Genomic DNA, 55,387 nt, shown 5'->3' on the forward strand with positions numbered 1-55,387 from the left:
AACAGCGGCACGAGCACTCCCACGAGGCCGAGGCCCAGGAGAGCGCTCGTGAGCAGCGCGAGCGCTCCGATCGCCATGACCGTGAGACCGAAGGTCATCACGGCGCGCGGCGCGAGGCGCCGCATGAGGCGCGCACCCACCTGGTTGCACACGACGAGGCCGACGGCGTTGATCCCGAACACGAAGGCGAACTGCTGCGAGGTGAGTCCGTAGCCGTCCTGGAGGATAAACGACGAGGACGAGAGATACGAGAACAGCGCCGAGAAGACCATCGACCCGACCAGGAGCACACCGAGGAAGGTGCGATCTGCGATCAGAACGCGGTAGCGCCCGGAGACCACGCGCCACTCGAACGCGCCACGACGGTCGGCGGGCAGCGTCTCGGCGAGCGCGATGCCAGCGATCACCGTGACGACGAGGCCGTAGGCCGCGAGGACCACGAACACGCCACGCCACTGCACGAAGGACAGCACCTGCGCGCCGATGACCGGCGCGAGCACGGGCGCGAGCCCGGTGACCAGCGCCATACGCGCCAGGGTCCGGATGAGCTTCTGGCCCGAGAACAGGTCGCGCACCATGGCCATCGCGACCACCGCGGCACCCGCGGCCCCGATGCCCTGGAACACTCGGCCGATCATGACGGCAGTCACGTCCTGCGCGAAGATCACGGACACCGAGGCGAGCACGTGGATCGCGGTCGCGGCAAGCAGCGGCACCTTGCGGCCGACGGCATCTGACAGCGGGCCCAGGATCAGCTGACCGAGCCCGAAGCCGATCATGGTGGCGGTGAGAGTGAGCTGGATCGCAGCCTCGGTGGTCGCCAGGTCGGCGGCGACGTCCGGGAAGGCCGGCAAGTACATGTCGATGGTGAACGGGCCGAGCGCGACCAGGGCGCCGAGCAGCAGGACCAGTCCCGCGCGCTGGCGGCGGCTCAGCGCGTCACCACCATGCACGACGGGTTCGGCCGTCGCCGTGGAGGCGGACGCCTCAAGGGTCGCGGTCGCCTCGGCCGTGGCGGCCACGGCGTCGTCGAGGGCGGACGGGCGGGTGTTCAGGTCTGCGGTCATGCGTGGGTGGAGGCTCCAATGCGAGGCGTGCGCCGACGGGAGGCAGGCGCACTCCCCCTAGGTCTTCGTCGTCGGGGTCTGCGGATCGCGCGGCTCACGGCCTGCGCATGCGCTGCCGTGGCAACGCCGTCCGCCCGCGATTCTATTCCACGTGTCGAAAACTATCTAGCCCACCGCAGCTCGCGCGCACCCTGGGGTGCCCTCTACGCCTTCTTGGTCGCCTGCGCATTCACCTCGTAGGAAGTGTTCTGCTGCTCGAAGAAGTTGACGAGCTGCAGCGTGTCGTTGGCGGCCGCCATCCACTTGGCGGGATTCGCGACGTTGAACTCAGGCTCGAAGCCGAGCTCCTCGAGGCGCCGGTCGGTGAGGTACTTGACGTAGGTGTTCACGTAGTCGGCATTGAGGCCGAGGATCCCACGCGGGAACATGTCCCGGTTGTAAGCCTCCTCCATCTCGACGGCGTGGAGGATCATGCCGCGGATCTCGTCGGCGAACTCGGGGTCCTGGAGGTCCTCGTTCTCCTCGAGCACCGTGAGGATGAGGTTGATGCCGAACTGCAGGTGGAGCGACTCGTCGCGGATGATCCAGTCCATGAGCGAGCCGAAGTTCCGCAGCAGGTTCCGCTGGCGGAACGACAGCGCGACCATGAAGCCCGAGTAGAACCAGATGCCCTCGAGGATGATGTTGTAGGCGACGAGGTTGCGGATGAAGTCCTTCTTGCCCTCGGTCGTCGTGATGTCGAGCGTGTCCTCGGTCATCCGCTTGATGAACTTCGACTCGAACTCCTCCTTCGCCGCCATCGACGGCACGTCCACGTGCGCGGAGTAGGCCTTGTCGCGGTCGATGGGGAAGGTCTCGAGGATGTACTCGAAGGTCATGCAGTGGTTCGCTTCCTCCCACATCTGCTTGGCGAGGTACAGGTGGCCCTCGGGAGCGTTGATGTAGGGGTAGACGCCGAACGCGAGCGCCTTGTTGACGAGCAGCTCGTTCGGGTTGAAGTACGAGATGAGATGCAGCAGCGCGTGCTTCTCGTCGTCGGTCATCTTCTTGAAGTCCGCGAGGTCCTCGCCGAGCTGGATCTCGTTCGGGAACCACGTGTTTGCGACGGCCTGGTCGTACAGGTCCATCGCCCACGGGTAGGTGACGGGCTTGAGCAGGAGTCCGTCCTGGACGCCGGAGCCGAGGATGGCCATGTCAGTTCCTCCTGGGGTCGTGTGTGCTTGCGGTCACTGGCAGGACTCGCACTGGAGCGCTTCCATCGGATCCACCGGGCAGGCGACGCCCCCCACCACCTCGGTGCCGCCCGTGGGCGAGGCCTGAGTGCTGCCGAGCAGGTTGAGATCAGGCACCGCCGGGGGCGCCTGCGTCGGCGCGGCACTGACGGGCGGCGCGGACAACGGGACGGAGTCCGTCATCGACTCGGCCTCGACCACCGTCGTCGCATCCTCCGAGGGCGCATCGGCCGCGGGAGGCGCCGGGACCGCAGCGGTCGCGGCACCGAAGCCTCGGCGAGGGGCGCCGAAGCCGACCGGTGCGGCCTGAGCATCGGACCCACTCGGAGCCGCCGGAGCAACGGGCGCCTCGGCGGCGTTCACGGCCTCCGGTGCGCGCTCCGCCTCAGACGGGCTGACGTCCGACGCTGCGGTCGCCGCGGCCGTCGGCGCGCTGGCTCCGAATCCGCGCTTCTTGCCGCCGAACCCTCCGAATCCGGTGCGGGCGGGGCCGCCTGCGGCCGGTGCCTTGCTGCGGCCGCTCGCGGAGCCGGTCTTGTTGATGTTCTCGGTCTTGTTGACGCGCACTGTCGACTGCTCGGCCGTGTGGCGCGGCTTCATGTGGAGGTAGTACGTCGTCTTGACGCCCTTCTCCCACGCGAACGCGTACAGCTCCATCATCTTCTCGACATCGCGGTCCTCGAGGTAGATGTTGCGGCTGATGGCCTGGTCGATCCACTTCTGGGCGCGGGCCGCGACCTCGAGGAAGGCGTGCGGGTCGAGCTGAAATGACGTCTTGTAGACCTCGACCAGGTGCTCGGGGACGCCCTCGACGCGGCTGAGGTCGCCCTGGGCGGCGAGCAGCTCGTCCTTGACGTCCTCCCAGATGCCGAGCGCCTGCAGGTCTCGCACCAGGTTCGTGTTGACCTCGAGGAACTTTCCGCTCGACGTGTTGCGGGAGAAGATCTGCGAGAACTGCGGGTCGAAGCCGGGCGTGGTGCCCGCAACCAACCCGATCGAGGCAGTGGGGGCGACGGCCATGAGCGTCGCGTTGCGCATGCCGCCGCGCACCTTCTCGCGCATCGCATCCCAGTCCTGACGGGTGGTCCGATCGACGGTCACGGTGACGCCGCGATCGGCCTCGACCTCGGCGATCGTGTCGAACGGCACCTTGCCCTGCGACCAGCCCGAGCCCTGGAAGTTGGCGTACGAGCCGCGCTCGCGGGCGAGGTCTGCGGAGGCGTCGATCGCGTGGAACGACACGAACTCGACGATCTCATCGATCAGCGCGTAGGCCTCCTCGGACTCGTAGGCCATGCCGAGCCGCTCGGTGATGTCGGTGAAGCCCATGACTCCCAGGCCAACGGCGCGGTTCTGCGAGTTGGCGAACTCGGACTCGGGGACCGAAGAGAGGGTGATGTCCACGAGGTTGTCGAGCTGACGCACGGCCAGGCGTACCGACTTCTCCATGCGCTCCCAGTCGATCCTGCCGTCGATCAGGTGCTGCGGCAGGTTGATCGAGGCGAGGTTGCACACCGCGATGTTGTCGCGGTCCTGCGGCAGGCAGATCTCGGTGCACAGGTTGCTCAGGTGGATGGTGCCGGTGTTCGTGTTCAGAGCACGGTTGTTGATCGTGTCCTTCCACGTGAGCCACGGGTGGGACGTGGTCTGGAGGGTGACGAGGATCTGCTTGTACTGCTCGCGTGCGCGCATCTTCTGGAAGGCGCGCATCTTGCCCGCCTCTGCGAGCGCGATGTACTCGGCGTACCGGGCGGAGAACGCGGAGCCGGTGAGCTCGACCAAGTCGGGGGTCTCGGCGGGGTCGAAGAGGTACCAGTCCTGGTCGGCCGCCACGCGCTTCATGAACTCGTCGGAGATCCAGACCGCCGTGTTCGCGGTGCGGGTGCGGCGGTACGGGTCGCCCGAGTTCTGGCGCAGGTCGAGGAACTGCGGGAAGTCGAGGTGCCAGTTCTCCATGTAGAACGCGAGCGCGCCGAACTTCTTGCCGCCGCGGCTGACCGCGCGCAGGGTCGAGTCGATCGTGTGCATGAAGGGGATGGGACCGGTCGACGTGGTGTTGTTGGAGCGGATCGGGGACCCCTCCGACCGCAGCTTCGTCACGGACAGGCCGATGCCGCCTGTGCCCTTCGTGAGCCACATGACGTCACGCACCGACTTGGCGATGTGCTCGATGTCGTCCTCCATCTGCATGACGAAGCAGTTGGACAGCTGCGGGTACGAGGTGCCCGCGTTGACGAGCGTCGAGCCGGCGGGGAGGTAGTCGAGCGTGGAGATCTTCTCGTAGAACTCGAGCGCCATCGAGGTGGGGTCGGCCTCGTTGAGCGCGAGCCCCATCGCGACGCGCATCCAGAAGTACTGCGGGACCTCGAGCGTCTTCCGATGGCGGTCCGTGATCATGTAGCGGTTGCGCATGGTCACGGTGCCGATGTACTTCATCAGGTCGTCGCGCTTGGGATCGATCGCGGCGGCGAGCGTGTCAAGGTCGAACAGCGACTCGAGACGGGCGTCGAGCAGGCCGTCCTCGACGGCGTCGCGGATGTACCCGGGGAAGCGCGCGCGGTGCAGGAGGCGCAGCTCGAGCTCGGTGTCGTAGCCGCCGAGCACGCGCTTGTAGATAACCTTGCGCAGCAGCCGCGCGGCGACGACGTCGAAGTCGGGGTCGTCCTTCACGTTCTGGACCGCGACGCCGATCGCGGCCTCGTCGAGCTGCTCGGTGGTGATCCCGTCGAAGAGCGTGATCGCGAGCTCTGAGGCGATCTGGGTGGTGATCGAGATCTGGTCCGGCAGCCCCTCTGCGGCGCGCTCGATGGCCTTGTTGATGCGGTCCGCGTTGTACGGCTCGCGCGACCCGTCGCGCTTGGTGACGTGGATGCCTGTGCGCGCCGGGTTGGCCTCGGCGACGGCTGCGGCGACGGCGTCCGCGTCGACCTCGGTGGTGGTGTCGGTGATCGTCACGATTCTCCCCTGAAAGTGATCCGATACGTGGCCCGGGGGCCGATGCAGTTGATGCTGACGTGTCGCGTTGTCGCGTCGATCCAGGGGTCTCGGACACCGTCTCCCGCGGCGTTGCGGACCCTCATCGGCGTAGTTCGAGGCTAGACCAAACTACACCCGTGTGCAACAAGATATGGGGGTTTCCTGGGACCTCTGGCACTAGATGTTGTGGTCATGTGGATGAATCTGTGCAAACGCTGTGGACACGTCGGCGTGGCGTGTGGACTGCGCGGGTCATCGCGCGGAGACTATGCCGCTCGTGGTGCACAAGCCTGTGGACAGCCTCACGCGGACTGATCCTTCGAAGAAGCGGACGGCAAACGCGGAAAGACCCCGCGATCACCTGTTCAGGCTCTCAGCGGGGTCTGACATCCGGCCCAGTCACGCCCGGGCGAGCGCGCTTCTCAGTGGTCGACGATGCCGTACAGACGGTCGCCCGCGTCGCCCAGGCCGGGCACGATATAGCCCACCTCGTTGAGCTTCTCGTCCACGCACGCGACGACCACGGACACATCGGCCCTCTCTCCCACGGCGGCGCGCACGTTCTCGATGCCCTCAGGAGCGGCGAGCAGGCACACGCACGTGACGTCGGTCGCGCCTCGCTGCAGCACATAGTCGATCGCCATGATGAGCGATCCGCCGGTAGCGAGCATCGGGTCGATCAGGAATACCTGGCGCCCGGTGAGGTCGTCGGGCAGGCGGTTCGCGTACGTGATCGCCTCGAGCGTCTCCTCGTCGCGCTTGAGCCCCAGGAAGCCCACCTCGGCACTCGGGATGAGCCGAGTCATGCCGTCGAGCATGCCCAGACCCGCACGCAGGATCGGCACGATGATCGGCGCCGGGTCCGCGATCCGCGTACCGACGGTCGAGGTCAACGGGGTCTCCACGGGCCGCGACTCCACGCGCACGTGCCGTGTGGCCTCATACGCGAGCAGCGTGACGAGCTCATCCACCAACTGCCTGAACGTCGGCGACGGCGTGCTCTTGTCGCGCAGGATCGTGACCTTGTGGTCGATGAGCGGGTGGTCGGCGACGTGGAGCTGCATGCCGTCAGCCTACCCAGCGCGCGGCCCATGCGGGGGTCGCCACGGCCCATGCCCGACGCGTCGGCCGGGTGCTCTCTCCGCCCGCCCGATGCCCCGGTAGCGTGATTGCCGTGACCCACCTGCATGAGGCCGCCTGGGGCGCGGCCATGGACGAGGCGCTCACGCTCGCCCGGGAGGCCGGCGACGCGGGCGAGGTGCCCGTCGGAGCGGTCGTGCTCGACGCGTCGGGCGCGATCGTGGGGCGGGGACGCAACCGACGAGAGGTGGACCGCGACCCCTCCGCGCACGCCGAGGTGGTGGCGATCCGCGAGGCCGCCACGGCGTCGGGCACGTGGCGGCTGGATGGGTGCACGCTCGTGGTCACGCTCGAACCGTGCCTGATGTGTGCCGGCGCGATCCTGCAGGCGCGAGTGCCCCGCGTAGTGCTCGGCGCGTGGGACGAGCGGGCAGGAGCCACCGGCTCGCAGTGGGACGTCCTGCGCGACGCGCGCGGCTCCGCGCCGGTGGAGGTGATCGCGGGAGTGCGGGCGCCCGAGTGCGCACAGGTGCTGAGGGACTTCTTCGAGCCGCGACGGGGGCCCGCGTGACCGAGGAGCCACGCCGTCGCGACATCTGGGCCGGCGGCATGCGCAGGGCCGTGCTCAGCCTCGGCACCATCTCCCCGCCGAAGGAACCGCGCTGGCCCATCGCTCTCCAGGCGACCGTCGTCATCATGGTGCCGCTCCTGATCGGCGCCGCGACCGACCACGTCGAGTACGGACTGCTTGCCTGCGTCGGCGCCTTCACTGTGCCGTACTTCGCCGCGCTGCCGCGCCTCGAGCGCCTCCGCCTGCGCCCGCTCGCAGGACTCGTGCTGGTCGCCTCCTCGGCCCTCGGCGCCACCCTCGGCCCCTACCCCGCCCTCACCGGCATCGGCCTGGTCGCAGTCGCGGTGGCCGTGGGAGCCGCGGTCCACGCGTACCGCCTCGGGCCTCCGGGGCCGCTGTTCCCCGTGATCGTCTACGGCATGTCCGCGCATGCGACCGCAGGCGGAGAGCGGTGGGGCACGATCGTCGGCTGGGTCGCCGTCGGATGCCTCTGGGCCGTGGTCGCCAGCGTCGCCCCGCTCGTGAGGCGCGTGCACTGGACCGTCGAGCCGCGCTCGCTCAAGGAGATCCTCGCGCGTCCCGAGTGGGATCGGGGCGCCAAGGAGCTGTTCGCCCGCACCGCGATCGTGGCCGTGCTCGGTACCGCGATCAGCATGCTGTACACCGACCCCGAGCGTGCGTACTGGACCGTCGCCGCAGGCGTCGTCGTGGTCGGCATCGTCCCGGGCCGAGGCATCGCGGTGAACCGAGGCCTGCACCGCACCGTCGGCACCGTCGCTGGCGTCGGGGTCTACCTGCTGCTCGGCAATCTCGCCATGGGACCGTGGATGCTCGCGCTCACGCTCGGAACCCTGCAGTTCATCACCGAGCTCGCGATCACGCGGCACTACGCGCTCACCACCGCCGCCGTCACACCGCTCGCGCTCATCATCGTCACCTCCGCGACCGGCGACTTCGGCACCGCCGCAGTGGTCGGCGAGCGCGTACTGGACACCGTGGTGGGCGCTGGCCTCGCCGTGCTCACGGCGCTGATCCACGCGCCCGGCCCCTCCGGTCCGCCACGGCTCAACCTCCCGCCCATCGCACGTGACGCCGATTAGGTCGCAGGGTGAACAACGGGTATTCTCTTCGGCGGTGACGTGTCCGAGCGGCCGAAGGTGCAGCACTCGAAATGCTGTGTACGGTAACCCCGTACCGTGGGTTCAAATCCCACCGTCACCGCCATCGGAAGCCCCGGCATCGCGCAAGCGAGCCGGGGCCTTCTGCGTTCTCACGCTCCCGGCCGCGCGGCGGGGCGGCCCGCCGGGCGGTACGTCACACAGCCAGGAAGTCGTCGATCGCGCCCAAGAACTCGGGCCACGCGGACTCCTCGGCCCCGATGAGGTGGCTCGCGCTGTCGACCATCACCAGGGTGCTGTCGGGGATCAACGAGGCCAGCTCGCTGGCCTGTGACGCGGGCACGCGCACGTCGTCCCTCGAGTGCAGGATCAGCGTGGGGCAGCGGACCTCGCTCGCCAGCGCCGCGACGTCGATCCTCGCGAACTCCTCGAGGAAGCGCACGGCGTTGGTGGGCGAGGTCGTCTTGCGCTGATAGTCGGTGAACTCTGCCCACTCCTGGTGCGTGCCGTTCGGCAGGAACTGTGACGCGAACACACGCATGAAGCTCGCCTCTTCGCGAGCCCATCCCACGCGGGCGAGGTCCAGGTCAAGAGCGGCTTCGGCGCGTTCCTCGTCGGTCGCGGCGCGCACCATCCGCCCGCGTGAGTAGGCCCCCGCCAGCACCAGCTTGGTCACGCGCTCGGGATGCTTGACGGCGTAGGCGAGCGCGACGGCCCCGCCCTGGGACACGCCGAGAAGCGGGAATGTGTCCAACCCCGACGCGTCCACGACCGTCTCGAGGTCGCGCACCCAGTCGTCGAAGGTGAAGTCGCCCACCTCCCAGTCCGACATCCCGCAGCCGCGCTCGTCATAGCGCACGAGCGTGCGGTCGCGCGCGAGCCCGTGCAGCCAGTGCGACCAGACGGGGCTCGCCCATTCGAGGTCGAGGTGGGACATCCAGTTCGCCGCCTTGAGCAGGACGGGCCCTTCGCCCACGGTCGCGTAGGCGATGCGCACACCGTCGGCGGCGCGGCAGAAGCGGATCGCCTGACGTGCGGGAGCCGCGACCATCGTCGGAAGCTCCTGCTCACCGGCGCCGTCCCCCGAGGCCTCGTCGCCCGCTGCGCCCGCCGCCGCGTCGGTCGCGTCGCCGTGCCCAGGCGAACCGGCGTCGGCCTCGACCGCGGGGGCGTCGAGGCCCGTCGCCACCGTCGGGGCGATCCACTGGTAGCCGCGCCCGTGCGCCGTGCGAATGATCTCCTGGCGACTGCCCGTGTCACCGACCGCGCGCCGTGCCGCGCGCAGCGCCGTCGTGAGAGCAGCCTCGCTCACGAATCGGGTGCCCCACACGGCGTCGAGCAGCTCTTCCTTCGATACGACGCGGTCACGATGCTCAATGAGGTGCCGCAGCAGGTCGAATACTCGGGGCTCCACGTGCACGGGCGCGCCGTCGCGCCGCACGCGGTAGCCCGCCGTGTCCACCTCGAAGTCACCGAAACGGTACATTCCACCCCCCGAGTGCCGAGGATAGCCCGGCAGCAGCGCTGTGACGAGAGGCTCGCTGACACGTGTGCGTCAGTCGCCGGCCGGCTCCTCTGCGGGCGCGTCGGACGCCTCGGGCTCTTCGCTCGCGAGCGGGTTCTCCGGGAGTACGCGCGGCGCCGGCTCAGCATTGATCTGCGTGTACGGCAGGCACGGCGCGGAGGCCGACAGCGGGATCGAGGGGTCCAGCTCCTCGGACGTGATGCTCCTGAGGCTCGTCTCGAGGTCGTAGTCGGCGCCCGCGACAAGGTCGACGGTGATGCCGTCACGGCTGTCGAGCACCAACTCGGCATCCGTGAACTGGCGCGCGAGCGTGTACGCCTGTGCGATGCCGTCAGAGCCGAACATGATGCGCACCACGCCGCCGTAGCTGCGCGACCAGTTAGCCGCTCCCACGGTGGTGAAGCCGCGCCCGGAGAGATCCTCCTGGATGGACCCCGCGAGGCCAGAGGTGTCCGTGCCGTTGAGCACGCGGACCACGACCTCGCCCGTCGGCAGCGGAGTCGCGTTCGCGGGCGGGCACACCAGCGTGATGTCGGACTCGAATGCGGCGATGGGGGTGGTGAAGCCAGCGGCCCAGGGCCATTCCTCTTCGCCGCGATAGATCTTCGTGGCGCTGAGGGCGACGAACGCGAGCGCGATCAGGAGGACGCCGAACAGCAGGAACTGGCGCTCACGGCGACGCCGACGCACCACGTCGCGTCGCGTGCGCACACGCCTGCTCGGTTCGGTCACGGGCACCACTCTCGACATCGGACTGGTCGCCACCGAGGTGGCTGAACTGGCGGAGGATAGGGGATTCGAACCCCTGAGGGCTTGCACCCAACACGCTTTCCAAGCGTGCGCCATAGGCCACTAGGCGAATCCTCCAGGCCCGGCAATGGTACCCGAGGTCCGGCGATGCGCGAAAACGGCATCGCGCGTGCCCGGGACGCCCCCGCGTCGGGCTTGGGCCGGGAGGCCGACCACGTTAGGATTGATGACCAGACCCCCCACGTGGTGCTATCCCGCCCAACTCCCCCAGGTCAGGAATGAAGCAAGGGTAAGCGGGCCCTGGCAGGTGCGTGGGGGGTCCTCTCATGCCCGGCGCGGGCGGCGCCCGGTCGTCCCCAGGCCCGACGCCAGGGCCGGGCTTCCACGCCCGACGCTCGGGCGGGGCTCGCGTCAGGGGCGGCGGCTAGGCTCGTACCCGTGAGCACCGCCCTGTACCGCCGCTACCGCCCCGATGCCTTCGCCGACGTCGTGGGGCAGGAGCACGTGACCGTGCCGCTGATGCAGGCGCTGCGTGCGGACAAGGTCAATCACGCCTACCTCTTCTCTGGGCCTCGCGGATGCGGCAAGACCACGTCGGCGCGCATCCTCGCGCGGTGCCTGAACTGCGCCGAGGGCCCCACCGACACGCCCTGCGGCGCGTGCGACTCGTGCCGCGAGCTCGCGCGCGGCGGGGCGGGATCGGTGGACGTCGTCGAGATCGACGCGGCCAGCCACAACGGCGTCGACGACGCGCGCGAGCTGCGCGAGCGCGCGGCATTCGCCCCCGCCCGCGACCGCTACAAGATCTTCATCCTGGACGAGGCGCACATGGTGACGCCCCAGGGCTTCAACGCGCTGCTCAAGCTCGTCGAGGAGCCGCCACCCCACGTGCGCTTCATCTTCGCCACCACCGAGCCCGACAAGGTGATCGGCACCATCCGTTCGCGCACGCACCACTACCCGTTCAGGCTCGTCCCGCCGCCGGTGCTCGTGGACTACCTCGGCTCTCTGTGCGAGGCGGAGGGCGTCTCCATCGACGGCGGCGTGCTGCCGCTCGTCGTCCGCGCAGGCGGCGGGTCCGTACGTGACTCCCTCTCGGTCCTGGACCAGCTGATGGCGGGCTCCGGCGAGGGCGGCGTCACCTACGAGCGCGCGATCTCGCTCCTCGGCTTCACGGACGCCACACTGCTCGACGACACCATCGGCGCGCTCGCCGCCGCGGACGGTGCGAGCCTGTTCGACGTGGTGTCGCGCGTCATCTCCACAGGGCACGAGCCCCGCCGCTTCGTCGAGGACCTGCTCGAGAGGCTGCGCGACCTCGTAGTCCTCGCCGCCTCGGGCGAGGCGGGGACCAAGGCCCTCGGCGAGATCCCCACGGACCAGCTTGAGACGATGCAGGACCAGGCGCGCAAGCTGGGACTCGTCCGCGCTTCCCGCGCGGGCGACCTGGTCAACGACGCCCTCACCGCGATGGTCGGAGCGACATCGCCCCGACTGCATCTCGAGCTCCTGTGCGCGCGCCTCCTCGCCGCCGACGCCGCACCCACGGCCACCGCGCCGTCGCATGCGGGAGGCTCGCAGCCCTCGGGCGCGCACGCCCCGGCCGCCCGGCCCACGCCCTCGGAGCCCGGCCCGTCCCAGCCTGCATCCTCCGGCGCCTCGGGCGTCGAGGCGGCGATGGCGGCTGCTCGTGCGGGTCGACCGGGCGCCGACACCACGTCGACGAGCCAGAAGCCGGCGAGCAGTGAGCCGGCGAGCAAGCCACAGTCCGCTCCCGCACGCCCACCACAGCCCGCGCCGTGGGACGACCCCGACGACGACGTGCCACCCGGGCCCGAGCCTGCACAGTCCGAGCCGGAGCCGCCCACCGCATCGATCCCGCAGGTGCGCACCGCGGCACCGTCCGCGCCCACAGAGCCTCCATCGCCGGCTCCTGAACCGACTCCGGCATCGACCGAACGTGAGGAGCCTGCCGCGGCGCAGTCGGCTCCCGAGCCCTCCTCATCCGGCCCTGACGCACCGGCATCGAATGCCCCTGCGGAGGCGGGCGGCGCGGAGGACTCCGAGCTGGTCAGGCGCAGATGGCCCGAGGTGCTGGGCACCCTTGAGCGCAAGCGCGTGACGTGGGCCATGGTGAGCCAGAGCGCGCAGGTGGCCCGCCTCGAGGGCGGCGTGCTCACGCTCGCCTTCGACGCGCCCGCGCTCGCGTCTCGGTTCAGCACCGGGCCGCATGCCGAGAACGTCGCTCTCGCGGTGCGCGAGGCGCTGGGACTCAAGGTGAGGGTAGAGGCAGCCGCCGGCCCGGTCGCCGCGTCGGCCCCCCGTCCGGCCGCGACCGCGAGCGCTCCCTCCACTGCGCCGTCGGCTGGCGTGTCCTCGGGTCCAGCGCCCGCGGACGACTACGAGGACATCTCGGACGACGATGCCGCCGACGACACGTCCACCGCCGGGGTCGACGTCGTCACGCGCCTGCTCGGCGGCAGGGTCGTCGAGGACTGACGGGGCTCACGCGCACACCTGCCCGCGCGTCGGCGCCGTGAGCGCGAGAGCTGTCGGCCGCTCCGCCTACGCTTAGCCCCATGTACGACGGCGCAGTTCAGGATCTGATCGACGAGCTCGGGCACCTCCCCGGAGTGGGGCCCAAGAGCGCGCAACGCATCGCGTTCCACCTGCTGGCCGCAGACGCCGCCGACGTGCAGCGGCTCGCCGACGCGATCACCACGGTCAAGGAGCGTGTGCGCTTCTGCAAGACCTGCGGCAACGTCGCCGAGTCCGAGCAGTGCCGCATCTGCGCCGACCCGCGCCGTGCCGAAGACCTCCTGTGCGTGGTCGAGGAGCCCAAGGACGTGGTCGTCATCGAGCGCACCCGTGAGTATCGCGGCCGCTACCACGTGCTCGGCGGGGCGATCGACCCGATGAACGGCGTCGGCCCCGACGACCTGCGCATCCGCGAGCTGCTCGGCCGGCTCGGCGACGGGAAGATCGAGGAGGTCATCATCGCGACCGACCCGAACATCGAGGGCGAGGCGACCGCGACCTACCTCCAGCGCATGCTCGCCCCGATGGGCGTGACCGTCTCGCGGCTCGCGTCGGGCCTGCCCGTGGGAGGAGACCTCGAGTACGCCGACGAGGTCACCCTCGGCCGCGCCTTCGAGGGCCGCCGCCGCGTCAGCTGATCCGCCCCTGACGCGGCGACTCCTGCGTCAGGCGACCCTGGTGCCCGCCGGCAACGTCCCGTACGGCACGGCGACGCGGCGCGCCGCCAGGTAGACGGCACCGCCCGCGAGGAGCGCGTGCGCGCCGAGCGCCCACGGCCACGTCGGGGGCAGAGCGTCGCGCTGCTCGCGCCTGTAGAGCTCCTCGTCCGAGAGCTCGGGACGGCAGTAGTCCTCGTAGACGGCGGGCGGCAGGCGCAGCTCGCGCACGCCCATCTTGATGCCGTCGAGGATGCCGTCGGCGTAGTAGTAGCTGTCGTCGTCCGGAGGCTCAGGCGTGGGTGCCGAGTCCGCGACGATGACATAGGGGTTCACCGCAAGCAGCCACCACAGGCGGTCCGTACGGTACGTCGTCGAGGTCCAGGTGTCCTCCTGGCACCGGAAGCGCTCGCCGCTCTCGTCGATGTACGGGTACCGCTCCTCATCGATGTTGCTGATCCCGTACGGGTAGTCCCGGTAGACGTGCGTGACCTGGTGGTCGGACGGCATGGTCAGCATGAGCAGCACGAAGAGGATCGGCAGGATCACCACGAGCGCAGCCACCGTCACGTACGTGAGCACTGCGGACGCAGACGTGCGGGCGGCGAGCGCCGACCATCCGAGCCCGAGCGCGCATACCAGCAGCAGTTCGAACGCGAGCACGAGGACGACCGTGAGCATCGCTCCCGGATGCGCCTCGGAGTCGAGGAACGCGAACCCCATGAACGGCACCGCGACCACGAGGATCGCGAGCGACGCGAGCCACGACGCGAGAAGCTTGCCGAGCACGATGTCCCACGCGGACAGCGTGGTCGCCTGCAGCGGCGCGAGCGTGCCCTCCTTGACGTCGCCGTTGATCGCCGTCGCCGACAGCGTCGGCGAGATGACGAGCCCCACGAAGAGCACGAAGTACACCACGAGGCCGAACACGAGGTCGCCTGGCGAGTACGCGTCGTCGGGCGTCGCGATCACGATCAGGCCGGTGACCACGGCGATCAGCGCCGCCACGGACACGAGAGCCCAACGCCAGCGCGTCGAGCGCACGCGCTGGCGCAGCTCAAGTCCGGCGATGAGTCCGATGCCGCGGACGGTCGGGCGGCCGAGCGCGCCCCGGGTGCGCCGTCGGGCGCCTCCCTGTGCGGGTGCGGCCTGAGGGGACTCGGGAGCGGTCTGGACTGCGTCGCTCATGCCGCTCACCTCCTGTCCTGGTCGAGGGAGAGATAGGCCTGCTCGAGTGCGGAGCCGACCGGCCCGAAGGCGCTGATGCGCACTCCCTTGCGCACGAGCTTGCCCAGGAGCGCAGCCGCGTCCTCGGCATCCGCGACCTGCACCACAGCGGTCGAGGAGTCGGCCCCCTCGACGGGCGACCAGTCGCGCGTCGCCGAGGACAGCGCCTCATGGACGTCCTGACCCGGCAGTGCGACCACCCGCCACCGTGCCTTCGCGCGGGCCACCTCGGCCTGCGCGCTCTCGCCCAGCGTCACGCCGCGAGCCATGAAGACCGCCTCGTCGACCATCTCGTCGAGCTCGCTGAGCACGTGCGAGGAGATGAGCACGGCCTTGCCCTCGGAGGCGAGCGAGCGCACGAGGTCGCGCAGCTCGATGCGCGAGCGCGGGTCCAGGCCCGACGCGGGCTCGTCCAGAATCAGCACGTCGGGGTCGTGGACGAGCGCGCGAGCGAGCGAAAGGCGCTGCTTCTGGCCACGGCTGAGGACGCGCGCGGGCTGCGCCGCGTACTCCGCGAGGTGCACGCGCTGCAGCAGCGAGTACGCGGTCTGGGAGGCCTCGGCAGCCGAGGCCCCATAGGCGCGCCCGAAGGTAACTAGGGTCTCGGTGCACGTAAGCGAGTCCCAGGTGCCCAGCACGTCGGGCATCCATCCGATGCGGGCGCGCGCGCTGGCGCCGTCCTGCATCGGGTCGAGGCCTCCTATGGTCACCTCGCCGCCGTCGGGCCGCAGCAGGCCCGCGAGCATGAGCATCAGGGTGGTCTTGCCGCAGCCGTTGGGCCCGATCAAGGCCGTCACCGTGCCGCGCTCGAGCGTGAGCGAGGCGTCCACCACGGCCTGCACCGCGCCGAACGCGCGCCTCAGCCTGGTCGCCTCGAGCGCCGTGGGCGCCTCCACCTCAGCGGTCGTCGTCATCGTCGTTCCCCCTTCCGATGCTCACTGTACGGTCGGCGAGACCGATGCGGCGCCCGACACCCGCATCGGGCTTGCGCGAGGGCGGATGCCAGGCACGTGCGGTCGACGAGCGCACGCACCAGGGTGGGGACGAACGGCCGTGGCAGAGGGGCGGATGCCTCCGTCTAGAATGAGGTGCCGCGCCGTGTACCGAGGCGCGAGCACAACCATCCAAGGAGTGAGACGTGGCGCTCGTCGTGCAGAAGTACGGGGGATCCTCCGTCGCGGACGCCGATGCCATCAAGCGCGTCGCCCGCCGGATCGTCGACACCCGCAACGCAGGCAACGACGTCGTCGTCACGGTCTCCGCCATGGGCGACACCACCGACGAGCTCATCGACCTCTCGAATGCCGTCTCCGGCGCCGAGCACCCCCGCGAGATGGACATCCTGCTCACCGCTGGCGAACGCATCTCCATGTCACTGCTCGCGATGGCCGTGCGCGACCTCGGGGTGGGCGCACAGAGCTTCACCGGCCCCCAGGCGGGCGTGCTCACCAGCGGCGCGTACGGGCGCGCACGCATCATCGACGTCACTCCGGGACGCCTGCGCTCCGCGCTCGACGCCGGCGACGTCGCGATCGTCGCAGGCTTCCAGGGGCTGAACCAGGACACGCAGGACATCCAGACGCTGGGACGCGGAGGCTCCGACACCACCGCCGTCGCGCTCGCCGCCGCCCTCGAGGCGGATGTGTGCGAGATCTACACCGACGTGGACGGCGTGTTCTCCGCGGACCCGCGCATCGTGCCCAGCGCTCGCAAGCTCGAGAGCATCACGTACGAGGAGATGCTCGACATGGCCGCGTCCGGCGCGAAGGTGCTCATGCCCCGCTGCGTCGAGTACGCGCGCCGATTCTCGGTCCCGATCCACGTGCGCTCGTCCTTCTCGGGACTCACGGGCACCATGGTGGTAGAGGAAACGCAAGGAGACGACATGGAAGACCCGATCATCGCAGGCGTCGCGAGCGACCGCTCGGAGGCGAAGATCACGGTCATCGGCGTGCCCGACGTGCCGGGTTCCGCCGCGAGGCTCTTCGAGGCCGTCGCGACCGCCGACGTCAACATCGACATGATCGTCCAGAACGTGTCCGCGACCCACACCGGTGTCACGGACATCTCGTTCACTCTGCCCACCGCGCAGGTCGCGGCCGCCAAGAGCGCCCTCGAGGCCGACGCGGAGCAGATCGGCTTCACCGAGCTCGTGGTCGACGACACCATCGGCAAGATCTCTCTCATCGGCGCCGGCATGCGCGCCTCATCGGGCGTCTCGGCGAAGTTCTTCGCCGCGCTGCGCGACGCGGGCATCAACATCGAGATGATCTCGACCTCGGACATCCGCATCTCGGTCGTGACCCGCTCCGAGCTTCTCGACGGCGCCGTCCGCGCCGTGCACACCGCATTCGGCCTCGACTCCACCCAGGGCGAGGCCGTCGTCTACGGAGGTACCGGACGATGAGCCTCACCCTTGCAGTCGTAGGCGCCACCGGCCAGGTGGGCGCCGTCATGCGCGAGCTCGTCGCGCAGCGCTTCCCCGACGCCACCGTGCGCTTCTTCGCGTCGGCCCGCTCGGCCGGGCGCACGCTGCCGCACCTCGACGGCGAGATCGTCGTCGAGGACGTCGCCTCGGGCGACTACGACGGCATCGACATCGCGCTGTTCTCCGCTGGCGGCGCCGCATCCAAGGAGTACGCGCCGCGCTTCGCGGCCGCGGGCGCGATCGTGATCGACAACTCCTCGGCCTGGCGCAAGGACCCCGAGGTTCCCCTCGTCGTCTCCGAGGTGAACCCCGACGCCCTCGACGAGATCCCCAAGGGCATCGTCGCCAATCCCAACTGCACCACCATGGCCGCGATGCCTGTGCTCAAGCCGCTGCACGAGGCCGCCGGCCTCGAGCGCCTCGTGGTGTCGAGCTACCAGGCGGTCTCGGGCTCGGGCCTCGCCGGCGTCGAGGAGCTGCACAGCCAGGCCGCCGCAGTGGTCGACGGCGCCAAGGCTCTCGCACACGACGGCTCCGCCGTCGAGTTCCCCGAGCCCGTGAAGTACGTGGCCCCGATCGCGTTCAACGTGCTGCCGATGGCAGGGTCGGTCGTCGAGGACGGCTCGAACGAGACCGACGAGGAGCAGAAGCTGCGGAACGAGTCCAGGAAGATCCTGGACCTTCCCGAGCTGCGCGTGAGCGGCACCTGCGTGCGCGTCCCCGTCTTCACGGGGCACTCGCTGTCGATCAACGCCGAGTTCTCGCGCGACATCACTCCCGACGAGGCGTACGCAGTGCTGCTCGGCGCTCCAGGCGTCAAGGTCGAGGAGGTGCCGACGCCGCTCGCCGCCGCCGGCTCCGACGTCTCGCTCGTGGGCCGCATCCGTCAGGACGGCGCCGCCGAGGGCAAGCGTGGTCTCGCGCTGTTCGTCGCAGGCGACAACCTCCGCAAGGGTGCCGCGCTCAACGCGGTGCAGCTCGCGGAGCTCGTCGCCGCGCGCCTGTCCCGCTGATCAGGCGCTGAGCCCCGGGGCGAGGGCCGCGGGGTCGTCGAGCAGAGGACCGAAGGCGAGTTCAGCTGCGCCGAGCGGCATCATGTGCTCGCGCAGGCGATTGCGCTCGAACGTGACCCGCTCGGCGAGCTGGGGCATCGCGGCCTCCGCCACCGCGTGCGTCAGCGCCTCGGCGCGCGCGGTCAGGATCGCCCCCAGCAGGCCTCCCAGCACGATCCGTTCAGGGGCGAGGGTGGTCACCAGCATCGCCAGCGCTGGCGCGAGCCGCTCCACCTGACGATCCAGCTCAGCATGAACCGCGCCGCCAGCGGGAGCGGCTGCGAAGAGGGCGTCAAGGCCGTTCAGATCGACGCTGCGGTCGCCCGCCGCCTCGCGCAGGCGGGCAAGCGACACCACCGTCTCGAGGCACCCGACGAGGCCGCAGCGGCAGCGAGGTCCCATCGGAGCGACCTGGACGTGGCCGAACTCCCCAGCGAAGCTGCGGGAGCCCCTCACGACGCGCCCGTCGAGCACCAGGCCCGCTCCGATCCCGGAGGCCGAGCCGTTCACGTACACGAGGTTCGCGACGCCCTGCCCGGCTCCGAAGAGCGACTCCGCGAGCGCGCCCACGTTCGCGTCGTTCGCGGTCGTGACAGGAAGCGAGAGCGCATCGGACAGCATCGCGGCGAGCGGGACGTCCTCCCATCCCAAGTTGCGCGCCACCACCACGCGCTCCAACTCTTCGTCCACGAGTCCCGGCATCGCGACCGCAGCGCCCACCACGCGCCGGCCCACGAGCTCGGGCGCGCCCGCGACGAGCTCACGGACGACCTCGACCGTCCCCACGGGACCCAGCGGGGAATCCACCGGGCGCTTGACCAGGCCGTGGACCACGCCGCCGAGTCCGACGACGCCGACGCGCACCGCGTCCGACTCGGGATTGATCGCCAGGGCGACCACGCTCTCGTCCGCGCGCAGCACCGGGCTCGGCCGCCCCACCCGAGAGCGATCCGGCGGCGCCGCCTCTTCGTGGATCAGCCTCAGCTCCAGCAGTTCGGAGACGAGCGCGCCCATGGTCGATCGGTTCAGTCCCATGACGCGAGTGAGGTCGGAGCGCGGCGTGGCGCCGTGCCGGTGCAGGTACCGCATCACGGTCGCGAGATTGCGCCGACGCGACTGCTCCGGCCTCGTGCCCGCGTGGCCGTGCCACACGTCCACCGCACCGGTCATCGCGCCTCCCCCAGGGTTCGCAGCCCCGCCCAGCATAGGGTCACCGACGGCCCCGGGAGACGACGAAGGCCCCTCCGAACAGAGGGGCCTTCGTGCTCGCGCCTTGCGGCTCACGCGAAAAGTCGGGGTGACAGGATTTGAACCTGCGACCTCCTCGTCCCGAACGAGGCGCGCTACCAAGCTGCGCCACACCCCGCGATTTGAGCCTGCTCAGAATAGCCGACGCAGGGCCCAGTCGCGAAATCCGTTCACACGGCGGCGGTCAGCGTGAGCAGCGTCGCTTCGGGTCGGCACGCGAAGCGGAACGGCGCGTACGGCGAGGTGCCCAGGCCAGCTGACACGTGGAGCCACATCGAGTCGCCTCCCTCGTCCGGCCGGCGCCCCGGCCAACCGGAGAGTCCTTTGACGCGGCGCGTGTCCAGGTCGCAGTTGGTGACGAGCGCGCCGTAGCCCGGCACGCACACCTGCCCACCGTGCGTGTGGCCTGCGAGCACCACGGAGGCGCCGTCGGCACGCATCCTCTCGAGGACGCTCAGGTACGGGGCATGCGTCACACCCAGGCGCACCACGGCATCTGCGGCGATCGGCGCGCCCGCAGGGAACTCGTCCCGGCCCAGATGCGCATCGTCGGTACCGACGAGGTCGAACGTGAGCCCGCCGGCCGTCATGGTGCCGCGCGAGTTGTTGAGATCCACCCAGCCGGAGCCGGTGAGGATCGAACGGAGCAGCTCGTGCGGCAGTTCGCGTCGCGAGGAGCGATGCCGCGAGGGCCCCCCGAAGTACTGGAGCGGACTGGCGGGGCGCGGCTCGAAGTAGTCGTTCGAGCCGAACACGAACGCGCCGGGGCGATCCAGCAGCGGCGCGAGCGCCTCGACCGCGACGGGGACGGCCTCGACGTGCGCGAGGTTGTCGCCCGTGTTCACCACCGCGTCGGGCGCGAGCGCGGCGAGGTCCTTGACCCACGCGACGCGGTCCCGACGCGAGGGCGTCAGGTGCAGATCGGACAGGTGGAGGACAGTGACATCCGGCGAGCCGGCGGGCAGCGCGGGGACGTCAGCACGGCGAAGGACGTACCTTCCCGCCTCGACGACGCCCCAGGCCAGTCCGGCCGCCCCCAGCACGACCGCGGAGCCTGCGATGGCCCCGACGGTCCTCAGGGCGCTCAGCCCCCGCCTCCGGGGCCACCGCCGCCACCGACACCACCGCCGCCTCCTCCGTCACCGGGGTCGGTGGACGGATCAGGATCCGGCTCCTCCTCGGCAGGCGGCCAGTTGTTCGGCGGATTCGTCTCGAACTCGGCCGGGGGCCAGGTGGCTCCCCACCAGTCCTCGGGCGCGACGTTCGGGTCCCAGCCAGCGGGCCAGTTCGTGTACCAATGCGGCAGCTGGTTGGTCGCGAGGTAGTACGTCACCGCGCTGCCCGGGGTCGCCTTGTCGCCTGCGGACGGGTACTGCGCGGCGACAGTGCCGGGCGCGTAGGCGTCCGAGTAGATCACGGACGCGGTCGAGCGGAATCCGGCATCGGTCAGCTCGCGCTTCGCCTCGGCCTCGGTGAGGCCGACGATCGACGGCACCTCGCGAGGCACGCCGTTGAGGATGTTCGACGACGCGGTGGTGGCCATCGGCAGGTTCGGCTGGCCCTCCAGAGCGCGGTTCATGAAGCGCTGCCAGGTGGGACCCGAGATGGTGCCGCCATAGACGTAGCGGTAGTACTGACCGTTGAGCGTGATGCGCTGACCGGGAGTGTCCTTGTTCGGGTTGCCGAGCCACACCGCAGTCGTGAGCTGCGGCGTGTAGCCGGTGAACCACAGGTGCGCGTTGTTCTGCGACGTACCGGTCTTGCCTGCGGCCATGCGTCCACCGGCGAGCTTCAGATCCTCGCCCGTGCCGTATTCGATCACCTTCGTCATGGCGTACTGGACGCCCGTCGCGAGCTCCTCGCTGATGACCTGGTTGCAGTTCTGGCCAGGGAGGATGATCTCGTCACCGTTCGAGTCGACGGGGACATTGCCGTCGGCGTCGGTGATCGACAGGATCGCGTAGGGCTCGCAGCGCGCGCCGTTGTTGGCGAACGTCTGCATGACCGAGGCCATCGTCAGGGGCGAGGCATTCTGCGTACCCAGCGAGATCGACGGCACGATCTCGATCTCCTTGCCGTCCGCGCGGTGGAAGCCGAGAGTCTCCGCCATCGTCTTGATGTCGCACAGGTCGAGCTGGTTCGCCATCGCCACGTACGCGGTGTTGATCGAGTTCGCGGTGGCGTTGAGCACCGTCATCGCGCTTCCGCCCGAGCCGAGCACGTTCGTCGGCTTCCACGGCTTGCCCGAGTAGGGGTTGCTGCCGAGGCAGCTCGCCGTCCAGTCGCTCGGGTCGTACTCGCGGATGCCACCGCTCACGATCTGGTTGAGCGATCTGCCTGAGTTGAGCCACGTGCTGAGGATCACCGGCTTGAACGTCGAACCCGGGGAGAATCCGCGGGATCCTCCGTAGTCGCGGTCCGTCGAGTAGTTGATGGACGTGGAGTTCGGGGCCTCGTTCGCGGGGTCGAACTCGCGCGTCTGGCTCATCGCGAGGATCTGCCCTGTGGAACTCTCGAGCGACACGAGCGCCATCGCCCAGCCTGACGGGTCGTCCATCGGCAGAGACCTCACGAGCTCCTCGTTGGCGATCTGCTGCTTGGTGACGTCGAGCGTCGTGATGATGTCGAGGCCACCGGAGTACAGCAGGTCGAAGCCCTCGCCCTTGAACGCCTCGTCCTGGCGGATCACCTTGGTGACGTAGTCGCAGAAGAATGGCGCGAGGTCAGAGGCGCGGCACGAGAACTTCGGGTAAGAGACGTTGAGGGTCTCCTCGACGGTGAGCGCCTTGTACTCGTTGAGCTCGGCCTGCGTGATCATGCCCTGGTCGTGCATCACTCCCAGCACGATGTCGCGACGGATCTTCGCGTTCTCGGGGTAGCGGACCGGATCCCACTTGGAGGGGTTCTGCGTGATGCCCGCGATGGTCGCCGCCTCGAGCGCGTTGATCTCGGAAGCGGGCTTGGAGAAGTAGTACTGCGCGGCCGCCTCGACGCCGTACGTGTTGAGGCCGAACTGCGCGATGTTGAGGTACTGCTCGAGCACCTGCTCCTTGCCGCAGTCCACCTCGGGCGCATCGGTGCACTGCGTGCCGTAGACGGAATTGACCTGCTCCTCGTACGCCAGCGCGAGGCGCCACTCACGAATCTTGCGCTCGACCGTCGCCTCGGTCGCGGCCTCGATCGCGTCGGTGTCTTCGGCCTCAATGGCCTTCTGGAGCAGGGTGTTCTTCACCAGCTGCTGCGTGAGGGTCGAGCCGCCCGCGGTGTCGTCGCCCGCGACGTACGTGATGTAGACGGCGCGCAGGATGCCCTCGCCGTCTACGCCGTTGTGCTCCCAGAAGCGCTTGTCCTCGACCGCGACCACGGCCTTCTGGAGCCACGGCGAGATCTCCTCGAGCGGCACCACCACGCGGTTCTGCGAGTAGAAGGTCGCGATGAGGTTCTCCCCGGTGCGGTCCCAGATGCGTGACTGCTGGGGCAGCGTGACGTCCTCGAGCTCGCCAGGGAGCTCCTCGAACAGGTCCGAGGTTCCCTCGGCGGCGTTGCCCGCGACGGTGACAGCGGGCAGCGCGAGGCCCGCGAGAAGCACGCCGCCGATCACGGACAGCACGACGAAAGCGACGATCGCGCCCAGCAGCTGGACGACCGTCACACGGCCGTCGCGGCGCGCGCGTTCGGAGACGAAGAGACCCATGCACCTACCTTACGTTGCCCACACAACGCTCCAGAATCTCTGTGCGTTGCACAGCGGGGCTAGGCTCGGTTGTCATGACCGCCTGGGAATACGCGACCGTACCGCTGATCGACCACGTAACCAAGCAGATCCTCGACCAGTGGGGCGAGGACGGCTGGGAGCTCGTGCAGGTCGTGACCGGCCCCACGGGGGGCCTCGTGGCCTACATGAAGCGATCCAAGGGCGAGGCGTGAGCGCGTCGCAGCGCCTCGCGTCGCTCGGGCTGAGCCTGCCTGAGGTCGCGATCCCCGTCGGTACCTATGTGCCCGCGCTCCGCCACGGCGACCTCGTCTACACGTCTGGGCAGCTGCCGTTCGTCGACGGCACGCTGCTCGCGACCGGCCACGTGGGCCAGCGCTCGGGTGATGTCACCCCCGAGCGGGCCATGGAGTGCGCGCGCGCCGCGGCGCTGAACGCGCTGGCGGCCGCCGCGCAGGCAGCCGGCGGTCTCGACTCGATCGAGCGCGTGGTGAAGGTGACGGGATTCGTCGCGAGCGCACCCGAGTTCACGCAGCAGCCCGCGGTCCTCAATGGGGCGTCCGCGCTCATGGTGGACGTGTTCGGCGAGTCGGGTCGTCACGCGCGCTCGGCGGTGGGCGTCGCAGCGCTTCCCCTGGGCGCGCCCGTCGAGGTGGAGATCGTCGTCGCGGTGCGCATCTGACGCCTGCTTCCCGGCTCCACCGGCCAGCCCGACGCTATGGCCGGGTCGGTGCGTGACTCGCCCCGACGCGGGGCCTCAGCGGGAGCGGGCGCGCAGGCGCTCGGGCTCGTAGACCTCGACGGCGCCGATGTGCACGTCGATCCAGCCGCGCGAGGCGAAGTCCGCGAGCGCCTTGTTGACGGTCTCACGCGAGGCGCCGACCAGCTGCGCAAGCTCCTCCTGTGTGAGTCCGTGGCGCACGGTGACGTGTCCGCGCTCCATGCGGCCGAAGCGGTGGCCCAGGTCAAGGATCGCCTTGGCCACGCGACCAGGGACGTCGGAGAAGACCAGATCGGCCATGCTGTTCGAGGTGCGCCTGATGCGCTGCGCGAGCGCGCGCAGCAGGTGGCGCGACATGTCCAGGTGCTCGTCGAGCCACGCGTCGAGAGTCGCCTTGGGCAGCTCGTACACGATCGAGTCCTCGACCGCGTGGGCGCGAGAGAGGCGAGGTCCCGGGTCGAAGACGGAGAGCTCGCCCACCATGTCGCCCACGCCAAGCAGCGCGAGCAGGTTCTCGCGGCCGTCGCGCGCGGTGCGGGCGAGCTTGATCTTGCCCTTGACGATGACCCACATGGCCTCGCCATCGTCGCCCTCGTTGAAGATCGTCTCGCCCTTGGACAGCTCGCGGCGCAACATCTGCGAGATGAGGGAGCGAGCATTGGTGGCGTCCATGCCGCCGAACAGCGGCGACGTGCGCAGCAACTGCTCCTCGCGCAGCACCGAGGCGGGCGTCTGGGCCACGTCAGGCATAGCGACGCTCCGCGACGTCCTGTCGGTGGGCCTCGCCCATCACCTTCACCATCTGTGCGGTCACCGTCTCCAGGTTCTCGGCGACGCGAGCCTCGTAGGTGTCGAGACGCGCATCGAGCATGTCCAGCCCCTCGATGCTACCGGGCGTCACGCGAGTCCTCTCGGGCCACACGGCCGCCTCGAGCTCCCGGGACGTCGGAGCGTCGGCCGCGAGCGCCTCCCAGGCGGCCTCGAGACCGAGGCCCTCCCCACCGTCGGGCCGGGCAAGGGCGGCCACTGTGAGTTCCCGCCGCGCGGCGACGAGTCGCCTCCACCAGCGCACGCGCGCGAGCTCGCGACGCATGTCGCGCCGGCGCTGCCTGAGGTCAGCGATCCGGTCAGCAGACGCCTTCGCGCTCACGTCACTCCCTGAGGTCTCAACCGGCGGCCCGCCGACGGGCCCCTTCGAAGGTGTCTATCGGTTCGGTGCCCACGGTTCTTGAGGCCGGAGGGGTGAGGTCTCGCCCGGGCCATCGCCTAGGGTGCTGGCATGGCCTCCCGCACCCCCCTCACGGTCGCCACGGCGACGCAGGAAGCGCCTCCGATCGCACTGGTGCGGCGTGCGCGCACGGTCAACCGCGCGCTGGCTGCGGTGTATCCAGATGCGCACTGCGAGCTCGACTACGGCACGCCATTCCAGCTGCTCGCCGCGACCGTGCTCTCGGCGCAGTGCACTGACGTGCGCGTGAATCAGGTGACGCCGGCGCTGTTCGCTCGGTTCCCCGACGCGGGGGCGATGGCGGGCGCGGATCGGGACGAGCTCGAGGGGCTCATCAAGCCCACGGGCTTCTACCGCGCGAAGGCGGAGTCTTTGCTGGGACTCAGCCGAGACATCGTGGAACGCTACGACGGCGAGGTGCCGGGGCACCTGAAAGACCTGGTCACGCTGCGTGGCGTGGGCCGGAAGACCGCGAACGTGGTGCTGGGCAATGCGTTCGATGTGCCGGGGATCACCGTCGACACGCATATGGGGCGCCTCGCGCGACGGCTCGGACTCACGGTGAACGCGGATCCGGTGCTGGTCGAGCGCGACCTCATGGCGCTGATCGAGCGGCGCGAGTGGACCCTGTGGTCGCACCGCGTGATCTTCCACGGGCGGCGCCGCTGCACGGCGCGCAAGCCCGACTGCGGCTCGTGCGAAATCGCCGCTCTGTGCCCCACTGCGCCCGGCGCGAAGGTGCGCGCCGACTGACGGGTCGCACCCGCTGGGCGCGGCCACGGCGTCGGGCATGCCCGACGCGGTGACGAGCCAGGCGCGACGCGCGCCTCAGCGCTCCTCGTGCCGGTGGTTCTCATCCACCTGGCCGCCGATCTCCTCGGCGAGCGCGTGGGCATCCCCCATGCGGTCATGCCCGACCACCGGGTGGGAGCGCTGCTCGTACAGGCGTCGATAGAAGCGGTCGCGCCAGGCGAGCAGCGCGGCGCCGAGGACTGCCGCGAGGAGGGATGCGAAGAGCACCGCCATCTTGACCTCGGCCACGCGCTCGTCGTCGAAGGCGAGTTCACCGACCAGGAGCGACACCGTGAACCCGATGCCAGCGAGCATCGCCATGCCGAGCACGTCGAGCCAGTTGAGGCCTCGGTCGAGCGAAGCCTTGGTGAACGTCGCCACGAGGAACGTGAACAGCACGATGCCGAGCGGCTTGCCGACCACGAGACCGAGCGTGACGCCCTGCGCGACCGGGTCGGACACTGCGGTGGAGATCGCCTCTCCCGAGATCGCGATGCCCGCCGCGAACAGCGCGAACACCGGCACGGCGAAGCCAGCAGACACGGGACGCCACTGGTGCTCCCAGTGCTCCGCGAGCGCATGCTTCTCGCCCTTGCGCTTGACGGCGGGGACCATGAGGCCCAGCGCGACGCCGGCGATGGTGGCGTGGATGCCAGACGCATGCATGAAGGCCCATGCCGCGAGCGCGAGCGGCACCAGGAGGAACGGACTCGTGATCCGCTTGGCAGCGAGGAAGCCGAATGCCACGATGCAGACGATGGCGGCCGCGAGCCACTGGAAATGGATCTCGTCAGTGAAGAACACGGCGATGATGATGATCGCCAGCAGGTCGTCCACGACGGCCAGCGTGAGCAGGAAGGCCCGGAGCGCGTTCGGCAGCCAGCGCCCCACGACGGACAGCACCGCGATCGCGAACGCGATGTCGGTCGCGGTCGGGACGGCCCAGCCGTCCATCGAGCCGCCGTCCTGCAGGTTCACGAGCACGTACAGCAGTGCGGGCATCACCATGCCGCCCACGGCTGCGACGATCGGCACGATCGCGGTCGCCGGCCTGCGCAGCTCGCCCGCGACGATCTCACGCTTGAGCTCGAGCCCGACCACGAAGAAGAAGATCGCGAGCAGCCCGTCCTTCGCCCAGTCGCCGATCGTGAGGTCGAGGTGCAGCGAGTGCGGGCCGATCGTGAACTCGCGGATGAACTCGTACGACTCCGCCCACGGGGAGTTCGCCCACACCAGCGCCACCACGGTGCCGATCAGCAGCAGGATGCCGCCCGCGCGCTCGGTCCTGAGCACGTCGGCGAGCGTCCGCTCGGTCGACGGGGTCAGACGCGAGAAAAGTCTGCGCGGAGCGCGCTGTGCCATGGGTTCTCCTCGGTGGGGCGGCCGTCAGGAACGACTTCAGACTACCGACGGCGCTGAACAGGTGTCGTCCTGCTCGGGAACGATTGCCCGACGCCGCCGATTCCGCATGCTCGGTACAACGGCTGCTACGCCGATGCGGGTTCGGCCGGCGTCACGGGCTTCGGGGCGGGCGGGTCGAAGCGATAGCCGACGTTGCGCACCGTCCCGATCAGCTGCTCGTGCTCGGCGCCGAGCTTCGCACGCAGTCGGCGCACGTGGACATCGACGGTGCGGGTGCCGCCGTAGTAGTCGAACCCCCACACCTCCTGGAGCAGCTGGTCGCGCGTATACACACGGCCCGGGTGCTGCATGAGGTACTTGAGCAGTTCGAACTCCTTGTATGTGAGGTCCAGCGGGACGCCCTTGAGCCGGGCCGTGTAGCCGCCCACGTCCACCGTGAGCTCACCGGACGAGAACTCGGCTGCCTTCTCGAGCGGGTCCTCGGAGTTCGCGCGGCCCATCAGCAGGCGGATCCGCGCCTCGACCTCGGCGGGAGACGCATCTGCCAGGACCACGTCGTCCGCACCCCACTCGCTGGTGACGATCGACATGCCGCCGTCGCGCAGCACCAGCAGCAAGGGAACGTTCACACCGGTGACCTGCACGAGCCTGCAGTTGTTGCGCGCCTCGGCGAGGTCGTTGCGGGCGTCCACGACGAGCACGTCGGCATCCATCGCATCGAGCATGGCGGAAGGTTCGGGAGCCACGACGCGAGTACGGTGGCTGAGAAGGGAGAGTGCAGGCAGGACCGCGCCGGCCCCGTCCTCAGACGGAGTGAGGACCAGCAGATCTGCCATCGCCACCTCCCTGACTGGCTTTACTGTAGCGGCGCGGCGCATGACAGACTAACCGCCATGGCTCCGAGCACGCGCGCGTCGATCACGGCTGCCGCGGCGACGTTCGTGGCGGGAGCGGCCTTCCTCGGCACCCGGTACCTGGCTCTCGCCGTGTTCGTGCTCACGGTCGCCCTCGCGCTCGGCTGGTCACGCCTCACCCACATGGGCCGGCCCTTCGTCACTGCGGGAGTGATCGTGAGCGGCTCCGCGCTCGCGCTGGTGGCGGTGCTCCTAGGCGGACAGGAGCCGTACCTGCGCTACATGACGATCGCGCTCGGCGCCGTGGTCGTGGCATCGCTCGTGGTCGAGGTCTTCGTGCCCGCGCAACCCGGCCATGTGGTCAACGCCGTCGCCTCGACGTCGGCCGGCGGGGCCATCGCCGTGGCCGCCTCCGCGTGGGTCGCAGCCGACCGCACCCCCGGCTCCGCCTACCTCGTGGTGGTCGGTGCGATCACCCTCGCGATCGCCGCCGTGTTCTCCGCGCTCACGAGCCGCGCGGGCGTCAACTCGTTCCTGACCTTCCTCTTCGGCATCGGCGCGGGCGCCGGACTCGGCTTCGTGTTCCCCCAGATGGGCTGGTACGGCGGCATGCTCGTCGGTGCGATGGCGGCCGCATCTGTGGTGCTGATCCACGAGTTGTACCGGCGCGAGCCGCGCCCGCGCAGCGCGTGGGCGGGAATAGCGTCGGGCATCGTGCCCGTTCTCTTCGCCGGCGTCCTCGTCTACCTCGCTGGCCGCCTCCTCGTCGGCTGACCCAGGAGTCCCCCATGCTCGTCCGCGCGCTCATCGTGCTCGCCGTGCTCGGCCTCGCCGCGCTCGGGTGGTGGTGGTGGTCGCGCCGCGAGGGCCAGGTGCGCCACGTCGAGATCCCGGGCGCCCTCACCCCCGACGTGCTGGGCGCCCCTCGCGGCTACCGCGCGACCTACGTGCAGTTCTCCACGCCCATGTGCGCGAAGTGCCCCGGCACCCGCGCCCTGCTGCAGCGCGTCGCCGCCGAGTACGAAGGCGTCACCCACGTGGACATCGACGCGTCAGAGCGGCTCGACCTCGCCCGAGAGCTCGACATCATGCGCACCCCCACCACTCTCGTGCTCGACACGAACGGGGTCGTGGTCGCGCGCATCAACGGCGCCCCCACCGAGGCGCAGGCGCGCGAGGCCATCGACGCGACGCCGTCCCCCGGCACCGAGTACGCGATCTGACGTTCGCGTCGGACTTGTGTCGCCGCACCTCTACACTCGTCCCCACACCTCTCACCCCCCCCCGGAGAAGACATGGCCACCGACATCCAGATCGACCCGCGCGGCCCGCGCTTCGGCGCCGCCTGGACGCTGCTACTCGCCGTCCTCGCGATGGTGATCGGCACCAACAGCGTCGGGCTCGTCCTCGCGTTCGCGCTCGCGGCGCTGTTCCTGCCCGGGGCGATCGTGGGTCCGCAGGCCACCGTCCAGTCGGCCGTATTCAAGAAGTGGGTGCGCCCGCGTCTCGCCCCGCCCGCCGAGACCGAAAGCTTTCGCCCGCCGCGCTTCGCGCAGCAGGTGGGCCTGTTCTTCGCGACGCTCGCGATCGTGTTCCTCGCGCTGAACCTCGCGGTGGGCTTCTACATCGCGATCGGCTTCATCCTGGTCGCGTCGTTCCTCAACGCGGTGTTCGACTTCTGCCTCGGCTGCGAGGTCTATCTGCTCGTCACCCGGGCCACGCGTCGCGCCTGAACCAGGCATCGTGGCGCACGCACGAGCCGTTGCCTAGGATGGTCGCATGACAGCGCTGGAGCTCACCTTCACCATCCTCGCGGTCCTCGGCTTCGCCGCCACCGCGTGGATCGTCGGCATCGTCGCCTACCGTCTGCTGAAGGGCGACAACCGGTGACGTTCACGCTTCCCGAAGGCCTCGCACCCGAGGTCTACCCGCTCGCGTGGCTCGTGGGCACGTGGGAGGGCAGCGGCGAGCTGTCCTACCCCGGCGTCCCCGCGTCCGCCTTCCGCCAGCGCGTCGAGTTCGATCACGACGGCGGCCCGTACCTCACCTACCGTTCGGACATCACGCTCATGGGGCCCGACGGCGAGGAGGGTCAGGTATGGCAGGTCGAGTCCGGCTTCTGGCGCGTCGCGCCGTCGGTGCCAGAAGGCGTCGAGCTGCAGGACTTCCAGCACCCGCTCGAGGTCGTGCTCACCGAGGCGTCCGGCGTGCTGAGCGCCTACATGGGCGCGGTCGGCAACGGGCGCGTCGACCTCGCGACCCGCTTCGTCGCCTCGACCGAGTCGGGACCCGAGGTGCGCGGCGCGACCCGCATGTACGGCAACGTGAACGGCGAGCTCATGTGGGCGTGGGACCTCGCCGCATTCGGCCAGGAACTGCAGTCGTATGCCGCCGCGCGCATGAGCCGCGTGGAATCGCCCACCGAGGCCTGAGCGTTCTCCCCGTATGACGACCACTACCGCCAGCCCCCTGCTCAGCCGTCACGGCGCCGTCGAGGCCACCGGGCTCGACGCCGGTGTCGCGTGGCACTACGGCGACCCCACGGCGGAGCAGCGCGCGCTCGCCGCCAGCCGCGCGGTCGTGGACCAGTCGCACCTCGGCATCGTGACCGTGACTGGTCCGGACCGTCTCAGCTGGCTCAACTCGCTCACGACGCAGGAGGTCGCGGCTCTCGCGCCAGGCGTCTCCACCGAGCTCATGATCCTCAGCCCGCAGGGGCGGATCGAGCACGTCGCCGCCGCCGTGGACGACGGCTCCACGACGTGGCTCATCACCGAGAGCCCGACCGGTCTGGCCGACTTCCTCGACCGCATGCGATTCATGCTGCGCGTGGACGTCGCCGACGTCACGTCCGAGTGGGCCGCGCTCGGCGAGGCCATCTCCGCCCCGGCGTCCGAGGGCGAGCCTGTCACCTGGGTGGACCCGTGGCCCCACATTGCCGACGGGGGCACCACCTACGCGGCGGACCCCTCGGGTCACCCCGGAGATGCCCGACGCTGGCGCCTGGTGATCGTCCCCCGCACCTCCCTGGACGTCGAGGTCGACGCGCGCCTCGCGTCGGGCTGGTCCCTCGCCGGGACCTGGGCCACCGAGGCGCTGCGCATCGAGGCCTACCGCCCCCGCGCCGCCGCCGAGGTTGACGAGACGACGCTCCCGCACGAGCTGGACTGGCTGCGCACCGCCGTTCACCTGCACAAGGGGTGCTACCGCGGGCAGGAGACGGTCGCGAAGGTCCACAACGTGGGCCGCCCGCCGCGTCGCCTCACGCTTCTGCACCTCGACGGCTCCGCGCACGCCCTGCCCGAGATCGGCGCTGAGGTGCGCATGGGTGTCGAGGACGACGCGAAGATCGCGGGGCGCATCACCTCCGTCGCGCGGCACCACGAGCTCGGCCCGATCGCGCTCGCAGTGCTCAAGCGCTCTACGGACCCCTCCGCCACGCTCGTCGTCCCCTCGGACGGGGGGCCGCTCAGCGCCTCACAGGAGCTCATCGTGAACGCCGACGGCTTCAGCGCCGACCGACCGCCCAAGGTCGGCCCCACGATGAAGGGCCTGCTCATGGGCAAGGGGTGCGCCGCCGACGGCGGCGACATGAGCTGACGCTCGACCGGTTCAAGGGGGAACCATGGATGTCGTCCTGATGATCTTCGCGCTGCTGGCGCTCGTAGCACTGCTCGTCGCCGGCGCGCTCTTCCGCGAGCGCTTTGGATGGCTCATCCAGGCGGGGCTCGCGGGCGTGTTCATCGCGCTCGGACTCTCGGATCAGGGGTGGCAGCGCTGGACGTGGTTCGCGCTCGCCGCGATCGACATCGCGCTCGCCGTTGACGGGTTTCGCAAGCGCCGTAGGGTCCGCGACGAGGCGCCCGCGAGTGCCCCGCGGCCTGAAGGGCCCACTGACTCGATCGGCTAACGTGGTGCCGTTGCGCCGGTGATGGACCGGCGGCCAGCCCACCGACACCCGGGAGTCATCGTGCTGTTCGCGAGCGTCCAGAGCCTCGTCGTCCTCGCCCTGTCCGTCGCCGCGCTCGTCGGCGCCGTGTGGGGCCTGATCGACGCCTCCAAGTACTCGAACGAGGCCTACGTCGCCGCCGGCAAGCAGACCAAGACGGTGTGGCTCGCGATCATGGGCGTCGCGGCAGTCATCGCGTTCCTCTCGGTGCCCCCGCCGATCGGCGTCGGCGGCGGCATCGTCGGCTTCCTCGGCATCCTCGCCATCGTCGCGGTGATCGTGTACTTCGTCGAGGTCAAGCCCAAGGTCGCACCCCACCACCGCCCAGGCTCCGGCCCGTCGCGCGGCACGTGGTGACCGGCACCGCATGAAGGCAGTGCTGCAGCGCGCCTCCCGCGCCTCCGTGACAGTCGACGGCGCCGTCACCGCGTCGTTCGACCGCCAGGGCGTGCTGGCGCTCGTGGGCGTCACGCACGACGACGGTCCCGCGCAAGTCGAGCTGATCGCGCGCAAGATCGCGGATCTGCGCATCCTCGACGGCGAGCGGTCCGTGCTCGACGCGGGCGCACCCGTGATCGTCGTGTCCCAGTTCACCCTCTACGCCGACGCGCGCAAGGGACGCCGGCCCACGTGGAACCAGGCCGCTCCGGGCCCGGTCGCCGAACCCCTGGTCGACGCGGTCGTCGAAGCGCTGCGCGCCCGCGGGCTGACGGTGGGGACCGGGATCTTCGGTGCCGACATGAAGGTCGAACTCGTGAACGACGGCCCGATCACCATCATTCTCGAAGCCTGACGGGCGGAGGCGTCCCCCCCGCCCGTCAGCCCCTCTCAGACGTCTCGCTTTCGCAGCGACACGAGCGCACCCAGCATCGGCACGACAGCCCACGCGACCAGCACTGCGACACCGGCGTTCGGGCCGAGCCCGATGACGCCGTCGGCCGGGCCTTCCGTGAGCGCTGCCGCCGAGGTGGCTCGCACCGGCAGGACCGCCGAGACCCAGCGAGCGATGTCGCTGTTCACCAAGGACAGAACGCCAGGCAGGATCAGCTGCATCGCGACGATCGTGAAGATCGCGCCTACCGACGACCGCAGGAGCACCCCCAGGGCGATGGCCAGCTCCGCGGTGACCACGAGCGCGAGCAGCTGCACTGCCACGAGCCGCAACGTCGCCCCGTCCGTCAGATCGATGCTGACGCCGGCGTCACCGAAGGTGCCAAGACTCGCGACCCACGCTCCCACGAAGCCCACCAGACCGACGCCCAGCGCGAACAGCCCTCCCACCGTCGCCTTCGCACCGAGCACTGCCCCGCGCGTCGGCGTCGCCGTGAAGGTGTTGCGCGCCATCCCGGTGGTGAACTCCACCGTGGCGAGCAGCGCCGCCAGGACCGCCACGAGGGTCAGCGCGAAGTCCACGCCGATCCACAGCAGGCTCACCGCGTCCACGCTCTCGGCGCTGGTCCCACCGGCGAAGTCGATCCAGTCGGGACCCACCAGCATGGGGAAGCCCACGAGGGACCCCACCGCGAGGATGACAAGGATCCATGTGGACCTCAACGACGAGGTCTTGATCCACTCGGCGCGCACCGCACGCGCATAGCCGGAACGCTTCACCGGCACGCTCGGCGTCACCACGGCGGCGCTCATCGTGCCACCGCCGCAACCTGCGGAGCCGGGCCCTGCACCACAGCGGGCTCACCCGCGCGGTACTCCGTCTCCTGAGCCGTCAAGCGCATGTACGCCTCCTCCAAGGTCGAGCCCGCAGAGCGCAGCTCCGCGAGCCACAGCTGATGGTCGCGCGCGAGCCGACCGATCTCACGCGCGTCGATGCCGGTGATCGCGAGACTCTCGCGGTCCTCTCCCGCCGTCACCGTCGCTCCCCGAGCGGCGACCAGCTCAGCCAGGCGCTGCGCATCGGGGCTGGTCACCAGCACCGAGTCCGGTGCATTCGCGTTCACGAAGTCCGCCAACGGGGCGTCCGCAAGGATGCGGCCCCTGCCGATCACGATGACGTGGTCCGCGGTCTGCTGCACCTCGCTCATGAGGTGGCTCGACAGGAACACCGTGCGGCCCTCGTCCGCGAGGCGCCGCGACAGGCGGCGCACCCACATCACCCCGTCAGGGTCCAGACCGTTCACCGGCTCGTCGAACATCACGATCCTGGGATCCGCGAGCAGAGCGCCCGCGATGCCGAGGCGCTGCCCCATGCCGAGCGAGAAGCCGCCCGCCTTCTTGCGCGCCACCTCGGTCAGCCCGGTGAGCTCGATCACCTCGTCCACGCGCGCGTCGGAGATCCCGTGCGTCGCCGCGATCGCGCGCAGGTGCGTACGCGCCGACCGACGGGGATGCACTCCCTTCGCATCGATCAGGGCACCGATCTCCTGCAGCGGGCTGTCCAGGTCCGCATAGCGCCTGCCGTTCACGGTCACCGCGCCCGACGTGGGCCGGTCCAGACCCAGGATCATGCGCATCGTCGTCGACTTGCCCGCCCCATTGGGCCCAAGGAAGCCGGTGACCTTCCCCGGCTGCACGGTGAACGTCACGTGATCCACCGCAGTCTTGCTTCCGAACCTCTTGGTGAGGTCCCTCGCCTCGATCATCGTCGTCCTTTCCTCTGCGCCGCCCCCCTTGTCCAGCGGCTCTCCCTCGACGCTAGACACCCGGGCCGCCCCCGCGCGATCAGGTAACCCCCTGGTCTTTCGCCTCAGGGTGACCCTCGCACCACCGCAGCCTCAGGCGCCCGGCCGGTCCACAGTGTCGGGCCCGTCCGGCAAACCCCACCGGGCACGGCACGCGCCGCGCGTGTGTCGCCGCCGTGAACACTGTCACGCCGGTGGCGAACATGGGCATGAGGGGACCCCCGCGCTGGTTAGCCTGGAAGCGCTTCGGGATCCGTCCCGATGCGATCGACCCCTCGCCAGCTCGGGAGAGGTCGAGGATCCCGGCCCCGGCCGGACGACTCTTGGGAGGTTCACATGTTCGAGCGGTTCACCGATCGAGCCCGTCGCGTCGTGGTGCTTGCGCAGGAAGAGGCGCGCATGCTCAACCACAACTACATCGGGACGGAGCACATCCTGCTCGGCCTGGTGCGCGAGGGCGAGGGCGTCGCCGCCAAGGCCCTCGAGGCCATGGACATCTCCCTCAACGGCGTGCGCGAGCAGGTCCAGGAGATCATCGGCGAGGGCTCGCACGCCCCGTCCGGCCACATCCCCTTCACCCCGCGAGCCAAGAAGGTCCTTGAGCTGTCGCTGCGTGAGGCGCTGCAGCTCGGCCACAACTACATCGGCACCGAGCACATCCTGCTCGGACTCATCCGCGAGGGCGAGGGCGTCGCGGCGCAGGTGCTCGGCAAGCTCGGCGCCGACCTCGGCGGCGTGCGCCAGCAGGTCATCCAGCTCCTGTCCGGCTACGAGGGCAAGGAGCCCGCGGCTGCCGGGGCCGGTGGCGGCCCCTCTGAGGGCACGCCCGCCGGCTCGACCGTGCTCGACCAGTTCGGCCGCAACTACACGCAGGCCGCGCGCGAAGGAAAGCTCGACCCCGTCATCGGGCGCGAGATGATCCAGGAGCGCGTCATGCAGGTCCTGTCGCGCCGCACGAAGAACAACCCCGTGCTGATCGGCGAGCCCGGCGTTGGCAAGACCGCCGTCGTCGAGGGCCTCGCCCAGGCGATCGTCCGCGGCGACGTGCCCGAGACGCTCAAGGACAAGCACCTCTACACGCTCGACCTCGGCTCGCTCGTCGCCGGCTCCCGCTACCGCGGTGACTTCGAGGAGCGCCTCAAGAAGGTGCTCAAGGAGATCCGGACCCGCGGCGACATCATTCTGTTCATCGACGAGATCCACACCCTCGTGGGTGCCGGAGCCGCCGAGGGCGCGATCGACGCCGCGTCGATCCTCAAGCCCATGCTTGCCCGTGGCGAGCTCCAGACCATCGGCGCCACCACGCTCGACGAGTACCGCAAGCACGTCGAGAAGGACCCCGCGCTCGAGCGCCGCTTCCAGCCCATCCAGGTGCCGGAGCCGGAGCTGAGCCACGCGATCGAGATTCTCAAGGGCCTGCGCGACCGCTACGAGGCGTTCCACCGCGTCACCATCACCGACGACGCGATCGTCGCGGCCGCCCAGATGGCCGACCGCTACATCTCCGACCGCTTCCTTCCGGACAAGGCGATCGACCTCATCGACGAGGCGGGAGCGCGCCTGCGCATCCGTCGCATGACGTCGCCGCCCGAGCTGCGCGACCTGGACGACAAGATCGCGAACGTGCGTCGCGACAAGGAGTCCGCGATCGACGAGCAGGACTTCGAGAAGGCCGCGTCGCTGCGCGACGTCGAGCGCCGCCTCACGGAGGAGCGCTCGGAGAAGGAGCAGGCCTGGAAGTCCGGCGACCTCGACGTGGCCGCGGTCGTGGACGAGGACCTGATCGCCGAGGTGCTGTCGATGTCCACCGGCGTGCCGGTGACCCGCGTCAGCTCCGACGAATCCGGCCGCCTCCTGCGCATGGAGGAGGAGCTGCACAAGCGCATCATCGGCCAGGAGCAGGCCGTCAAGGTGCTGTCGCAGTCGATCCGCCGCACGCGCGCAGGCCTCAAGGACCCCAAGCGCCCGGGAGGCTCGTTCATCTTCGCCGGCCCCACCGGAGTCGGAAAGACCGAGCTCGCCAAGGCGCTCGCCGAGTTCCTGTTCGGCGACGAGGACTCGCTGATCTCGCTCGACATGTCCGAGTACGGCGAGAAGCACACGGTGGCCCGCCTGTTCGGTGCGCCTCCCGGCTACGTCGGCTTCGAGGAGGGCGGCCAGCTCACCGAGAAGGTGCGTCGCAAGCCGTTCTCGGTGGTGCTGTTCGACGAGGTCGAGAAGGCCCACCCGGACATCTTCAACTCGCTGCTGCAGATCCTCGAGGACGGCAAGTTGACCGACGCCCAGGGTCGCGAGGTGAACTTCAAGAACACCATCATCATCATGACCACCAACCTGGGCGCCGACGCGATCTCGCGTCGCCAGGCGACGGGCTTCTCGGTCCAGCGCGAGAGCGGCCAGACGTACGAGGAGATGCAGAGCCTGGTCAACACCAAGCTCAAGGAGCACTTCCGCCCCGAGTTCCTCAACCGCGTCGACAACACCGTGGTCTTCCCGCAGCTCACGCAGGACGAGATCATCCAGATCGTGGACCTCATGGTGGCCCGCCTCGACGAGCGCATGAAGGACAAGGACATGGGCATCGAGCTCACGCCCGCGGCCAAGGCGCTGCTCGCCGAGCGCGGCTACGACCCGGTGCTCGGTGCGCGTCCGCTCCGCCGCGCCATCCAGCGCGACATCGAGGACACGCTGTCCGAGAAGATCCTGTTCGGCGAGGTCGTCGCCGGCCAGATCGTGCGCATCGACGCTCAGGGAGAGGGACTCCTCGCGGAGTTCACCTTCGAGGGCGTGGACAAGGACGACGTGACAGACGCCCCCACGACGGCCGACCCGGTCGTGGTGACGGGCAAGGGCACCGACCTCACCGACCACAAGGCCGAGGGGTCCGACGTCGAATCACACCGCGGCGACGCGTCCTGACACCAGCCTGATCACGAAGGCCCGTCTCCCCCTGGGGAGGCGGGCCTTCGTCATACCTGGCATGGGTGCGCGCTGTGAGGCACTCGGTGCTCTGGCCGAGCGAATCTGCGCACTCAGTGCCTCACAGGGTGCGGGGCGTGCGGGTCGCAACTCGTGCGGGGTCAGGCGCGGGACTCTGCCGCCGCTCTGATCTCGTCGAGGTCGTTCTTCATCGCCTTGCGTGTGGCGGAAGCCCCGAGCGAGGCAGTCATCTTGGCCATCACCCGAGAGAAGCCGGAGGCGTCGGCGCTAGGGCTGCCGGTGAAACGCATGGTGAGTCGCGTGCCGGAGGCGATCGGCTCCACCGCGAATCCCGAGACGTAATCCGCGCCGTGGCTGTGCGCGACGATCGTCGTGGAACGCGGGCCGTCCACCGAGGCGACCTCCATGTCCTCGGTCGCCTCCTTGCCGAACATCTTCCGTGTCTCGCGCCAGCGCGTTCCGACCTCGTACCCGTCGGGGCCGCCCAGCCGCTCAACCTGGAGAATCCCGGACATGACCTCCGAGGCTCCGTCCAGGTCGGTGATGATCGCCCAGACCGTCTCGGCTGTCGCCTTGATGTCAACGGAGACGTCGACGCTCCACTCGTCCTTGGCCATGATCCGCTCCCTCGGGCCGCCCGGGACAACGGCCCTCTCTCGGAACGTAGCACGCGAGTCCGGCCCACACGGGGGTGCCCTGGAATGCACTCAGTGCTGGTTGCGACGTGGATCTCAGCACTGAACGACTGCCAGGGCGCGTCACTAGGCTGACGGCATGACCCACGATCCGCATGTGGCCAGCGCTGCCCGCTACGACTCGATGACCTACCGCCGTTGCGGCCGCTCGGGACTGCAACTGCCCGGAATCAGCCTGGGGCTGTGGCAGAACTTCGGCGATACGAAGCCCTACGAGACGATGCGCGACATCGTGCTCGCCGCATTCGACGCGGGTGTCACGCACTTCGATCTTGCCAACAACTACGGCCCGCCGCCTGGCAGCGCGGAGACGAACTTCGGACGCATCGTCGCGGCGGACCTCAAGGCCTACCGCGACGAGATCCTGATCTCCACGAAGGCGGGCTACACGATGTGGCCCGGCCCGTACGGCGACTTCGGTTCGCGCAAGTACCTCCTGGCGAGCCTGGACCAGTCCCTCGCGCGCATGGGCGTCGACTACGTCGACGTCTTCTACCACCATCGCCCGGACCCGGACACGCCGATCGAGGAGTCGATGATGGCGCTCGACCAGGCGGTGCGGTCCGGCAAGGCGCTGTACGCGGGCATCTCGAACTACGACGCCGAGGGCACGCGCGAGGCTGCGCGCATCCTGCGCGAGCTGGGTACGCCTCTGCTGATCCACCAGCCCCGGTACAACATGTTCGACCGGCGCGTGGAGCAAGACGGCCTGCTGGATGCGCTGGGTGAGGTGGGCGCGGGCGCGATCGTGTTCTCGCCGCTCGCGCAGGGCCTGCTCACCGACCGCTACCTCTCCGGCATCCCGGAGGGCTCGCGCGTCACGCACTCCGCGTTCCTGTCCGAGAAGAACCTCACGGACACGTACCTGGAACGCGCCCGCGCGCTCCACGCGATCGCGCAGGAACGCGGCCAGACGCTGGCGCAGCTTGCCCTCACGTGGGTGCTGCGCGACGATCGCGTCACGTCAGCGCTCGTGGGCGCATCGTCCGTCAAGCAGTTGCACGGGAACCTGGCGGCGCTCGACGCGCCCGCCTTGACCGACGACGAGCTCGCGGCGATCGAGCCCCACGCGGTGCACGGCACGGAGTGGCTCTAGCGAGCGCCGCGCGTCAACGGTGCGGTGCTCGCCCCGCAGCATGCCCGACGCTGCGGCGGGTTCAGCCGATCAGCGCCGAATCGACGATGGCGTCGAGGGCGGCGCATTCAGCCCCCTCTGCGTACGCATTGCACGCGAACGTCACGTACTGGCCGCCGGCATCGAGCGTGACGACGTCGACGGTGTGATCGAAGCCCTCGACGCCCGCCTCGACATGCGTGCGAAGCGCCGGGTAGCCCACTGCGGTCGCGGCCTCCGTCGGCGAGTCGTCCACGGGCAGCCCGAGCCCCGACAGGACCGTCGCATGCTGGCCGGCGAGCGTCGCGTCGGCGCTCGTGACGTGGATGACGAAGGTGTCGTCGGGCGACTGACGATCCGCGCCGGACGCGTACACGCCGATCAGCGTCGCAGCGTCTCCATCGGCGGCGAACGCCGCAGGGTCCACGAAGTCGGCGAAGCGCGCCGTCGCATCGTTCCACGCGTCGGGCAAGGCGAACGCGACGGAGGGGTCCTCGAACGACCATGCGGCGAAGCCGTCCGGCACGACGAGCTCGGCGGGAGCGTCGACAGGCGCGTCGTCGCCGCTGTCTGAGTCACCCGTCGTTCCCTCGCCCGCGAGGCCCTCCTGCGCGGTGTCCTCGCCCGCGAGCGCGCCGTCATCGACGGTCGAGTCATCGCCGAGGAAGCCCAGGTACCACAGCAGCGCGGCCGCTCCAGCGAGCAGCGCGATCACGCCGAGCACCATGGGCGTCGCCCCGCGCCGCTTCGACGCGTGGCTCGCCTCCGGGCGATCGGACTCCGCGCTCGCAGACTCCGGCCGGGCGCGCGTCTGCGTCGTCCACCGGACACCGTCCCAGCGGCGCAGGTCCGCCTCGCCCAGGGGGTCCGGGTACCAGCCCTCGCGCGGGTCGCTCATTCCGCCTCCGTCAGTAGTCATGGCTGAGGTCCGCGGCCAGGCTACCCGTGCCTCGCGCACCCGCCGCACACGCCCGACGCCGTGGTCGCCTACAGCGCATAGGTGCCCCGGTCTGCGTCCACCTCGCGCACGAGCCCGTCGTCCACGAGCGACTCCAGGCATGAGTCGAGCTGTCCCGGCTCGACGTCCTCGAGCGCCGCGTGTCCGCTGAGGTTCACCGGTGCCGAGGCCGCGCGCAGGAGCGCCATGATGCGGCCACGCACCTGCCTGTCCGTGCCGTGCCAGGGCTGGGTCCTGCGAGGGGCCGCCTCGAGACCGGTCGCGCCCGCCGCGAGCCATGCGCACTCGGCGGCGAGGGGACACGCGTCGCAGCGGGGCGCTCGCGCCGTGCACACGAGCGCGCCGAGCTCCATCGACCCCGCGGCCCATCGGACCGCATCGCTGGCGTCCTCAGGCACCAGGGCAGACGCGCGCTCGCGCTCGCGGACGGTCAGATGAAGTGCTGGAAGCGGCTCACCTCCCCACGCCCGCCCGACGACCCGGCGCACGTTCGTGTCCAGGACCACCGCGCGTCGGGCGAATGCGAAGGAGGCCACGGCGGCGGCCGTGTAGGCGCCGATGCCGGGCAGTGCAAGGAGCGTGGCCTCATCCGACGGGACCTCGCCGTCGTGCTCGTCCGCGAGCGCGCGGGCGCACTCCCAGAGCCGCTTCGCACGCCGCGGATAGCCCAGGCGACCCCACGCGCGCACCGCATCGGCCTGCTCGGCGGTGGCGAGATCTGCGGGACTCGGCCAGCGCGCCATCCACTCGTTCCACACCGGAAGCACGCGCACCACCGGCGTCTGCTGGAGCATGATCTCGCTGACGAGCACGCCCCATGGGGTGCAGTCCGAATGTCGCCACGGCAGATCGCGCGCCTCACGGTCGTACCAGTCGATGACGTCGCGCACCATCCGTGCGTCGCGAGTCGTGGGGGACGTGCGCGGCATGGCTCCATCGTGCCAGCACGGAACGTGGTTACGGTGGTGGCACAGGCGGAAGGAGTGCGGCCATGGATGGTCTGCGTCACCCCGTGGGCGAGAAGCCGGCCGGGGTCTACTGGGTCCGTCGGCTCATCGTCTTCGGCGTGATCGGGCTGGTGCTCGTGGTCGCGTGGTTCCTGATCTTCTCCCCCGGTGGGGATGGGGATGGCGAAGGCGCCGGCACCACGACCGAGCCCCCCGTCACGACGAGCCCGACGGCGGATGCCACCGGCTCGCCCGGCGCCGCCTTCGCGTGCACGGACGCGGACGTGGTGCTGACCGCCACGCCGAATCCGTTCACGTCCGGCGCGGGCTCACTCCCGCAGTTCGACGTGTCCGTCGAGCACGTGTCGCTGTCTCCGTGCCTGCTGTCGACCAGCGCAGAGGGGACAGAGCTGTACATATGGTCGGGGAGGACGGACAGCCCAGACCGCGTCTTCTCGTCGCTCGACTGCGCAGATGACGGCTCGTTCACCGACACTGAGCTGCTGCTCGCCGATGGAGCGACCGAGATGTTCCAGGTGAACTGGACGCGGCAGCGCTCGTCGGAGGGCTGTGCGACGCCGACCTCGACGCCGGGCGACGGCTTCTACTGGGCCGAGATCACCGTGCAGGGCATTGCGGCCGAGCCGGTGCAGTTCGAGCTCGCGAGCTGAGTCTCTCGCGCACGACGGATCCGCTAGAACGGCGGGCGCGATCCCGACTCCGTCTCGGCGGGGAGTGCGAGGTGCACTGCCTCCGCAAGCGTGCTCACCGGATGCAGGCGCACGCCGCTCGGGGACTTCACGCCCCTCGACGCGGGCACCACGACGTCGGTGAACCCGAGGCGCGCGGCCTCCGCGATCCGCTGGTCGAGCGCCGCGACGGGCCTCACAGCTCCCGACAGCGCGACTTCGCCCACGGCGGCGAAGCCCTCGCGGACGGGACGGTCCAGCCGCGCAGACGCGAGTGCGAGCGCGAGAGCGACATCCGCGGCGGGCTCGGTCACGCGCGCGCCGCCGATGGTGGAGACGTAGACGTCGTCCGCCGCGAGCGCGAGGCCCGCGCGGCGATGCAGCACTGCGAGGATCATCGCCACGCGCGCGCCGTCGATGCCGGACGTCGCGCGTCGCGGATTGCTGAGCGCGCTCGGCGCGACGAGAGCCTGGATCTCCGCGGGCAGGGGGCGCTTGCCGTCGAGCGTGATGGTGGCGCACGTGCCGGGGACGTGGGCTCCCTCGCGCGAGAGGAACAGTCCGGAGGGGTCGGCGACGGACTCGATGCCGCTGTCGACCAGCTGGAAGCAGCCCACCTCGTCCACCGAACCGAAGCGGTTCTTGACGGCGCGCAGGAGCCGCAGAGGGCTGTGCTGCTCGCCCTCGAACTGGCACACGACGTCCACGAGATGCTCGACAAGGCGCGGTCCCGCGACTGAGCCTTCCTTCGTGACGTGGCCCACCAGGATCATCGGAACGCCACGGGTCTTGGCGGCCTGGATCAGCGCCTGAGCCACCTCGCGCACCTGGCTCACGCCGCCCGCGGTCCCGTCGACCTCGGCCGAGGCGATCGTCTGAATCGAGTCGACCATGAGCAGCGCCGGCTGGCTCGACTCGATGTGCGCGAGGACGGCCCCAAGGTCCGTCTCGGCGGCGAGCAGCACCTCCTGCTCGAGAGCTCCGATGCGCTCGGCCCGCAGCCGCACCTGGCCAGCGGACTCCTCACCCGTGACGTACAGCACGCGCTGGTCGGCGCGCGCTGCCCGTGCCGCGACGTCCAGCAGGAGCGTGGACTTGCCGACCCCCGGCTCGCCGGCGAGCAGGACGACCGCGCCCGGCACGAGGCCGCCCCCGAGCACACGGTCGAGCTCGCCTACTCCGGTGGCCCGACGGGTCGCGGCCTGCGCCGACACCTCGGGCAGGGGCGTGGCCGCGGTGGTGGGAGCGGTCGCGGACGTGCGCGGCCCGGCCGTCGCGGCGCCACCCTCGACGACCGTGCCCCACGCCTGGCACTCGCCGCAGCGGCCCACCCACTTGGCGGCCGTCCAGCCGCATTCGGTGCAGCGGTACGCGGGGGTCGAGCGTCGGGTGGTGGTGGCCATGCGAACACGGTAGCCGCGCGGTGTGACAACGCCGCCCCGCCGCGCTTTCGGGGCATTCAGGGCGTGCGGCCCTAGGCTGGCCCCATGGCGGACAACGGGGGCTCCGAGCACGGGTCGAGCACGTCCGAGTGGGAGGCGCTGCTCGGAGGTCGCGGCGAGACCGCGCCCACGAAGCCGGCCATGCCCGCGTTCCGCCCGATGCCGGTGCACCCTGAGCCGATCGACGACGCAGACGAGGCCGACGACGTCGTCGCCCCGGTGCAGCCGCCCGCGGCGGACGAGATACAGCCCGAGCCCGGCTCCCGCACCTTCGCGCCCGTGATGTCGATGCCGCTGTCGCCCTATCTGCGCCCCGCGGGGCTGAGCGCGGAGACGGCGGTGCGTGACGACGCCGAGGACCCGTTCAGGCGCCTCGGCGAGAGCGCGGTCACGAACGCCGCCCTGCACGCGTCTGGCGCGCCGACCCCCATGGCAGGCGTCCCATTGCCGTCGCACGTCGAGCCGTCGGGGGACGGTGATCCGGAGGATGCCGACGATGCCTCGGACCCGTTTGCCGATGACGCTGCCCCATTCGTGCCGCGCTTCGAGCCGCGCGGCGTCGTCTTCGCCCCCGAGGACTCGGGGACCGAAGACGTCGCAGCGACGGACGCGGCGTCCGGGGACGACCCCGACGCTGCGGGCACCGCAGCCGTCATGACCGCCGCGGCCGCAGGAGCCGCCGCGGCGACGCCCAGCGCCGGGGTGACCACGCCGCCCTCTGGCATCCCGCCGACGTGGCGGATCCCCGAGCTCGAGGACACCGTCACCTCCGCCGCGCCCTACCGGCCGACCATGCGACTCGCGGACGCTCCCGGCGCCGACGACGAGGCGACGGCCGACGCTGGGGAGGCCCCCGCGTCGGGCATGGACGCCTCCACGGCGGTGCTCCCGCCGATCGCGTCCACGGAGGAAGGTGCCGGCGACGGCGAGGGCGGCGACGGCACGGACGCCGAGCCTGGCGACCGCGCGCCGATCTCGTGGGGGATCGTCGCCGCGCTGGTCGTGGCGGGCCTCGCCGTGTGGGGAGCAGCGGCCTACGGGATCTACCTCGCGTTCCTCGCACCGGAGGACGTCGCGATACCCGCGGAGACCCACGTGGCCGGGCCTCCTGGACCCACGATCGATCCGGTCGCCCCCGAGGATCCCTCGGACTTCCTTGCGGCCATGCCGCTGACAGTGAGCACGTATGCGCTGACGGAGTCGACGGCGCTGGATCCGTTCCGCTCCGGGCTTCCGCAGCGGGCGGCCGAGGCGTACGACCTGGTGTACTCCGATGGCTCCACCGCGGTGTCGGTGCGCGCGATCCAGCACTACACGGTCGAGGAGGCGACGGCGGCCTATGCGGCCCTGGTGGGCGAGGCGACCGATCGTGAGTCCCTCCTCGGCGAGGGCGGGGCAGAGCTCGGCGAACGCGCGATCCTCGACGACGGCACCGTCGTGTGGCGCAATGGCACGGCGGTCATGATCGCCTCGGGCGAGGACCCGGACGCCAACCTCGAGATCTACCGGCTCTTCGGGTTGTGACCCGGTCGCGCGGTCCGCGCGGCGCGGGCACCGACACCCGTGCCGACATCGTCGCGGCCGCGGCCGCGGTCTTCATGCGGGACGGCTACGCCGGGACCTCGATGCGCGCGATCGCGCGCGAGGCGAGCGTGGATCCCGCGATGGTGAGGCACTGGTTCGACTCGAAGGTCGAGCTGTTCGTGGCGGCACTGCGGCCCGCGCAGCGCGACGACCCGCGTTTGGTCGCGCTTGCCGCGCTGCCCCCCACCCACCTTGGCGAGGCGCTCGTGCGGGTCTTCTCGTCGCTGTGGGACGACCCGGTGCAGGGCCCGCGACTCGCGACGATCCTGCGTGCGGCCGTCGCGGACGAGGATGTGGCGGAGGCGGTGCGCGGCGTCATCATCGCGGACGTCCTGGAGCAGGTGCTCGAAGGGCACCCCGAGATCCCGGCGTCCGAGCGGGCGCTGCGCGCGTCGCTCGCCGCGAGCCAGATGATCGGCCTGGCGGCGGCTCGCCATCTGCTCGGGTTCGCGGCGCTCGAGTCGGCGGATCTCGACACTCTCGTCGCCGCGTACGGTCCCACGTTGCAGCGCTACCTCACGGGGGACCTCGGTCCGGTTGCGTGATCCGCGAGAAGGAGCATAATTCCTCACATGGAGAATAATGCGATCGAGATCACGGGTCTCAGAGTCGTGCGCGGCAGCAAGGAGGTCCTTCACGACCTCTCGCTGACGGTGCCGCGCGGCGCCGTCGTCGGACTGCTCGGCCCCTCGGGAGGAGGAAAGTCCACCCTCATGCGCTCCATCGTGGGAGCGCAGATCATCGCGGGCGGCGACGTCAAGGTGTTCGGCATCGAGGCTGGCACCGCGCCCCTGCGCCACCGCGTCGGCTATGTCACGCAGGCACCCTCTGTCTACGGCGACCTCACGGTGCGCCAGAACCTCGCCTACTTCGGTGCGCTCGTGGGCGCCGACGCTGACAATGTGACCCACACGATCTCCAGCGTCGGGCTCGCCGACCAGGCCGACCAGATCGTCGGCACCCTCTCGGGGGGCCAGCTCTCGCGCGTCTCCCTCGCCGCCGCCATCCTCGGCCGGCCCGACCTGCTCGTCCTCGACGAGCCCACCGTCGGACTCGATCCGGCGCTGCGTGACGACCTGTGGAAGCTCTTCCGCCACTTCGCGGAGGGCGGCACCACGCTGCTGGTCTCCAGCCACGTCATGGACGAGGCGACGCGATGCGACCGTCTGCTGTTCCTGCGCGAGGGCCGCATCCTCGCGGACGGCACCCTCGAGGAGATCACGGCCGAGACCGGCACCACGGACGCGGAGTCTGCCTTCCTCGCCCTCGCCCGAGGGAAGGAAGCGGCATGAACGCCCGCCTGACCGCCGCGACCGCCAAGCGCGTCCTCCTGCAGTTGCGCGCAGACAAGCGCACCATCGCGATGATGCTCGTGCTGCCGCTCCTGCTGCTCACGCTGCTGTGGTGGATGTTCGGCGACACCCCCGATCCCGCCACCGGCATGCCGCTGTTCGACCCGCTCGGCGCGCGCCTCATGGGCCTGTTCCCGATGCTCCTCATGTTCATCATCACGTCCGTCGCCACGCTCAGGGAGCGCACGAGCGGCACCATGGAGCGCCTCATGGCCTCGCCCATGCGCCGCGGCGACGTGGTGCTCGGATACGCGCTCGCGTTCGGCCTGGTCGCGATCGTGCAGGGCACGCTGCTCGTGCTCTACTCCGTGTACGTCCTGAGCCTCGACGTCGCCGGACCCGTGTGGGGGCTGGTGCTGGTGATCGTGCTCGACGCACTGCTCGGCACCGCGCTCGGGCTCGCGGCGTCGTCGCTCGCGCGCACCGAGTTCCAGGCCGTACAGATGATGCCCGTCGTGCTGCTGCCGCAACTGCTCATCGCTGGCCTGTTCATGGCTCGCGAGGACATGCCCGACGTCCTGTATTGGATCTCCACGGTGCTGCCGCTGAGCTACTCGATCGACGCGATCAACGACATCCTCGCGGACAACGTGGCAGGCATCTGGCCCGAGGTGACGATCCTCGTCGGGTTCATCGTCGGCGCGCTCGTGCTCGGCGTCACGACTCTGCGGCGCCGGACCGCCTGAGCCGAGTGGCCGGATAGCCTGGAACGCATGAGCGAGACCACGTATCCCCGCGTCGCCGTCCTGGGCGGTGCAGGCACCATCGGCACCACCGTCATCTCTGCGCTGAGGGGAGCGGGGTGGCCCGCTGACCGCATCGTCGCGGCGGGACGCACCGCCGCGAGGCTCGAGACGGTCGCGGCGGAGTTCGGCGTCGAGGTCACCACGGATGCGGCCGACGCCGTGACCGGGGCCGACGTGGTGGTCACCTCGGTCAAGCCGCAGGACATGAGGGCACTGCTGACGCAGATCGCGAGCGCGGTGAGCGCTGACGCGCTCGTGCTCACCGTCGCTGCGGCCCTCCCGTCGAGCTTCTACGAGGACCTGCTCGCGCCCGGCACTGCGGTCGTGCGCTCGATGCCCAACACGCCTTCGCGGCTGGGCAAGGGCGCCACCTCCATCTCGGCGGGCGCTCACGCCACCGAAGAGCACATGGCGCTCGCGGAGCGCATCCTCGCGGGCACCGGCCTCGTCGCGCGAGTGCCGGAGGATCAGATCGCGGGCGTGTCGGTCGTGTCGGGCTCGGGCCCCGCGTTTTTCTACGCCGTCGCCGAGGCCATGGCCGCGGCAGGCATGGCCAACGGGCTGGATCGCGAGCTCGCGGAGGCGCTCGCGGCGCAGACCCTGATCGGTGCGGGCGCGCTGCTCGAGGAGTCTGGGGAGACCCCCGCCGAGCTGCGCGCGAAGGTCAGCTCGAAGGGCGGCACCACGCTCGCCGCGCTCGCGGCCATGGAGTCCGCGGGCCTGCAGGGTGTCTTCTCCGCTGGTGCGAACGCGGCGATCGCGCGCGCACGCGAACTGGGCGAGGAACTGCAGCGCGGCTGAGTGCCTTCAGCTCCAGGGGGACGGGCGAGCCTCGTCGCGCTGCGCGTCGTCCGGCAGGTGCGGGAGCTCCGCGCCGTCGCCGCGGATGCACAGCCACCGCAGTTCCGTGGGGCTCTCGGGCAGCGCACGCCATGTGCGCCACACGCCCTGGCCCACGCGGATGCACGAGCCGGCGCTGACGTCCACGACGTCGTCGTCGAGGCCCATCTGGCCCTCACCGGCGAGGAACACGTAGAGCTCCTCGTCCGACGAGTGGGTGTGCCAGTAGCCTGCCTCCTCGCCTGGGACCAGCGCGTTGGCGGTCATGCCGACGTACTGCATGGGCAGCTCGTGGTCCACGACCCTGCGCCCCTCGCGCGAGCGGTCGGGGACGAAGCCGCCGTAGTGGGCGCGCCACTGGTCGAGGGGTCCGAGCTGAGTCACCTGGTAATCGGTCATGCCGTCAGTCTCGCATCCGCGCGCGGCTCTCAGCCGTCGACTTCCGACAGGAACTCGCTCACGCGCTCGTACATGTCGTGCGAGGCGACCTCGTCGTACTCGTGCCAGCCCTCGAAGCCGAAGAGGTGCCCCTCGCCCGGGTACACGAACTCCTCGCACGCCTCGCCCGCGAGCTCGAGGAACGCGGCGTTGTCGTCGGCGTCCACCCAGGGATCGCGTGCGGCGTAGTGAAGCTGCGCGACGAGGTCCACGGGCCACTCGTGGATCTCGAACCAGGCAGGCGAGATGGCGCCGTGCATGACGACCAGGCCCGCCGCGTCGGGCTCGGTGAGCGCGAGGATCTCCGCGACCGCGCCTCCGAGCGAGAAGCCTGCATAGATGCGCGGGCCTTGCACGCGTGCGGTGAGCTCGCGAGCACGGGCCACCCAGTGCTCCACGCCCTCGGCGTCCACGTGATCCACGCCGGCATCGAGGTCGGTGAAGGTGTGCCCGTCGAAGAGGTCGGGAGTCAGGACGGTGTGCCCGTCCTGCTCGAGGATGTCGGCCCATTGCCGCAGATGACCGGTGAGGCCGAGAGCAGAGTGGAAGAGCACGACGGTTGCCATAGTTGCCTCCGGGGTGATTGCGTCGGCACCACGCTAGAACGGAGCGGCGACATACGCGCGCCGTGGTACGGCGAGAGTGACAACACCCTAGCGCTCTCATACCCCCTGGGGTACGCTTCCCTGCACTGAGGCCGACGAGCCCCTACGGTGAGAGCACAGCCGCACACCGACGTGCAGGGAGGCAGCGATGACCTGGAAGATCCGCGATGCGCACGCCGAGGACCTCGAGGACGTCGTGCGCCTGTGGGAGGCCTCGCGCGCCTCAGGGGCCGAGCCCGTCTACGCGCTCGCCGAGGTGCTGACCTCCGTCACCGAGGACATCGCCGTGGTCGCATGCGTCGGAGACGACGTGGTCGGAGCAGCGGTAGGGCGCCGCGCCCACAACCAGGCCTGGGTGGTCTTCCACGGCGTCGCCGACGAGTTCCACGGCCGCGGTATCGGAGCCTCCCTGCTCGCGGCGCTCGAGTCTCGGGTCGCCGAGGCGGGGGCAGCCGTCCTCTCCGCCCTGGTGCCCGCCGAGCAGGCCTACCTCGATGCCTACCGCGACGCCGGGTTCTCGGAGAAGAAGGCTGTGCGCTACCTCGAGCGCCGGCTTCCGGTGCAGCGCGAGGAGATGGCGCTGCTGGAGGAGCTCGGCGGCCGGGTGCTGCCGCGCGGACTCTGGGACGGCGTCGCCGGCATGCGCCACGAGAAGGACCTCATCGAGAAGCGGCTCGTGCTGCCGCTGGCCGAGCCCGACCTCGCCGACCGCTACGGCGTCGCGCCCCCGCGCGCGGTCGTCATGTTCGGCCCGCCAGGCACCGGCAAGACCACCTTCGCCAAGGCCATCGCGTCGCGCCTCGAGTGGTCGTTCGTCGAGGTGTTTCCGTCGCGCCTCGCCGCCGACCCGGCCGGCCTGGCGGGCGCGCTGCGCGAGACGTTCAGGCAGATCGACGACCTCGAGCACGCGGTGGTGCTCATCGACGAGGTCGAGGAGATCGCCTCGCACCGCCGCGGCGACCCGCCCTCGCCGCTCCAGGGGGTGACGAACGAGTTGCTGAAGATCATCCCGGCGTTCCGCGAACGCCCCGACCGCCTCCTCGTGTGCGCCACGAACTTCATCCGCTCGCTCGACTCGGCCTTCCTGCGCCACGGACGCTTCGACTACGTCATCCCGATCGGCCTGCCCGACGCGGAGGCGAGGGCAGCGATCTGGTCCCGCTTCGTTCCTCCCGCGGCCGAGCAGGCGCTCGACCTGGCCGCAGTGGTCGAGGCATCGGCCGGGTTCACGCCGGCCGACATCGAGTTCGCCGCCCGACGCGCGTCGCAGGCCGCGCTCGAGGCGGCGGTGGACGGTGGCGGCGCGGCCGGGCCGACCACCGCTGACTACCTCGAGGCCGTCTCGGTGACGCGCGCGACGGTGTCCGATGAGGTGGCGAGCCAGTTCGCGGAGGATATCGAGACGCTCGCGCGGCTGTAGGTGCGCGCGGTCGGCCGGCAGCGCGTTACAGGTCCGCGAGGAACTCCATCACGCGGTCGTGCATCAGAGCGCCCTGATAGGCGTCGTGCTCGCCCGACTCCTCGAAGGCGAACAGATGCGCGGCTCCCTCATAGGAGAACTCCTCAAGCGCACCGTCGGGAGCCATCTGCACGAAGGCCTGGATCTCCTCGGGGTCGCACCAGGGATCGTGGCGCGCGTAGTGAAGCTGGCCGGTGAGGTCGCCACCCCAGCTCCCCTCCGGAACCCAGTGGGGCGCGAGGGCCCCGTGCATGAGCACCACGCCGCGCGCCTCGGGATCCGTCAACGCGAGGATCTGCGCGACCGCAGCACCGAACGAGAAGCCCGCGTAGACGCGCTCCGATCCGAGCTCGCCCATCAGCTCGCGCGCACGCCGCACATGCACGGACATGTCGACCGAGTCGACGCGCTCCACGCCTCGATCCACGTCCTCGTACGTGTCGCCGCCGAACAGATCGGGCGTGACGACCGTGTGGCCCGCCTCGCGCATGTCCTCCGCCCAGGCGAGCACCGTCGGGGTGAGGCCAAGCGCCGAGTGGATTAGGACGATGTGTGCCATGGTCGCCTCCTCGGGCGGCGCGCGGGGTGCGCCGCCGTCACCAGGCTAGGGCCGCGTCGGGCGTCTCGCGCGGCGAGCCACGCACCATCCAGGAACGGCAGTGCGCCCCCCGACCACAGGCAGGATCGAGGGGCGCACCGGGACCAGTCAGGACGCGGTGAGGGACCCGAGCTCGTTCCCGCCTGTCAGCGTGCCACCGACGGTGAGGGGACCGACCTCCTCGCCGCCCGCGACACTCCCGCCTGAGACCACCGTGTATGTCGCCCCCGACTCGATGTCGGGCGTGGAAAGGACAAGTGAGGCGGAGGTCTTCTCTGTGGTGTACGAGGCGATCAGCTCTCCGCCGTCATCCACTACAGAGATCACCGTTCCCGCGGCCAGAGACATGTTGAACGTCAGCCACACGTACGGCTGCTCGCCCCCATCCGGTGCCTCAGCCATGCCCGACGCTCCTGACGCCGCAATGACGCCGCCATCAAGTGCGAACTCGCCGTTGTAGTCGATGGGGCCCTCGCGGTCGGTCTCGGGACCGGCAATGACAACCACCCCGCCCGACATCTGGATGTTGCCGTTCGAGTCCACACCGTCACCGACTGCGTCGATGACATAGGTTCCACCGTCAATGTAGATCCCGACGTTGTCCTCGACGATGTCGACAGGCGCCTGCACCTCCACCGCGTCGGTGAGAGCAGGAGAGTCCGACTCGGACTGAGGGGCGCTGGACGCACCAGCAGCGCTGTCGACGGCGCCCGGCCGTTCCGGCCGCTCACCGCCAGCGGTCCCTCCAGGGGGTCCGCCCATTGTCTGAGTCGCAGTCTCCTGGTTGCTCGATCCGTCCGTCGCGTTGATGCCGTCGTCGCTCGCGACGATCGACACGTCGCCGCCATCGAGATAGATCAGTGCCGCCTCAAGGCCCTCGTACGAGTTCGCGATGTCGATCTCGGCATCTCCGATGCGCAGGTAGACCTCGGAGTGAATGCCATCGTCGCCCGCGTCGATCGCGAGCGTGCCGCCCGCGATCGTCACCTGGTTGGCGGCGTCGATCCCGTCGGTGCCGGAGCGGAGGTCCAGCGAGCCGCCCGCGATCCAGACGATGCCCACGAACCGCTCCGACTCGTCGTTGTCGGCCTCGTTGTCGGACTTGAGTGCGTCCCCGGTCGCATCGACGGCGATGTCGCCGTCCAGGATCACCAGGTGGTCCTTGCCACGGATTCCGTCGTCCGTCGCGGTGATCTCGTACGTGCCGGAGGCGATGACGAGCGAGTCCTTGGACGTGATGCCGTCGTTGCGGCCGCCGTCGACCACCAGGGTGCCCTCGCCCGCGAGGAAGAGGTCCGCACTCGAGTAGATCGCGGCGCCGCCTACGGTGTCATCCGTCTCGTCGTACGTACCCGTGTCGGAGACGCTGTTCGTCGTGCCGGCCGCCGTGTAGACGATGACGTTGCTCGCATCATCCACCTGGATCCCGGGCGCATCCGACATCGTGATGTCCACGCCGTCGAGGATGAGCGCGACGTCGTCGTCCACGACGTTCACGACGACCTGACCGTCCGAGAGGGTGCCGCTGAGGACGTACGTGCCGGCGGCCGAGATCGTCACGGTGTCACCGTCGACGCTCACGCCGCTCCCGCCGGACGAGGCGCCGTCCGCGAGGGTGATCTCGGTGGCCGCCGACGCGTCCGGGGCGAGGTCCACTTCGGACAGGTCGAGGTCCTCGTACGAGGCCTCCCCCTCGACGGTGGCCACGGAGATGGCCTCCGTGGACGAGTCCGCGCTGGAGGCGGCGTCGTCGTCGACAGCCGTACCTTCCTGTTCGGCGGTCTCGGGCGAGCAGGCGGTCAGGAGCAGCGCGCCGGTCGCGGCGAGAGAGGCGAAGGCCAGGGTGGGCCTGCGGAGGGTAATGATCGATATGCCTTTCGGTTCAGGAGGCGGGCGCGAGCGCGCCGTCGAGGTGACGGCGCAGCGTGCGGTTCCAACGGTTCGACGGGAGCTCGGGCTGGAGCGCCGCGAGTGAGGTGCAGTACTTGCTGACGCGTGCGGGGCGCACCCCCACGGCCCAGAGGGCGCGGTCGACGTCGCCGGCGTGCCGCGCGACCTTCGTCTCGACGATCAGTGCGCCATCGAAGCGCACCTCGCGACCGGCGGCGTCCCTGGCCGTCACTTCGCGATCGACCGTCACGCGCCCGTGGTCGCCCTCGAAGGTGACGCGGTCGTATGTGGTCGTCAGCGTCGGGCGTAGGCCGGGGACGAGCGGCGCGAGTCGCGGGAAGCCAGCCACGAACTTGGACGCCTGGGGAGGAAGCGACACGATCGGTGCGGCCGCTGCGTCGGGCACGCGATCCAGCCACTGGCGGGACTTGACCGTCGCGCCGCTCGCACCCCGCTCCTTAACCTCGATCGCGGTGACGCCCGCGTCGATGTAGCGGCGCGTGCGCACCTTCGTGCGGCGAGGGCGCCGACGCGCGGCGTCGCGGTACATCTGCAGGTCGACAGTGTCGAAGTAGGTCGACTCATAGCGGTGGACGCGGCGCCCACCCTCGTCGAGGACGCGCAGCCCGTCGATCTCACCGAGCAGCTCGTTCCACAGCTGCGGCGGCACGACGTACTTGCGGTCCACACGAGTGAGCATCGCCGCCGATGCGTTGAGCTCGTCCAGGCCGACCGACGGCATCGCCTCGATGCGCTGCAGCCAGGCCCGGGCGCCGGGGGCGCTCATCGAGCGCCCCCGGCAAGGGTGGCGGCGGGGACCTCGTCCGTGGCGCCGACGGCGTCCACTCCGTCTGCGCGCTGCGGGAGCGTGTAGCGCACGTCGCACTGCGTCATCTCGGAGACGTAGTCGACCTTGCGGATCGTGATCCGATGCACGTGCGCTCCCAGCATCACGGAGGCGAGGTCCTTCGCCACCGCCTCGTCGGCGACGGCGCGGTCGAGGACCATGCTCGCCTGGCGCGTCCTTGCGAACAGCGCCGGGCTGTCACCGACGAAGATCACAGCGAGCAGCACCGCCATGAGGGTGAGGCTCACGGCCGGCGAGGTGGACGGGAATCCACCCAGCAGGCCGAGCGCGATCGCCGTGAAGTAGTAGGCGATCTCGCCGTGATCCATCTCTGTCGACCTGAGTCGGATGATCGACAGGACAGCGAAGATTCCCAGGCCGAAGCCCAGGGTGAGATCGGCGGTGGCCATGGCGTAGGTCACGCCCATGACGCCGACGTTGATGGCCAGGAAGGCGACGATGAGGTCCTTGCGGCGGTGTCGCGGGAAGTAGAGGCCGAAGACGAGGATCGCGATCGCGATGAGGTCGGCGGCGATGTAGCCGAAGGTGGACATGTCTGCTCCTGGGTGGTCGTGACGGTCAGTGAGGCCCTGGGGGCCGTTGACATCCACTTCATCGAAGGATGCTGGGAACGTCCGCAGAGCCGCGGCAGAGGTACCAGGGAGAAAGGCTCACCGCGTTCGCTCTCAGCGGCCTACCGGTGCGCTCTCAGGAAACGTGGAGCCGAGGCTGGAACACTTGAGGCATGTCACAGCGCCGCATCCTCGTGATCGATGACGAGGACAATCTCCGGTCGATGCTCGTCGCCGCCCTTCGCTACGAAGGCTTCGACGTCTCTCACGCGCCCGACGGCGCGAGCGGCCTCAAGGCCGTGAAGGAGATCCGCCCCGACCTCATCGTGCTCGACGTCATGATGCCCGGCATGGACGGCTTCGCGATGTGCAAGCGCCTGCGCGACGCCGGTGACCGCACGCCCGTGATCTTCCTGACAGCGCGCGACGCGGCTCAGGACAAGGTGCAGGGCTTGTCGCTCGGCGGCGACGACTACCTCTCGAAGCCCTTCGCTCTCGAAGAGCTCGTCGCGCGCGTCGAGGCAGTGCTGCGCCGGACAGGCCAGTCGCCCGACGCCGCACAGACCTGGACCCTCGCTGACCTCGTGCTGGACGACGTCTCGCACCAGGTCACGCGCGCGGGCGAGGAGATCCACCTCTCGCCCACCGAGTACAACCTCGTGAAGTTCCTGCTCCAGAACGCCGGTCGCGTCATGTCGCGGGGCCAGCTCCTTCAGAACGTATGGGGCTACTCGCCGGACGACGACCCCTCGGTGGTCGAGACGTACATCGGCTACGTGCGGCGCAAGATCGATTCCTTCGAGCCGAAGCTCGTCCAGACGGTCCGCGGAGTGGGCTACACGATGCGAGTGAAGTCGTGAGCGAGGCCCGCCCCGGGCTGTCCTTGCGCACCCGCCTGCTCATCGGACTCGGCGTCATCGCTGCGATCGCCACCGGCGTCGCCGCGATC

At 70.1% G+C, this 55,387-nt stretch carries 54 protein-coding genes, 3 tRNA genes, 1 other RNA gene and 1 pseudogene (2 of these 59 cut by a window edge); 30 read left to right on the forward strand and 29 right to left on the reverse strand.

Translation table 11 applies throughout. The features are described from left to right. The 4 genes from B7K21_RS06015 to upp all read right to left on the reverse strand — a co-directional run. Positions 1–1,067, reverse strand: the 5' portion of a protein-coding gene (locus tag B7K21_RS06015; protein ID WP_084074281.1) for a multidrug effflux MFS transporter. The gene continues 262 nt to the left of window position 1, outside the view; only the first 1,067 of its 1,329 coding nucleotides appear in the window; the start codon lies at positions 1,065–1,067; its stop codon lies off the left edge, out of view. A 203-nt stretch (positions 1,068–1,270) separates the two neighbouring features. Beyond that, positions 1,271–2,260, reverse strand: coding sequence for a ribonucleotide-diphosphate reductase subunit beta (locus tag B7K21_RS06020; protein ID WP_084074282.1), 990 nt, complete (start codon positions 2,258–2,260; stop codon positions 1,271–1,273). A 33-nt stretch (positions 2,261–2,293) separates the two neighbouring features. After that, positions 2,294–5,170: a ribonucleoside-diphosphate reductase subunit alpha gene (locus B7K21_RS06025; RefSeq protein WP_084074826.1), complete on the reverse strand. Its 2,877-nt coding sequence runs from the start codon at positions 5,168–5,170 to the stop codon at positions 2,294–2,296. Positions 5,171–5,697: 527 nt separating this feature from the next. Beyond that, positions 5,698–6,339 carry a uracil phosphoribosyltransferase gene (upp, locus tag B7K21_RS06030; RefSeq protein ID WP_084074283.1) on the reverse strand — a complete coding sequence of 214 codons (642 nt, stop codon included), beginning with the start codon at positions 6,337–6,339 and terminating at the stop codon, positions 5,698–5,700. A 146-nt stretch (positions 6,340–6,485) separates the two neighbouring features. Here upp and B7K21_RS06035 point away from each other — a divergent pair, with 146 nt between their 5' ends. The 3 genes from B7K21_RS06035 to B7K21_RS06045 all read left to right on the forward strand — a co-directional run bounded on the left by B7K21_RS06035 (position 6,486) and on the right by B7K21_RS06045 (position 8,150). Continuing rightward, positions 6,486–6,926, forward strand: a complete 441-nt coding sequence (locus tag B7K21_RS06035; RefSeq protein ID WP_084074284.1) for a nucleoside deaminase — start codon at positions 6,486–6,488, stop codon at positions 6,924–6,926. Continuing rightward, complete coding sequence (locus tag B7K21_RS06040; RefSeq protein ID WP_084074285.1) at positions 6,923–8,026, forward strand: FUSC family protein; 1,104 nt, start codon at positions 6,923–6,925, stop codon at positions 8,024–8,026. The genes B7K21_RS06035 and B7K21_RS06040 overlap by 4 nt, the downstream gene beginning before the upstream one ends. 33 nt (positions 8,027–8,059) lie before the next feature. Next, positions 8,060–8,150 (forward strand) — tRNA-Ser (locus tag B7K21_RS06045). 90 nt (positions 8,151–8,240) lie between these two features. Here B7K21_RS06045 and B7K21_RS06050 read toward each other — a convergent pair. From B7K21_RS06050 to B7K21_RS06060, 3 genes are all read right to left on the reverse strand, one after another. Beyond that, the gene (locus tag B7K21_RS06050) at positions 8,241–9,530 is read right to left on the reverse strand and encodes an alpha/beta fold hydrolase (RefSeq protein WP_084074286.1); all 1,290 of its coding nucleotides are present in this window, start codon (positions 9,528–9,530) and stop codon (positions 8,241–8,243) included. A gap of 69 nt (positions 9,531–9,599) precedes the next feature. Then, positions 9,600–10,301, reverse strand: coding sequence for a LytR C-terminal domain-containing protein (locus B7K21_RS06055; protein ID WP_159448427.1), 702 nt, complete (start codon positions 10,299–10,301; stop codon positions 9,600–9,602). Between the two features lie 47 nt (positions 10,302–10,348). After that, positions 10,349–10,436 (reverse strand) — tRNA-Ser (locus B7K21_RS06060). A 113-nt stretch (positions 10,437–10,549) separates the two neighbouring features. Here B7K21_RS06060 and ffs point away from each other — a divergent pair. From ffs to recR, 3 genes are all read left to right on the forward strand, one after another. Then, positions 10,550–10,646, forward strand: an RNA gene (gene ffs, locus B7K21_RS06065) — signal recognition particle sRNA small type. A gap of 111 nt (positions 10,647–10,757) precedes the next feature. Continuing rightward, complete coding sequence (locus B7K21_RS06070) at positions 10,758–12,818, forward strand: DNA polymerase III subunit gamma and tau (RefSeq protein WP_084074288.1); 2,061 nt, start codon at positions 10,758–10,760, stop codon at positions 12,816–12,818. Between the two features lie 80 nt (positions 12,819–12,898). Then, positions 12,899–13,495: a recombination mediator RecR gene (gene recR / locus B7K21_RS06075; protein ID WP_084074289.1), complete on the forward strand. Its 597-nt coding sequence runs from the start codon at positions 12,899–12,901 to the stop codon at positions 13,493–13,495. A gap of 27 nt (positions 13,496–13,522) precedes the next feature. Here the strand turns inward: recR and B7K21_RS06080 are convergent, their stop codons facing one another. Together B7K21_RS06080 and B7K21_RS06085 are read right to left on the reverse strand one after the other, a co-directional pair. Further along, positions 13,523–14,701 (reverse strand): ABC transporter permease, encoded by a 1,179-nt coding sequence (locus tag B7K21_RS06080; protein WP_084074290.1) that lies wholly within the window; start codon positions 14,699–14,701, stop codon positions 13,523–13,525. Positions 14,702–14,706: 5 nt separating this feature from the next. Then, positions 14,707–15,654: an ABC transporter ATP-binding protein gene (locus tag B7K21_RS06085; protein ID WP_084074291.1), complete on the reverse strand. Its 948-nt coding sequence runs from the start codon at positions 15,652–15,654 to the stop codon at positions 14,707–14,709. A gap of 224 nt (positions 15,655–15,878) precedes the next feature. Here B7K21_RS06085 and B7K21_RS06090 point away from each other — a divergent pair, with 224 nt between their 5' ends. Both B7K21_RS06090 and B7K21_RS06095 read left to right on the forward strand, forming a co-directional pair. Further along, positions 15,879–17,147: an aspartate kinase gene (locus B7K21_RS06090; RefSeq protein WP_084074292.1), complete on the forward strand. Its 1,269-nt coding sequence runs from the start codon at positions 15,879–15,881 to the stop codon at positions 17,145–17,147. Further along, positions 17,144–18,181: an aspartate-semialdehyde dehydrogenase gene (locus B7K21_RS06095; RefSeq protein ID WP_084074293.1), complete on the forward strand. Its 1,038-nt coding sequence runs from the start codon at positions 17,144–17,146 to the stop codon at positions 18,179–18,181. The genes B7K21_RS06090 and B7K21_RS06095 overlap by 4 nt, the downstream gene beginning before the upstream one ends. On the opposite strand, the gene B7K21_RS06100 is transcribed toward B7K21_RS06095, so the two are convergent. From B7K21_RS06100 to B7K21_RS06115, 4 genes are all read right to left on the reverse strand, one after another. Next, positions 18,182–19,390, reverse strand: coding sequence for an ROK family transcriptional regulator (locus B7K21_RS06100; protein WP_159448428.1), 1,209 nt, complete (start codon positions 19,388–19,390; stop codon positions 18,182–18,184). It abuts the gene before it with no gap. A 122-nt stretch (positions 19,391–19,512) separates the two neighbouring features. Then, positions 19,513–19,586: transfer RNA gene (locus B7K21_RS06105), tRNA-Pro, on the reverse strand. A 52-nt stretch (positions 19,587–19,638) separates the two neighbouring features. Continuing rightward, the gene (locus B7K21_RS06110) at positions 19,639–20,511 is read right to left on the reverse strand and encodes a metallophosphoesterase (protein WP_307155789.1); all 873 of its coding nucleotides are present in this window, start codon (positions 20,509–20,511) and stop codon (positions 19,639–19,641) included. 41 nt (positions 20,512–20,552) lie between these two features. Beyond that, positions 20,553–23,162, reverse strand: a complete 2,610-nt coding sequence (locus tag B7K21_RS06115; RefSeq protein ID WP_084074295.1) for a penicillin-binding protein — start codon at positions 23,160–23,162, stop codon at positions 20,553–20,555. Between the two features lie 74 nt (positions 23,163–23,236). On the opposite strand from B7K21_RS06115, the gene B7K21_RS12820 reads away from it, so the two are divergent. Beyond that, a complete protein-coding gene (locus B7K21_RS12820; protein ID WP_234989196.1) occupies positions 23,237–23,395 on the forward strand; it encodes a DUF4177 domain-containing protein in 159 nt (52 codons plus the stop codon). Next, complete coding sequence (locus B7K21_RS06120; protein ID WP_234989197.1) at positions 23,392–23,862, forward strand: RidA family protein; 471 nt, start codon at positions 23,392–23,394, stop codon at positions 23,860–23,862. The genes B7K21_RS12820 and B7K21_RS06120 overlap by 4 nt, the downstream gene beginning before the upstream one ends. Before the next feature lie 75 nt (positions 23,863–23,937). Here the strand turns inward: B7K21_RS06120 and B7K21_RS06125 are convergent, their stop codons facing one another. Both B7K21_RS06125 and B7K21_RS06130 read right to left on the reverse strand, forming a co-directional pair. After that, a complete protein-coding gene (locus B7K21_RS06125; RefSeq protein WP_084074297.1) occupies positions 23,938–24,651 on the reverse strand; it encodes a Crp/Fnr family transcriptional regulator in 714 nt (237 codons plus the stop codon). Continuing rightward, the gene (locus B7K21_RS06130) at positions 24,644–25,051 is read right to left on the reverse strand and encodes a hypothetical protein (protein WP_084074298.1); all 408 of its coding nucleotides are present in this window, start codon (positions 25,049–25,051) and stop codon (positions 24,644–24,646) included. The genes B7K21_RS06125 and B7K21_RS06130 overlap by 8 nt, the downstream gene beginning before the upstream one ends. Positions 25,052–25,180: 129 nt before the next feature. Between B7K21_RS06130 and nth the strand changes: the two genes are divergently transcribed. Continuing rightward, a complete protein-coding gene (gene nth / locus B7K21_RS06135; RefSeq protein ID WP_084074299.1) occupies positions 25,181–25,882 on the forward strand; it encodes an endonuclease III in 702 nt (233 codons plus the stop codon). A gap of 75 nt (positions 25,883–25,957) precedes the next feature. Here the strand turns inward: nth and nhaA are convergent, their stop codons facing one another. After that, on the reverse strand, positions 25,958–27,283 hold the full coding sequence (gene nhaA, locus B7K21_RS06140) for a Na+/H+ antiporter NhaA (RefSeq protein WP_084074300.1): 1,326 nt from the start codon (positions 27,281–27,283) through the stop codon (positions 25,958–25,960). Positions 27,284–27,408: 125 nt separating this feature from the next. After that, complete coding sequence (locus B7K21_RS06145; protein WP_084074301.1) at positions 27,409–28,119, reverse strand: response regulator transcription factor; 711 nt, start codon at positions 28,117–28,119, stop codon at positions 27,409–27,411. 57 nt (positions 28,120–28,176) lie between these two features. Here B7K21_RS06145 and B7K21_RS06150 point away from each other — a divergent pair, with 57 nt between their 5' ends. The 8 genes from B7K21_RS06150 to dtd all read left to right on the forward strand — a co-directional run bounded on the left by B7K21_RS06150 (position 28,177) and on the right by dtd (position 32,879). Continuing rightward, on the forward strand, positions 28,177–28,911 hold the full coding sequence (locus B7K21_RS06150) for a hypothetical protein (protein ID WP_084074302.1): 735 nt from the start codon (positions 28,177–28,179) through the stop codon (positions 28,909–28,911). A gap of 14 nt (positions 28,912–28,925) precedes the next feature. Then, entirely contained in the window at positions 28,926–29,360 is a 435-nt protein-coding gene (locus tag B7K21_RS06155) for a thioredoxin family protein (RefSeq protein ID WP_084074303.1), read from the forward strand. A 72-nt stretch (positions 29,361–29,432) separates the two neighbouring features. Beyond that, a complete protein-coding gene (locus B7K21_RS06160; protein WP_084074304.1) occupies positions 29,433–29,870 on the forward strand; it encodes a DUF4395 domain-containing protein in 438 nt (145 codons plus the stop codon). Positions 29,871–30,023: 153 nt separating this feature from the next. Continuing rightward, positions 30,024–30,569: an FABP family protein gene (locus B7K21_RS06165; RefSeq protein WP_084074305.1), complete on the forward strand. Its 546-nt coding sequence runs from the start codon at positions 30,024–30,026 to the stop codon at positions 30,567–30,569. A 13-nt stretch (positions 30,570–30,582) separates the two neighbouring features. Beyond that, the gene (locus tag B7K21_RS06170) at positions 30,583–31,737 is read left to right on the forward strand and encodes a folate-binding protein YgfZ (RefSeq protein ID WP_084074306.1); all 1,155 of its coding nucleotides are present in this window, start codon (positions 30,583–30,585) and stop codon (positions 31,735–31,737) included. 25 nt (positions 31,738–31,762) lie between these two features. Next, on the forward strand, positions 31,763–32,047 hold the full coding sequence (locus tag B7K21_RS06175) for a hypothetical protein (protein WP_084074307.1): 285 nt from the start codon (positions 31,763–31,765) through the stop codon (positions 32,045–32,047). Positions 32,048–32,107: 60 nt separating this feature from the next. Further along, positions 32,108–32,443, forward strand: a complete 336-nt coding sequence (locus B7K21_RS06180) for a DUF2516 family protein (protein WP_200806244.1) — start codon at positions 32,108–32,110, stop codon at positions 32,441–32,443. 10 nt (positions 32,444–32,453) lie between these two features. Beyond that, complete coding sequence (gene dtd / locus B7K21_RS06185) at positions 32,454–32,879, forward strand: D-aminoacyl-tRNA deacylase (protein ID WP_084074309.1); 426 nt, start codon at positions 32,454–32,456, stop codon at positions 32,877–32,879. Between the two features lie 35 nt (positions 32,880–32,914). Here the strand turns inward: dtd and B7K21_RS06190 are convergent, their stop codons facing one another. After that, the gene (locus B7K21_RS06190; RefSeq protein ID WP_084074310.1) at positions 32,915–33,730 is read right to left on the reverse strand and encodes a hypothetical protein; all 816 of its coding nucleotides are present in this window, start codon (positions 33,728–33,730) and stop codon (positions 32,915–32,917) included. Next, entirely contained in the window at positions 33,727–34,683 is a 957-nt protein-coding gene (locus B7K21_RS06195) for an ABC transporter ATP-binding protein (protein ID WP_084074311.1), read from the reverse strand. The genes B7K21_RS06190 and B7K21_RS06195 overlap by 4 nt, the downstream gene beginning before the upstream one ends. A gap of 375 nt (positions 34,684–35,058) precedes the next feature. On the opposite strand from B7K21_RS06195, the gene B7K21_RS06200 reads away from it, so the two are divergent. Then, positions 35,059–37,641, forward strand: coding sequence for an ATP-dependent Clp protease ATP-binding subunit (locus B7K21_RS06200; protein WP_084074312.1), 2,583 nt, complete (start codon positions 35,059–35,061; stop codon positions 37,639–37,641). Positions 37,642–37,802: 161 nt separating this feature from the next. Here the strand turns inward: B7K21_RS06200 and B7K21_RS06205 are convergent, their stop codons facing one another. Next, positions 37,803–38,279, reverse strand: coding sequence for an SRPBCC family protein (locus B7K21_RS06205; RefSeq protein ID WP_084074313.1), 477 nt, complete (start codon positions 38,277–38,279; stop codon positions 37,803–37,805). Between the two features lie 157 nt (positions 38,280–38,436). Between B7K21_RS06205 and B7K21_RS06210 the strand changes: the two genes are divergently transcribed. Beyond that, positions 38,437–39,453, forward strand: coding sequence for an aldo/keto reductase (locus tag B7K21_RS06210; RefSeq protein ID WP_084074314.1), 1,017 nt, complete (start codon positions 38,437–38,439; stop codon positions 39,451–39,453). Between the two features lie 61 nt (positions 39,454–39,514). Here the strand turns inward: B7K21_RS06210 and B7K21_RS06215 are convergent, their stop codons facing one another. Continuing rightward, positions 39,515–40,369, reverse strand: coding sequence for a DUF2510 domain-containing protein (locus B7K21_RS06215; protein WP_159448429.1), 855 nt, complete (start codon positions 40,367–40,369; stop codon positions 39,515–39,517). 89 nt (positions 40,370–40,458) lie between these two features. Beyond that, on the reverse strand, positions 40,459–41,358 hold the full coding sequence (locus B7K21_RS06220) for an A/G-specific adenine glycosylase (RefSeq protein WP_084074316.1): 900 nt from the start codon (positions 41,356–41,358) through the stop codon (positions 40,459–40,461). A gap of 62 nt (positions 41,359–41,420) precedes the next feature. Between B7K21_RS06220 and B7K21_RS06225 the strand changes: the two genes are divergently transcribed. Further along, on the forward strand, positions 41,421–42,047 hold the full coding sequence (locus B7K21_RS06225) for a hypothetical protein (protein WP_084074317.1): 627 nt from the start codon (positions 41,421–41,423) through the stop codon (positions 42,045–42,047). 23 nt (positions 42,048–42,070) lie between these two features. Here B7K21_RS06225 and radA read toward each other — a convergent pair whose 3' ends face one another. Next, positions 42,071–43,468, reverse strand: a complete 1,398-nt coding sequence (radA, locus tag B7K21_RS06230; protein ID WP_084074318.1) for a DNA repair protein RadA — start codon at positions 43,466–43,468, stop codon at positions 42,071–42,073. 84 nt (positions 43,469–43,552) lie between these two features. Here radA and B7K21_RS06235 point away from each other — a divergent pair, with 84 nt between their 5' ends. From B7K21_RS06235 to proC, 5 genes are read left to right on the forward strand one after another with little or no spacing between them, the layout of a single operon-like run. After that, positions 43,553–45,031 (forward strand): hypothetical protein, encoded by a 1,479-nt coding sequence (locus tag B7K21_RS06235; protein WP_084074319.1) that lies wholly within the window; start codon positions 43,553–43,555, stop codon positions 45,029–45,031. Next, on the forward strand, positions 45,028–45,636 hold the full coding sequence (locus B7K21_RS06240) for a TetR/AcrR family transcriptional regulator (protein ID WP_084074320.1): 609 nt from the start codon (positions 45,028–45,030) through the stop codon (positions 45,634–45,636). Before B7K21_RS06235 ends, B7K21_RS06240 begins: the two co-directional genes overlap by 4 nt. A gap of 27 nt (positions 45,637–45,663) precedes the next feature. Continuing rightward, positions 45,664–46,383, forward strand: coding sequence for an ABC transporter ATP-binding protein (locus B7K21_RS06245; RefSeq protein ID WP_084074321.1), 720 nt, complete (start codon positions 45,664–45,666; stop codon positions 46,381–46,383). After that, positions 46,380–47,129, forward strand: coding sequence for an ABC transporter permease (locus B7K21_RS06250; RefSeq protein ID WP_084074322.1), 750 nt, complete (start codon positions 46,380–46,382; stop codon positions 47,127–47,129). Before B7K21_RS06245 ends, B7K21_RS06250 begins: the two co-directional genes overlap by 4 nt. Positions 47,130–47,156: 27 nt before the next feature. Continuing rightward, positions 47,157–47,990 carry a pyrroline-5-carboxylate reductase gene (proC, locus tag B7K21_RS06255; RefSeq protein ID WP_084074323.1) on the forward strand — a complete coding sequence of 278 codons (834 nt, stop codon included), beginning with the start codon at positions 47,157–47,159 and terminating at the stop codon, positions 47,988–47,990. 6 nt (positions 47,991–47,996) lie between these two features. Here the strand turns inward: proC and B7K21_RS06260 are convergent, their stop codons facing one another. Continuing rightward, on the reverse strand, positions 47,997–48,428 hold the full coding sequence (locus tag B7K21_RS06260; protein WP_084074324.1) for a cupin domain-containing protein: 432 nt from the start codon (positions 48,426–48,428) through the stop codon (positions 47,997–47,999). A gap of 29 nt (positions 48,429–48,457) precedes the next feature. Next, complete coding sequence (locus B7K21_RS06265) at positions 48,458–49,051, reverse strand: dienelactone hydrolase family protein (protein ID WP_255373744.1); 594 nt, start codon at positions 49,049–49,051, stop codon at positions 48,458–48,460. A 169-nt stretch (positions 49,052–49,220) separates the two neighbouring features. On the opposite strand from B7K21_RS06265, the gene B7K21_RS06270 reads away from it, so the two are divergent. Next, positions 49,221–50,492, forward strand: coding sequence for an ATP-binding protein (locus B7K21_RS06270; RefSeq protein ID WP_084074326.1), 1,272 nt, complete (start codon positions 49,221–49,223; stop codon positions 50,490–50,492). A gap of 25 nt (positions 50,493–50,517) precedes the next feature. Here B7K21_RS06270 and B7K21_RS06275 read toward each other — a convergent pair. The 4 genes and pseudogenes from B7K21_RS06275 to B7K21_RS06290 all read right to left on the reverse strand — a co-directional run. After that, positions 50,518–51,093 (reverse strand): annotated as a pseudogene (locus tag B7K21_RS06275) (dienelactone hydrolase family protein); the annotation flags it as partial. 144 nt (positions 51,094–51,237) lie between these two features. Next, the gene (locus B7K21_RS06280; protein ID WP_159448430.1) at positions 51,238–52,836 is read right to left on the reverse strand and encodes a carbohydrate-binding domain-containing protein; all 1,599 of its coding nucleotides are present in this window, start codon (positions 52,834–52,836) and stop codon (positions 51,238–51,240) included. A 175-nt stretch (positions 52,837–53,011) separates the two neighbouring features. Further along, complete coding sequence (locus tag B7K21_RS06285; protein WP_234989198.1) at positions 53,012–53,806, reverse strand: VTC domain-containing protein; 795 nt, start codon at positions 53,804–53,806, stop codon at positions 53,012–53,014. Continuing rightward, positions 53,803–54,420, reverse strand: coding sequence for a DUF4956 domain-containing protein (locus B7K21_RS06290; RefSeq protein ID WP_084074329.1), 618 nt, complete (start codon positions 54,418–54,420; stop codon positions 53,803–53,805). Before B7K21_RS06290 ends, B7K21_RS06285 begins: the two co-directional genes overlap by 4 nt. Positions 54,421–54,611: 191 nt before the next feature. Here B7K21_RS06290 and B7K21_RS06295 point away from each other — a divergent pair, with 191 nt between their 5' ends. Both B7K21_RS06295 and B7K21_RS06300 read left to right on the forward strand, forming a co-directional pair. Then, on the forward strand, positions 54,612–55,298 hold the full coding sequence (locus B7K21_RS06295) for a response regulator transcription factor (protein ID WP_084074330.1): 687 nt from the start codon (positions 54,612–54,614) through the stop codon (positions 55,296–55,298). Beyond that, a protein-coding gene (locus B7K21_RS06300) for a cell wall metabolism sensor histidine kinase WalK (RefSeq protein WP_084074331.1) crosses the window boundary here: on the forward strand, positions 55,295–55,387 show its beginning. It continues 1,335 nt past the right edge of the window; only the first 93 of its 1,428 coding nucleotides appear in the window; the start codon lies at positions 55,295–55,297; its stop codon lies beyond the right edge, outside the window. The genes B7K21_RS06295 and B7K21_RS06300 overlap by 4 nt, the downstream gene beginning before the upstream one ends.

The sequence above is a fragment of the Demequina sp. NBRC 110052 genome (genome assembly GCF_002090075.1).
In the GTDB taxonomy this organism is placed as follows: domain Bacteria; phylum Actinomycetota; class Actinomycetes; order Actinomycetales; family Demequinaceae; genus Demequina.

Excerpts from the sequence above, each read along its gene's own strand:
- recR (WP_084074289.1), top strand. The coding sequence starts at position 12,899 with ATGTACGACGGCGCAGTTCAGGATCTGATCGACGAGCTCGGGCACCTC.
- B7K21_RS06260 (WP_084074324.1), bottom strand. The coding sequence starts at position 48,428 with ATGACCGATTACCAGGTGACTCAGCTCGGACCCCTCGACCAGTGGCGC.
- B7K21_RS06160 (WP_084074304.1), top strand. The coding sequence starts at position 29,433 with ATGGCCACCGACATCCAGATCGACCCGCGCGGCCCGCGCTTCGGCGCC.
- radA (WP_084074318.1), bottom strand. The coding sequence starts at position 43,468 with ATGGCCACCACCACCCGACGCTCGACCCCCGCGTACCGCTGCACCGAA.
- B7K21_RS06215 (WP_159448429.1), bottom strand. The coding sequence starts at position 40,369 with ATGAGCGACCCGCGCGAGGGCTGGTACCCGGACCCCCTGGGCGAGGCG.
- B7K21_RS06200 (WP_084074312.1), top strand. The coding sequence starts at position 35,059 with ATGTTCGAGCGGTTCACCGATCGAGCCCGTCGCGTCGTGGTGCTTGCG.
- B7K21_RS06035 (WP_084074284.1), top strand. The coding sequence starts at position 6,486 with ATGGACGAGGCGCTCACGCTCGCCCGGGAGGCCGGCGACGCGGGCGAG.
- nth (WP_084074299.1), top strand. The coding sequence starts at position 25,181 with ATGGCCTCCCGCACCCCCCTCACGGTCGCCACGGCGACGCAGGAAGCG.
- B7K21_RS06190 (WP_084074310.1), bottom strand. The coding sequence starts at position 33,730 with ATGAGCGCCGCCGTGGTGACGCCGAGCGTGCCGGTGAAGCGTTCCGGC.
- B7K21_RS06235 (WP_084074319.1), top strand. The coding sequence starts at position 43,553 with ATGGCGGACAACGGGGGCTCCGAGCACGGGTCGAGCACGTCCGAGTGG.
- B7K21_RS06085 (WP_084074291.1), bottom strand. The coding sequence starts at position 15,654 with ATGACGACGACCGCTGAGGTGGAGGCGCCCACGGCGCTCGAGGCGACC.
- B7K21_RS06285 (WP_234989198.1), bottom strand. The coding sequence starts at position 53,806 with ATGAGCGCCCCCGGCGCCCGGGCCTGGCTGCAGCGCATCGAGGCGATG.
- B7K21_RS06175 (WP_084074307.1), top strand. The coding sequence starts at position 31,763 with ATGGATGTCGTCCTGATGATCTTCGCGCTGCTGGCGCTCGTAGCACTG.
- B7K21_RS06295 (WP_084074330.1), top strand. The coding sequence starts at position 54,612 with ATGTCACAGCGCCGCATCCTCGTGATCGATGACGAGGACAATCTCCGG.
- B7K21_RS06100 (WP_159448428.1), bottom strand. The coding sequence starts at position 19,390 with ATGACCGGTGCGGTGGACGTGTGGCACGGCCACGCGGGCACGAGGCCG.
- B7K21_RS06170 (WP_084074306.1), top strand. The coding sequence starts at position 30,583 with ATGACGACCACTACCGCCAGCCCCCTGCTCAGCCGTCACGGCGCCGTC.
- B7K21_RS06155 (WP_084074303.1), top strand. The coding sequence starts at position 28,926 with ATGCTCGTCCGCGCGCTCATCGTGCTCGCCGTGCTCGGCCTCGCCGCG.
- B7K21_RS06125 (WP_084074297.1), bottom strand. The coding sequence starts at position 24,651 with ATGCCTGACGTGGCCCAGACGCCCGCCTCGGTGCTGCGCGAGGAGCAG.
- B7K21_RS06020 (WP_084074282.1), bottom strand. The coding sequence starts at position 2,260 with ATGGCCATCCTCGGCTCCGGCGTCCAGGACGGACTCCTGCTCAAGCCC.
- proC (WP_084074323.1), top strand. The coding sequence starts at position 47,157 with ATGAGCGAGACCACGTATCCCCGCGTCGCCGTCCTGGGCGGTGCAGGC.
- B7K21_RS06205 (WP_084074313.1), bottom strand. The coding sequence starts at position 38,279 with ATGGCCAAGGACGAGTGGAGCGTCGACGTCTCCGTTGACATCAAGGCG.
- B7K21_RS06115 (WP_084074295.1), bottom strand. The coding sequence starts at position 23,162 with ATGGGTCTCTTCGTCTCCGAACGCGCGCGCCGCGACGGCCGTGTGACG.
- B7K21_RS06150 (WP_084074302.1), top strand. The coding sequence starts at position 28,177 with ATGGCTCCGAGCACGCGCGCGTCGATCACGGCTGCCGCGGCGACGTTC.
- B7K21_RS06210 (WP_084074314.1), top strand. The coding sequence starts at position 38,437 with ATGACCCACGATCCGCATGTGGCCAGCGCTGCCCGCTACGACTCGATG.
- B7K21_RS06095 (WP_084074293.1), top strand. The coding sequence starts at position 17,144 with ATGAGCCTCACCCTTGCAGTCGTAGGCGCCACCGGCCAGGTGGGCGCC.
- upp (WP_084074283.1), bottom strand. The coding sequence starts at position 6,339 with ATGCAGCTCCACGTCGCCGACCACCCGCTCATCGACCACAAGGTCACG.
- B7K21_RS06250 (WP_084074322.1), top strand. The coding sequence starts at position 46,380 with ATGAACGCCCGCCTGACCGCCGCGACCGCCAAGCGCGTCCTCCTGCAG.
- nhaA (WP_084074300.1), bottom strand. The coding sequence starts at position 27,283 with ATGGCACAGCGCGCTCCGCGCAGACTTTTCTCGCGTCTGACCCCGTCG.
- B7K21_RS06195 (WP_084074311.1), bottom strand. The coding sequence starts at position 34,683 with ATGATCGAGGCGAGGGACCTCACCAAGAGGTTCGGAAGCAAGACTGCG.
- B7K21_RS06225 (WP_084074317.1), top strand. The coding sequence starts at position 41,421 with ATGGATGGTCTGCGTCACCCCGTGGGCGAGAAGCCGGCCGGGGTCTAC.
- B7K21_RS06220 (WP_084074316.1), bottom strand. The coding sequence starts at position 41,358 with ATGCCGCGCACGTCCCCCACGACTCGCGACGCACGGATGGTGCGCGAC.
- B7K21_RS06080 (WP_084074290.1), bottom strand. The coding sequence starts at position 14,701 with ATGAGCGACGCAGTCCAGACCGCTCCCGAGTCCCCTCAGGCCGCACCC.
- B7K21_RS12820 (WP_234989196.1), top strand. The coding sequence starts at position 23,237 with ATGACCGCCTGGGAATACGCGACCGTACCGCTGATCGACCACGTAACC.
- B7K21_RS06290 (WP_084074329.1), bottom strand. The coding sequence starts at position 54,420 with ATGTCCACCTTCGGCTACATCGCCGCCGACCTCATCGCGATCGCGATC.
- B7K21_RS06145 (WP_084074301.1), bottom strand. The coding sequence starts at position 28,119 with ATGGCAGATCTGCTGGTCCTCACTCCGTCTGAGGACGGGGCCGGCGCG.
- B7K21_RS06245 (WP_084074321.1), top strand. The coding sequence starts at position 45,664 with ATGGAGAATAATGCGATCGAGATCACGGGTCTCAGAGTCGTGCGCGGC.
- dtd (WP_084074309.1), top strand. The coding sequence starts at position 32,454 with ATGAAGGCAGTGCTGCAGCGCGCCTCCCGCGCCTCCGTGACAGTCGAC.
- B7K21_RS06270 (WP_084074326.1), top strand. The coding sequence starts at position 49,221 with ATGACCTGGAAGATCCGCGATGCGCACGCCGAGGACCTCGAGGACGTC.
- B7K21_RS06050 (WP_084074286.1), bottom strand. The coding sequence starts at position 9,530 with ATGTACCGTTTCGGTGACTTCGAGGTGGACACGGCGGGCTACCGCGTG.